Genomic DNA, 51,563 nt, shown 5'->3' on the forward strand with positions numbered 1-51,563 from the left:
CTACTTTCCCTCCTACGAGATCATCACGAGCCACACCAATGGCGGGCGCTACTACGAGGAGGATCAGCGCAGCATCGCCGAGGCCGGCGTCGCCCACGTGATGCGCGCGTTCATGACGACCTTCTCGCCCGCCTCCGACGACGGGGGGCGGGTCGACCGTCCGGCCCATGCCGGCGAGGTGGAGTTCGCCGGCACCGCGGGCGTGGTCTGCGACGAGGAGACGATCGAGCGCAGCCTCGCCTGAGGCGGCGCTATTTCAGGTGGGCGAAGTAGACATCGCCCGCCGCCCGCTTCAACTCGGCCCCGGCATCGCGGCCGAGGGCATCGGCGTCGGCGGCCGCGCCCTCGCGTTGGACGGCCCAGTGGCGGCTGCCGTCCGGCAGGAACAGGAGCCCGTCGAGGCTGATGCGATCGCCCTTGACCTGCGCCAGGGCGGCGATCGGCGTGCGGCACGATCCGTCGAGTTCGGCGAGAAGGCCGCGCTCCGCGTTCAGCGCCGTCGTGGTGACCGCGCAGGCGACCGGGGCCAGCAGCGCCCGGATCGCATCGTCGCCCGCCCTGCACTCGACGCCGAGGGCGCCTTGCGCGACGGCCGGAAGCATCTCCTCCACCGAGAGCACGCTGCGGGCGACATCTTCCATGCCGAGCCGTTGCAGCCCGGCGAGCGCGAGCAGCGTGGCGTCGCATTCCCCCGCCTCCAGCTTGCGCATGCGGGTGTTGGCGTTGCCGCGCAAGGGGACGATCCGGAGATCCGGGCGGTGCATCAGCACCTGTGCGCCCCGCCGCAGGGACGAGGTGCCGACCCGTGCCCCGCTCGGGAGATCGGCCAGACCGTTCGCGGACCCTGCGCCGAGGAAGGCGTCGCGCGGGTCGTCCCGCTCCAGGATGCAGCCGATGACGAGGCCGTCGGGCAGCCAGGTCTCCACGTCCTTCATGGAGTGGACGGCGACGTCGATGGTGTCGGCGAACAGCGCCTGCTCCAACTCCTTGGTGAACAGGCCCTTGCCGCCGATCTCCGAGAGCGGCCGGTCGAGCACCCGGTCGGCCACAGTGGAGACGACGACGATCTCCGTCTCCAGCCCCGGATTGGCGGCGACGATCCGGTCGCGGACCATGCCGGTCTGGGCCAGCGCCATCGGGCTGCCGCGGGTGCCGATTCTCAGGGGTCGCGCGAGGGTCATGCCCCGCGCTGTAGCCGAGACCGCGGCGCCCGTCACGCCGGCCCGGCCCTGGACCGCGTGCGGACGCGTGGCCGGCCGCGATGCTTTGTCGGAAAACTTCGGGAAAGGGGCTGGACAGCCTGCCCGGCCATTGCTAATCCGCCGCCACCGCACGGGACTGGTGGCCCGGCGGTCCGGCCTCTCCAAAAGAGGCTTCGGGCGCATAGCTCAGTTGGTAGAGCAGCTGACTCTTAATCAGCGGGTCCTAGGTTCGAACCCTAGTGCGCCCACCAATCTTTACAATCACTTAGCCGATACCTGCAGCGCCGTTTCGACACGGCGTCAGCGGCTCATTTCGACAAACCCTCTCGCTTCGTTCTCGCATCCAACCGCTTGCGGGCGCCCTCGCGCCGCTGCGCGGCCGTGGTCTGGGCGTAGCGGAGCAGTGCGGCCGTGGTCAGGTGACCGCTGAGCGCGCGGAGTTGCGCGTCGGTCAGGCCGGCCTCGGCGCCCTCGACATTGCCGCCGTGGCGCAGGCCCATGAACTTCACCTCGGCATCGATCCCGGCCGCCTCGCGGATCTCCGCGACCTGATGGCGGAAGTAGTCGGGCTGCCAGGGCAGATGCACCTTCCTGCGGCGGTCGAGCTGTTCGCGCGTGACGATCAGCGTCCCGAGGCGCACCTGCGCATCGAGGCGCGCTGTCATCTCCGGCCACAGCGACGTGCCGTCCGTGTCGAACAGCGGCACCTCGACCAACTCGCCGGTCTTGTGGTGGAAGACGCGCACGATGCCGGGCGCATCCGCCGGCCGGTAGTGCGTCCAGGCGAGCCGGGTCAGGATGTCCTCCTGACGCTGCAGCCAGAAGAACGCGATCATCGCGGCCGTGCCGATCGACCCCTCTCCGGCCTTGTCGGCGGCGGCGTGCGTCACCGGCCGCGTCGCCTTCGCCTTTAGGCGAGGCCCATCTTGGCGAACGGGTTGCCGAGCGGGATCTCGCGCGGCCGATCCCGGCGCGCCACGTTCCAGGCCCGCTTGCAGACCGTCATCGCCAGGATGGCGGTGCGCACCCGCAGCGTACCGTCGGCCTTGGTCTTGAGCCGGTCGTAGAGCCGGTCGGCGACGCCGGGCTGGATGCTGGCGAGCGCGAGCGATCCGAAGCGCCGGCCGTCCTTCATCTTGTAGTCGGCGACGAGCGCCAGCGCCGAATCGTAGCTCTTGCGCGTGCGCGGCGGCCGATCCGTGAACTTCGGCGACGACCGGTAGATGCCGGTGAGCCAATCGAACGTGCCGACCTTCGCCGCCGCCTCGACGACCGGCGCGGTCGAGCGCGTGCGCCACGCGTCGAACTGCGGGTTCAGGATCTCATCGCAGCGGCGCTTCGCCTCGCCGTAGGCGGTCCCGAGCTTTTCGAACGTGAGAGGGCAGCCGCCCTTGGCCGCCCAGGTCGGCGGGCCCCAATAGTAGGCGGTGGCACCCGTCGAGAGGCGGCGGGCGACCATCAGCTTCGGCCAGCCGACGGGCTTCGTGCGCGGCATCAGATCAGCTCCGCCACGTCCTCGGCGACGACCGCCGTTTCGAAGGCGAGTCCGTGCCGGCGGGCAATGTCCGAATCGAGCTTGGCCCGATGCCACTTCGGCAAGCATCCTTGCTGCCGGCGCGGCCGGCAATAGATCCCGCGTTCGACCTTCGACAGGAACGCCTCGACGCTCGGCTCGTCGCAGTAGGCGGCGGCGGTCTCAACGCGCATTTCGAGCGGCCAGGACCCGGGCGGGTAAGACACGGCGCGCACCGTCATTCCATCACCACGAAGCAGCCGACGGCCTCGCACCGGGCGTGGATGTGGCCGTTGATGGCGTCCTTCGCCCACCGGACCCGGCCGGCACACGTCGGGCACGTGTCCTCGCCCTCTGCGGCCGGGCTCAATGCGATCCGGGCCACCATGGCGGGCACCGCGTCGGCCGGCCGGGTCTCGGCCTTCAGACCCTCGGCGAAGCCGCGCAGCGCCTCGATGGCGGCGCGCTGGCGCAAGTCACCCGCGCCGTCGTCTCGGATCTCGATCGCCATGGCGGCGAGCAACGCCACTCGGCGGCCTGTCGGATGCCGGCACGGAAGATCGCAAGATCGCGCTCGGTCATGCTGAACCGTCCCGGCGCTGCGCAGCGCGCGCCTGATGGCAGCGAGCGACCACCGTCTCCAACCAAGACGCCTGGGCGTTGGTCGGGGTGCGGGCGCCCGAGGCGATGTCCCTGACGATCTTAAGCTCGAAGTCGCGCAGGAAGCGACCGCCATGCTTTCTCGGGATCGTGCGGTTGAGTTCCAGGCAGTGCCGGCCCACGTCCCACCAGGAGCCAAGCGCTCCTCGGTGTAGATCGGCAAGCCGAAGCTACGGGTGAGAGCGTCGGCGGGCTCGTGGATGCTCACCGGCGGACGGGCGCGTCGGAAGGCGTCGGCATAGTTATAGCTGGGCGTCGCGTAGGGGACGTCGCGGTAGACAACGCGGGGCGCTTCGGTCGTCTGCGGGCCAATGCGACCGGCCAGGGCGTGAAGGTCCAGGCCAGCGCTTTTCAGGGTCCGGCCGATCGCACGCGCGGCGCCCAGCGCCTCGCCGTCCTTGTCGCTGCCAAGGAGCGGGATCAGCTTCGTCAATTTGTCGGAGACGTCGGGCGGGATCATTCCGCGAAATCCCCGTCGTCGAACGGGTCGAGCCCGATCGCGTGAAAGCGATGGACGAGGACGAAGAGAAGCCCGGCCGGCTCCTCCCGGCGATAGCGGTCTCGGGCCCATACGAGGACGCGGGCGGGATACCACTCCGACCGATCAGCCGCGTAACCGGCTCGAGCCGCCGCCTCTACGAGATGCAGGACCGATGGCACGCTCAGCAGGCGGTCGAGCTTTTCGCAGGCCCAGAAGCGGCCGAGCGTATCCGTGTAGGGAGAGGATCGGGTCATGCCGCTCCCCCAACTGCTTCCTCGAACGCAGTGGAGTCCAGCTCTGCGGCCCTGGCCCACACCTCGGTGAAAACCTCGGGCGTCAGCAGTTCCTTGGCCGCTTTGACGAAAGCGCCGCGCTTGCGGTCCGTGTGCTCTGCGGCGCGTATCTGCGCTGCCCTGATGCGGACCCGGTCCGCCTCGGCTTCGTCCCGATTTTCAGCCCGGCGCAGTTCGCCGATGCGCCGTTGCAGGGCCGGCCGCTGACGGCGCTTCACCTTCAACGCGATCTCCGCCCGTTTGCGCCAGTCGGGGCCGTTGCGACCGTCGTCGAAGGCAAGTTGATCCTCGATGCCGAGGATCGCTCCGTCCAGATCGTCGAGGATGGCCTGCCCCTCGGCGGCGGTGGCGATGCCCTCTCAGAGCTATGCCTTTTAAGGTTCGTTTATATTAACTATATCCTTGCAATGAGCGAAGCATTGCAAGGATCCGATCCAGTCTGGTCTGCCGTCATTGAACGGTTCGAGAACTATGCGCCGACGAGCCTGATGGCCCGCACGGCCTTGGAACACGCGCTGCCGGCCGGCTGGATCGACGAGGTGTTCGAGCAGCATCGCCAGCGGCAATACACGCGGGAGTTGCTGTTCTCCACTGTCGTCAGGCTGACGATGCTCGTCGCTCTCGGCCTGCGCTCGTCGTTGCACGCCGCTGCGCGCGAAGCCGAAGACCTGACCGTCTCGCTGCCCGCCCTCTACGACAAGGTCAACCGCACCGAGCCCGACCTGCTGCGCGCCCTCGTGCGCGGCAGCGCGACCCGACTGGCCCCGGTGATGACCGCGGCGGGCACCGGCCATCCGAGCCTGCCGGGCTACGCACTGCGCGTGCTGGACGGCAACCATCTGCCCGGCAGCGACAAGCGCCTGAAGCCTCTGCGCGCGCATCGCGGCGCCGCCCTGCCGGGGCAGACCCTGGTCGTCTACGATCCCGATACCGGCCTGGCCGTCGATCTGGTGGCGGCCGAAGATGCTTATGCCGACGAACGGGCGCTGGCCCGGGCCCTCCTGGACGCTGCCGCGCCCGGTCAGGTCTGGGTCGCCGATCGGCACTTCTGTGTCCGGACCTGGCTGCAGGGTCTGGTTGAGGCAGGCAGCCACTTCGTGGTGCGTCGGCACGGCAACCATCCCCGCCTGGGCGCGCAGGGGGATTGGCAGGCGTGCGGCTCCTGCGAGACCGGCACACTGTGTGAGCAGAGCATTACGCTGGAGGGGAGCGGCGATGCGTGGCGGCGCATCGCGCTGAGCTTGACGGCGCCAACGACGGAGGGAGACCGGACGATCTGGCTGTGGAGCAACCTGCCGGCGAGCGTCAGTGCGGCGCAGATCGCGCAGGTGTATCGGCGACGCTGGCGGATCGAGGGTCTGTTCCTGCAGATGGAACGGGTGCTGCACAGCGAGGCCGGTCGCCTGGGTCGTCCGCGGGCGGCCCTGCTGGGGTTTGCCGCTGCCGTTCTGGCCCACAACGTGCTGAGCCTGCTGAGCGCGTGCATCGAGCAGGTGCACGGGCCCGAGCCGCGGGTCTCGGTGTTCCACCTGAGCCGTCAGATCGGTGCCGGCTACGAGGGGCTGATGGTGGCGCTCGGACACGGCTCTGTGTTGACGGGCCAGGAGGATGCGGCGAGCGTCGCGGCCCGCTTGCTCGCCTTGGCGGAGCGGGTCGACCCAGGGCGGATTGCAACCAGCCCGCGTGGTCCCAAGCGCAAGGTCGACAAGCCCTATGTAGCGGCGGCTACGGCCCGAAAACACGTCGCCACCGCCAGGGTCCTCGAAAAGGCCAAGCTAATGGCTAAGAAAACACCTTAAAAGGCATGGCTCTCAGAGCCCGTCCGAGATCATATTGTTTTCTGGCAGAGCTTTCGCGTCATGAGGCGGATGGAGGCGAGCAGCAGGAAGGCGCGCGCCGTTCTGCTCCGGCATTCCCAGTCCTTAGCCAGACGCCAGCAGCGGTTGAGCCAGGCAAAGGTCCGCTCGACGATCCAGCGCTTGGGCAGCACGACGAAGCCCTGGGCCTGATCGGACCGCTTGACGATCGTGAGCTTGAGCCGGCGGCAGGCCCGGCGCAGACCAGCCTTGAACGCTGGTCCCTGGTAGCCGCCGTCGGCATACAGCCGCAGCAGGAACGGGTAGAGGCCAAACAAGCTCGCCATCACCCACACGCCGCCGGTGCGGTCTTGCACGCTGGCCGGATGCACCAGGGCGTGCATCACGAAGCCCTGCGTGTCGACGAGGATGTGCCTTTTCTTGCCCCGGATCTTCTTGCCTGCGTCGTAGCCCGACGGGTCGATCGCCCGCCCCCTTTTTCCGCGCCCTTCACGCTCTGGCTGTCGAGGATGGCCGCGCTCGGGCTGGCCGCCCGGCCCGCCCGCTCGCGGCAGGCCACGAACAGCGCGTGGTGGATGCGCGCCAGCGTGCCGTCGTAGTCCCACAGATCAAGATAGCCGTGCACGGTCGAGCGCGGCGGCAGGTCCGTCGGGATCGCGCGCCATTGGCAGCCGGTGCTGAGCACGTACATCAGCCCGTCCACCACCGCGCGGATGTCCACGCTGCGCTTGCCGCCGCCCGGCTTGGCCGGCGGAATCAGCGGCTCGATCAGCGCCCACTCCTCATCGGTCAGATCACTCGGATAGCGCAGGGCACTGCGGTCGTAGCGGGCCCGGTTCTCCTGTGTCCACATCGCAAGCTCCCAGACCGAGGCTGCCTTCCACCACAACCCACTCCAGCGTATCAATATGTCGTCGGACAGACTCTAACATTACAGTTGCGTTTTAAAGCATTTTTGCTTGCTGTTCATTGTGCTGGGCTTACGCCGTTGACGTCCCCTGTCGGCTGACGCACGGCGTTTGAGATGGGCGTTTCGGGCGGTCGCCTGATGCGCCCGTCGCCAGAGCGACCATGCGATGACGTGAGCGGGCTGGATGCGCCGCTGTGCCAGCCGCACCGCGATGCGGCGGATCTCCTGGACCGACCAGCGGATCAGCGCGCGGGCGGTCTCGGCCGCGCCCGTCTTTTTGGGGGCGGCGCGTTGGCGTGATGGCGGATTACGGCCAGCAGGGCGAAGGCCATCATCACCAAGCTGACGTGCCGGTGCCAGCCGTGCCAGGAACGGGTCTCATTATGAGCGAGCCCAAGTTCGGTCTTGGCCGTCTCGAACGCGTCCTCGATCGTCCAACGCTGGCCCTCGACCGTCGCCAGGGTCGCGACCGACGTGCCGGCCGGGCACCACGTCGTGAAGTACGCCCGCTCGCCGTCAGTCAGGCTACGGCGGATCAGCAGGCCGCGCGTCCACAGGCCGGCCTGATCGTAGTCGGCACCGTCGAGGTCGGCCAACTCGCAGTAAGCCCAGTCGTACAGCCGCGCGCCCTTCGTGCCCTCGCCCGCCGACAGGCGCGTCCAGGCCGTCGGAGCGAGGCCGTTCGCGATCGCCTCGGCGGTGCCGGCCACCAGCGGCTTGCCGACCCAGGAATTGAACAGGTGATCGGTCTTGACCCCGAGCACGTAGCCCTTGCCCGCGCGCCGTAGAGCCATCTCGATGTCGCCGACCCCATAGACGGTGTCGGCCGCAACCCAGGAGAACGGCACGTCGGCGGTCATCGCCCGCTCGATCATCGTTAGAGCCAATCCCGGCTTGGTCGAAAAGCTCGTCCCCTCCGGCACGTGGGCGGCGGCCAGCCGGGCCGGATCCGAGGTCCAGGTCTTGGGCAGGTACAAGGCCCGATCGATGAACGCGTGACCGTGGTGCGAGGCGTAAGCCGCGAACACGCCGATCTGACAGTTCGTGATCTTTCCGGCCGAGCCGGTGTACTGGCGATGCACACCGCACGAGGCTTTGCCCTGCTTGAGAAAGCCAGTCTCGTCGAGAACCAGAACCGCGTCCGGGTCGGCCAGGGTTTCCAGGGCATAGTCCCGCACGACGTCGCGCAGGGCGTCGGCATCCCAGCGTCCGCGACCGAGCACGGCCTGCTGACGCCAGGGCCCGGGATCGCCCGCAGCTTCCGCCCGCATCCAACTGGTCTTGCGCCGCTCCGCGCCGAGCAGTCCGTCCAGGAATGCTCCCGCCGAGGCCGCCACCCGCTCCTGAGAAAACAGCGGGCGCATGCGTCCCTTCACCTCCCGCAGCGAAGAGGCCCAGAGCTCCAGCGTCGCCTCAATCGAGGCCCCCGGCGTCCATGATGCACGAATCATGGTGCCGCATGGAGTCAGAACCTCGCCAAAAACGCAACTGTAATGCTAAGGCAACGATGCGCCCGTCGCGCAGCACCATCACGTTGACGCCGATGACCGGGCGTTCGATGAGACGCGCGCTCATGCCGCCTCTCCCGTGTAGTGCGTCTTCAGGCGGCCACAGATGGCGGTGTCGATGTCGAGCGCGAGCCGGCCGTCGATGTGATAGGCTTCACGATCGTCGCCGTGATGCCAGAGATCCGAGTATTGTAGCCACGCCAGGGCGAGCGCCTTGGCCGGCACGTTGCCAAGCCCGACCGGTAGCGCTTCGGCTGCAGCGCAAAGGGCGGATCGTTCCGCGTCCAAGCGCTCGTTGGCAGCCAATCCCTGCTCAGTTTTATCGAAATCGATGAGAGCAGCCCATTCGCGCCAGCACGCGATGATCTGGTCGGAGAGCGATGGCCTGACCTGTCGCCCCTCTTTCGTCTTCTCCATCGCGATCAGATTGGCGACGATGCCGCTGGCGATCTCCTCGACCTCGTGCTCGTGAGCGAGGCGCGCCTTGAAGATCAGGCCGTCCATGGTCGCGGCTCGGATCTCGGCGAGATCGATCAGGGCGTCCAGCAATTCGCTGTCGGCCGCGTTGTAGGCGGCGTTCGCTGTGTCGTGACCGTTGCGCGCCTGCTCGGCTCTCAAGCGCGCGAACCAGTCCCGGCACTCCTGGGTGTGGGCTTCGGGCGCCTGGCCAACGACGCGCATGGCGGCGAGTTCGGTGTCGCGCGAGGCCGGATAGAGGCTGTCGCGGCGCCCGGCCAACTCAGTGATGGTCGGCCCCATGGCCAAGAGCGCGTTGTCTGGATGGACTTCACCCCCAACGGCCGGATGCGGGCTTACCGCCACCGCCAGCGCCGCCAAGTCGGACAGCGCCTCCTCGGCCCCGTCGAACAGGTACAGAGACACCCGCGCCTTCCATGCAAGGGCCGGCAGGGTCGTCATCGGCAGGGACATGAACGGCTCGAACGCCACGGCGATGGGCTCGTCCAGATCGTTGGCGAGGTCGGCAGCGGCGCTGTAGCCGTTCTCGCGCCAAGCCTTCTCCAAGGCCGGAGACCACGCTTCGCCAGCGACCGCCATGCCCTCCTCGTGAAGACGAGAGGCGCGGTTGCGAGCCTCCTCACCCTCGGGGACGACTCGGGCGAACCACGGGATCAGGGCGAGGAAGCGGGTCTCGTGATCGGGGAGGACGGGCGCAGCGGCACGGATCTCCGCCTCCTGCGCCGCCAGAAGCGCCCGCAGCCCGTCGCGCCAAACCGGATGGTCGTCGTCCGGCGGTCCGCCGTCGGCCATACCGGAGGCGGCGATCTCGTCACGCACGAATTGGACAAGGGCGGCTCGGCCGACCGGCGTGGTCGGCACGGTTGCCAAGACGGCGTCGCGCGCTGGGGTAAGCTCCGCGATGAGCCGATCCTCCTCGGAGATCTTGCTGCCCACGAAAGAGCCAGCGTCCACCTGAGCATCGAACGCGTCGTATGCTGCGGTACGCTTTCGCCAGACCTCAATCACGCCAAGGATCGGATCCGGCTGGGCCGGCTCAGCATCGGCCGACGCCAAAAGCATCCGGGCGATCCCGGCTTCGGCGCGGGCGGGCCCCGGCTCGGGCGGGGCGGTGTCGGCCGGCGGTTGCGCGGCGGGCATGGGGGTGCGATTGCGGGAATGGTCCTGCAGCATGGCATTTATCCGATGTGTGGGGTGGGGCTATGGCCTCCGCCGGTGTTCCAGACCGGCGGGGGCCGCTTGCGTTCAGGGCGGCGTGCTCAGGGCATGGCCGTCCTCAGGCCGGAACGGCGGGAGCCGCCCGGAAAGCTCGAAGAGGTGGGCGCGAATCGTCCCCACGCGTGATAGGGCGCCGCGATGAGCCTGATCGCGAACGAGCGCACGAAGCTGACCGCCAACGCCCTGGATCGTGCCTCCACGGCCTGCCTGACGGTGGGGGTGCTCGGTCCGACGGTCGCGACCCTATATGGAATCGGTGGGACGAATGGTGGTACGGTCGGCTTCCTGTTCGTGGCAGGAAGCGTGTTCTGGCTGATCGCCGCGGCCGCGCTGCACGGGATGGCGCGCCACACGCTCGGAGGACTGCGATGACCGGTCTCTGGATCTACGCCTACGTCGCGCTGCCCCTCGTCGTGATCGGGCTCGGCTACGCGGCGATGCGCGTGAACGAGCGGTCGGTTCAGCAGGGCCGGCAGGGGCCGGCCGAGTAGGTCGATCCCGGCGACCGCAGGACCGGCCTGATGAATTTCCGTATCTACGTTTATTGACCCCTGCCGAAAGGCCTGCGATCCTCCGCGATGACGATCACCTTCGACCCGGCCAAGCGGGCCAAGGCCCTGGCCGAACGTGGCCTGGATTTCCAGGCGGCCGAGGCTGTGTTCGCCGGTCCGGTCCACGAGTTCGAGGACACCCGGGCCGATTACGGCGAGACCCGCATCATTACGGTCGGCCTCCTGCGAGGGCGCATGGTGATCGTCGGCTGGACCCCGCGTGGCGCGGATCGCCACGTCTTCACGATGAGGAAGGCCAATGACCGCGAACAGGTTCGCTACGCCCCGCTTCTCCGCTGACGCCATAGGGGAGACCGACTTCGCCAAGGTCGATGCGCACGTCATCACGGCCGAGGAATACGAGGAACTGCCCGAACTCACCGACGCGATGATGGACCGGGCCGACTTCCTCGTGGGCGGCAGGCTGGTGCGGCGCGGACGCCCGGCCAAGCCCGACGCCAAGGAGCCCGTATCGCTGCGGCTCTCGCCGAGCGTGCTGGCGCATTTCCGCGCCGGCGGGCCGGGCTGGCAGACCCGGATCGACGCGGTGCTGCTCGAAGCGGTCGAGCGGGAGAAGGCCGGCTCGCGGGGCTGAGCGGAGGGGATGGTGACGGCCATCGCTCAAGCCCCCTCCCCGGCATAGAGCGCCGCGGTCTCTTCCGGCGTCAGCGCACGAAACTCCCACGCCGGCTCGTGGACGTCCTGAAGATACTGTCGGCGAATCAGGCGGCCTGTGCCAAGGCTGCGAAGCGTGTCGTGCGCGTCCTGGCTCGCGGCACTGCCGCCAACCAGTGTACGACCCGCGCGGCGTTCATCGCTGCGGCCACGCACACCTGCTGCAGTCCGGTCCTGGCTTGGCCGATGTATCGGCTCCTGCGTAGTCCGAAGGCCCGCACGCCCTGCGAGAGCGTGCCTTCGATCCCGGCGCGGATGCGATACCGCTGCTTCCAGGCTGGATCCTGCATCCGGTCTCGAGCGGCGTTCAGCGCCTCGTATTCCGGGCGCGGCAGGAAGTAGACGGAGCGGCGCGCCTCCTTCGACGCGGTGCAAAGCGCTCGCGTCGCGCAGGCGCCGCAATCGGTCCGGCTGAACACCGCCTGGAAGCGCGGGGCACCGACCTCGTCGCGGGTAGCGCGCCACGTCACTGACGTCTTGCCCTGGGGACAGGTGACCCGCTCGCCTTCCCAGTCGATTGCGAAGTGGCGCTGTTCATAGGTCTGCTCAGCCTGCGTCGCCCGCCTCGGCATGGCGCGGACCGGCCCTTCCAACGCGACGTCATGGTCGCGTCAAGGCCAACGCCGATTTCCGCGACGCCGTGGAGCACTACTGCGTCCAGCTCGGCGCCGCCGTTCAGGAGATACTGTCGGCGAATCAGATGGTCGGGGGTGTTGGCACGGAGGTGCGCGATGAGCCTGCGACCGGAACCGATCGGCGCGATCCCCGTCGAGACGGCGCGCGTGGCGCGCGCGGCTTTCCCCAAAGGGACGGTCGCGACGCGGTTGCGCGATGAGTTCAGCGCCCTCTACCAGGACGAGGACTTCCGCGATCTCTATCCGACCCGCGGCCAGCCCGGTCTTGCGCCCTGGCGGCTGGCCCTGGTCACGGTCCTCCAGTTCTCCGAGCACCTGAGCGACCGTCAAGCGGCCGACGCCGTACGTGCACGCATCGACTGGAAGTACGCGCTCGGTCTCGAATTGACCGATCCGGGCTTCCACTTCAGCGTGCTGACCGAGTTCCGTGCCCGTCTCATTGCCGGCGGCGGCGAGCAGTTGCTGCTGGACCGGATGCTCGCCCGCTTCAAGGCTCGGGGGCTGGTCAAAGCGCGCGGCAAGCAGCGCACCGACAGCACGCACGTGCTGGCTGCCGTTCACGATCTGCACCTCCTTGAACTGGTCGCCGAGACCCTGCGCGCTGCGCTCGACGATCTCGCTGCCGTCGCTCCGGACTGGCTGCGCGGCATCGCTCGACCGGTCTGGTTCGAGCGCTATGGACGCCGGGTGGAGGACTATCGCCTGCCCAGGGCTCGGACGGAACGCGAGGCACTCGCTCTTGCGATCGGTACGGACGGGTTTGCCCTACTCGAAGCGCTGGACGCGCCGGCGGCACCGCCTGAGGTGCGGGCCGTGCCGATGGTGGGAACGCTGCGCGATGTATGGCGAGTGCATTATGCCCGCGAGGGAAGCGGGCCGCCACGGTGGCGCAGCGGCGCCGAGTTGCCGCCGGTCGGCGAGCGACTGCAGTCTCCCTACGACCCGGAGGTCCACTACAGCACCAAGCGGCAGATGGAATGGTCGGGTTACAAGGTACACGTCACCGAAGTCTGCGATGCGGACGCGGCCCATCTGATCACAAACGTGATGACCTGTCCGGCGATGCAGCCGGACATGGCGAGCACGGCCGCGATCCACGAGCAGCTGGCGGCAAAGAACCTTCTGCCGGCCGAGCACTTCGTGGATGCCGGCTACGTCGATGCGGGACTGCTGGTCGGTAGCCGAAGCGCGCCGACATCTCGATCAGGGCCGCCATCGCCGCCTCGGTCGGCGGCGTGTCGCCGCTCAGGCCGAACAGCAGGCTCGGCCCGGCGACCCGGCAGAAGTGGACGGAGACCTCGATGCCGCCGTCGGCGGCGGTGTCCATCAGCCTCTCGGCCCGGCGGGGCTCGGGAAACATCTCGATGACGTCGCTCATAGGGTCTCTCCGTAGCGGGGCGTATCCGCGCCTCGATCGACCAGCATCGACAGACGGCGCATGGCCACTGCGATGGCCGCGATGGCATCGGACAGATGCCGGCATTCAATGGCGTAGACGCCGGCAGCCACGTCGCTCCGGCCGTAGGCGTGGAGGCTGGCCACGTAATCGGCGAAGGCTTGGAGGTCGCCCGGAGAGGCGATCAGACGGGCGCTGCGCACCAGACCATCGGTGGCACCCTCGTAGGCCTCGCGGGCGGTCTGGTATTCATGCCAGTGCTGGCCGCGGTGACGGCTGGCCCTGGCGTGGAACGAGCGCGCCTCGGGGCAGAAGTCGGCCCAGGCCTTGCGGTGCGCGTCGATCGCGGCGGAGACCGACCCGCTCATGACAAGGCCCCCGCCGGGATCTCGATCGCGTACGCCTCGCGCCACACCTCGGCGTGATAGGCTTTCACGGTTCCATAGTTGTTTGATCCCAGGGTTTGATGGTGCACTCTTCACGTTGGAGTGGAGGGACGCGCTATGGGCCAAGTTCTTCACGGCAGCGCCACCACGACGGAGGCAGTCCGTCGAGCGATCCAGCATAGTCAAGCGAGCCTGAGGGCGCTCTCGAAGCGCTACGGGATCAACCGGAAGACGGTCGCCAAGTGGCGGCAGCGGACCTCGGTCGCCGATCAGCGCACGGGTCCGAAGGATCCCCGCTCGACGGTGCTGTCACAGGAGGACGAGGCGGTCGTCGTCGCCTTTCGCCGCCATACGCTCCTGCCGTTGGACGACTGCCTCTACGCGCTCCAGGCGACGATCCCGCACCTGACCCGTTCGTCGCTGCATCGGTGCCTGCAGCGCCACGGCATCAGCCGACTGCCGGAGGTCGACGGTGACAAGCCCAAGCGGTCACGCTTCAAGACCTGCCCGCTCGGCTATTTCCACATCGATCTGGCCGAGGTTCACACAGCCGAAGGGCGACTCTACCTGCTCGTCGCTATCGACCGCACGACCAAGTTCGCCTTCGTTGAGCTCCACGAGAAGGCCACGCGGCGGGTCGCAGGTGACTTCCTCCGCCATCTCATCGAGGCCGTGCCTTACAAGGTGCACACGGTGCTCACCGACAACGGCACCCACTTCACCACGCCCGGCAACGTCGCCTCGGCCGCTTCCGTCATCAAGGAGGCGATTGTAGCCGGCGAGACCTTCCGAGCCCACAGCTTCGAACTTGCCTGCGCCCGCAACGATATCGACCATCGGCTGACCAAACCGCGCCACCCCTGGACGAACGGTCAGGTCGAGCGGATGAACCGCACGATCAAGGACGCGACGGTCAAGCGCTACCATTACGACAGCCACGCGCAACTCCGTGCGCACTTGGCCGACTTTGTCAGCGCCTACAACTTCGCACGCCGTTTGAAGACCCTGCGCGGCCTCACGCCCTACGAAGCCATCTGCAAGGCATGGTCCGCTGAGCCCGGCCGCTTCAGGTCAAACCCGCTCCACCAAATGCCGGGACCAAACACATAGTTCGCGTCGGGCACCGAAATCGGAAGCCACCCCTTCTGCTGCGAGATGCGCTTGAGGAGGCGCCAATCGAATTCCCGGCCGCGGTGCAGCGCCTCCATCCGCTTCACCGTCGCGTACTGACCCGAGCGGTCGAGTTCGATTTCCAGGCGGTTCGCCCTCTGAGCCTCGCGGCTGGCTGTCGCCATGGCCGTTGCCTCGCGGCGCGAGCCGATCTCGGCCTTCCTCCGTTCCGCCAGTACCCGTGCCTCGTACTGCTCGGCCCAGGCCCTGGCGGCAGCGGCCGGATTGGCGAAGTCGGGGATGGCGTAGGTGCCGGTCCGGCGGATCGCCGGCAGCACGTCGTGGAACACCCAGCGCTGGAAGCGGGCGATGAAGGCGCGGGTCCCGGCCGGGATCGCGGAGGTGGCGCGGCGCTGGACGATCGCCCGGTAGAGCCCGGCCTCGGAGATGACCGAGACATCCTGCTCTCCGCCAGGGGTACGCACTCGGTGCGTACCCTTTTCGTCGTCGTCCAGGCTGCGCTTCAGATCGGCAGCATCACGATGCCCCAGGAACGCGGCGACATCGCCGGCAATGAACCAGGGCTCGTCGCCAAGGAGCAGGCTACGCAGCGTGCGGCCTTCGAAGGCGTAGGGAACGAGCGCGGCCATGGATCAGGCCCGCCCGTAGACGTGATGGCCGATCAGCCAGAGGCTGGCGCAGGCGAGGATCGGAAGAAACGGGAGGGCGTTGGCGAGCATGGGAGGGCTCCACCGCGAGGGGCGATGGAGGCAAACTATGGTGGGAAATGTCCCACGTCAATCCAAAAATGGATATTTCCTACTTCTGCTGTGCCGCTATCTTGACAGTTTGCCCGCCACCTTATGGCAAACCGGCCATTCCATCCGTGAAAGTATTAATTCTTTCTCGGGGTTCCACTGCTTTATTGTCCAGTTTTCATCACTAATATTTGTCAGTATTCCAAATTTAACAGGTGTATACGATCGGCGATTATCACTAAATCCTTTGAATAAGCAGGTATTTCCCTTTACGGGAGGAAAGTTTGAGTCTACAAAAGCATTTTCCCCCGGCCGCAGTTCAGGCTCCATATCGCTGTCGTAGACTACAACGCCATAGCTTATTCTATATAGGCGGAAAAATCCCAGCGTCGGCATAAAGCTGCTAGGGCTTGGCTCGATCAGAGCCTTTCCATCATTGGTTTTAATAATATTGTATACTTCTACTGCCTCCTGAATTGAGACAATTTCTTCAGAAGAAAATTCCAAATCCGCAGATTTGGGCTCATTTTTATCAACCCAGTCAAGAAGCTCCTGTGACGGGACTGAATTGAGCGTTTCTTCCACTAATGTTCGCACATCAACTCTGAGGGCACTAGCTAGTTTAATAATATTGCTTCCCCTGACTGTAGACTTCTTTCCTTGCAATATATCATTGACAAAGCCTCTCTCGAGGCCAGCGCTCTTTGCTGCTTCAAACGGATTCGTTCCGATTTCAGCGAGTCTGCGCTCGACGAAGGCTTTGAGTGTGCGTTCCATGTAGTTTTTTCCCACGTTTCACAGGCCAAAGCGAGTAGGATATTTACACTTGATGGATGGGATTTTTTCTACTAAACTCCCATCATGGAAGACGATCTGCGAGCGCATCTGATGGCTTGTGCCAGGATCTATGGGGACGAAGGGATAAAGCTAACGACAATCGGTCGTGTTTGCGCGCGCGATTGGGGGTTCTTTGAGCGAATTTCTGACCCAAAAAGGTCATTTATAATAAGGACTTACGACAGCATCATTGGGTGGTTTGATAAAAATTGGCCAAAGGATTTGGCCTGGCCAGATGAAGTTGTCCGTCCTAGCGGATCGCGTCGGAACCTAGATATTAGCTCAAATAACTTGGCTCCCGAGGCCCACCCCTAATGCCCCCCTCATCCTCCATGATGCGCGGGCAACCCTCAGGCCTCAAGCCGCATCAGCGCCGCCCCCACGGCCCCCAGCATGGCCGCAGCCTCGCCCCCGAAGGCGCGGCCGTGTCCATCCAAGCGGTTGGCCACCCGCTCCAAGGCGGCGCTCCGATTGGCCGGATCGATCGCACCGACCACTTCGAACACCACGATCGCCAGGACTTCGGCCAGCCGTGCGGGCGGCAATTCGGCCGGCGCGGCCGTCACCGTCTGCAACGCGAGGAGGCCTGATCCCATGGTCTCGCTCAAGCTCTGGATGCGCCGCGAACTCGTCTCCGACGAGGTAATGGCCGAGCGCATCGGCGGCATCTCCGCCGGCACCGTCCGCAAGCTCCGGTTCCGAGAACGGGGCCCGTCGGTCCGTGTCACCGCCCGCATCGAGGCGGTGACGGCCGGCGAGGTCCGCGCGGTCGATTTGCTGCCGAAGGGCGCGCCCGCCGAAGCGGGGGCATGCCCGTGATTGCTCTGTTGATTGCTCTGTTTCACCCCGGCCCGATTGTGCGGCCGGACGCGCTCGCCTCCTACAGCACCGCGTCCGCCCCCGTTCATCGTGCCCTTCGTGTCCACCTGACGGCCTCCTGTTCCCTCTGTCGGAATCACTCTGACGGAAAGGTTTTGGGAGATGTCCCAAAAGTCTTGGGAGGCGCGGGTGCCCGCCTTCGTTCTTGAGGCGTCCGAGGGTCTGCGCGACCTCGCGCTGCCCCTCGTGCCGGGCGACCGGGTCAAGACGCAGATCGCGCGCGCCGCGCGCCGTGCCGGGCTTACGTACTGGCGCGCCTTCGACCTTTGGTATCGCAAGGCCCATCGCGTCCAGGCCGCAGAGATTGATGCGATCCGCACGGCGCGGACGAGTCGTAGCCGGGAGAGTACCGATGAGTTGGCGTGCCTGGCTGCCGAGTTCGAAGCGCTTGCGGAACGCGTGTCCGCTCTGGCTGCGCGACCCGCTGGGCCGGAGGCTGAGCGCGCTCGGCTTCTCGCTGACCGAGTTCGGCGTCTGGCTGCGGGAGACTGACGAATGACCCGCCCCGGCCTCCACGCTCGCGCGCCGCCGTGACCTGATCCGCCCGAACACGGCGCTCCCGCACCCATGGAGCTTTGGCCGATGCTGACTGCTGACCCGAGATGCCCCGTCGTCGAGCGGGTGACGGCCTATCGCAACACCCTGTTCGAGCGATGGGTCGAGGCCAAGCGGCACGCCGCGCAGAGCGACGACATCGCCGATCATCAGGCGGCGGCCGAAGCCTACACCCGGTTCATGCGCGCCCACCTCGTGCCCGACGAGCGGGCGCATCTCGAACTGGAAGACCGGATTGCCCGGCTGACGGCAGAGAACCAGGGCCTGCGCCAGCGGCTCGGCGAGCACGGCCATGCATGAGGCCGAAGACCTGCCGGCCGTCGATCAGCAGCGCCTGGATCGACTTCTGCGGTGGCACGAGAGCGTCGCCCGCCACGACAGCGGCCTCGCCCTCAGCCTCGAAGCCGAAGGGCTGGACGAGGCCGCCCGGCGCAACCGCGTGCGCGCCGAGGCCCACCGGGAGACCGCCCGCCTCCTCGCCCGGCTGCGGGAAGCGCCTCCGCCGTCCGCAGGCCCGTTCCGCGGGCATCTCGCCCCGAAGCCGACGGCACGTATCCGTGTTCCACCCTGAACGTTCCCAAACCCGCCCGCAGTCACAACCCCCTTCGACCGGCCGCGCCTGCGGTTTCCGGAACGGTGCCGTCATGTCCAGACCTTGGATGCCCCTCTATGTCGCGGATTACCTCGCGGACACGGGCCACCTGAGCACGATCGAGCACGGCGGCTACCTGCTGCTCATCATGCACTACTGGCAGAACGGCGGCCTCCCACGAGAGGACGCCAAGCTCGCGCGGGTTTGTCGGTGCTCCCCGCGTGAGTGGTCCTCCATGTGCGACACGCTCGCCGAGTTCTTCGGCGAAGGATGGAGACACGCCAGGATCGATCGGGAGCTTTGCTCTGCCAAAGCCGCCTATGAGCGGAGGGCAAAGGCAGGCTCGAAGGGTGGCAATGCCAAAGCAATGCTAAAGCAAACGGGTGGCGAAAAGGAAGCTGGGCTCAAGCAATCACAACCACATTCACAAGATACTCCTAGCCGTAAGGAAGAATCACTGGATGGGAGGGGTGGAGCCACACGTCGCCCGAGGCCGGCACCCCCCGAACCCGCGGTTTGGGACACCCCCGATCCCTTCGGCCACGACGACGCCGAGGGAGGCGCCCGATGAGCCGAGAGCTTCGTCCGCACCAGGCCCGCATCATCGAGCAACTGCGCCGGTCCCTCAGCACCGGGCACCGCCGTCCGATGGTCCAGGCTCCGACCGGTGCCGGCAAGACCGTGGTGGCCGGCGCGATCGTGAAAGGTGCCCTCGCCAAGGGGAAGCGGGTGCTGTTCGTGGTCCCGGCCATTGCCCTGATCGACCAGACCGTGCGCTCGTTCTTCGCCGAGGGCATCGAAGACATCGGGGTGATCCAGGGCAACCACCCGATGACCGACGGCACGAAGCCGGTGCAGGTCGCCTCGATCCAGACCCTTCAGCGCCGGGAGATCCCGCCGTTCGACATCGTGGTGATCGACGAGGCTCACCGCTGGTTCGAGATGCTGGGGCTGTGGATGGCGGCGCCGGACTGGGCGACCGTCCCGTTCGTCGGCCTCTCGGCGACACCTTGGACCAAGGGCCTCGGCAAGCACTACGACGACCTGATCCGGGTGACGACGACCGCCGAGCTGATCGCCGCCGGCTACCTCTCGCCGTTCCGGGTCTACGCCCCGTCCCATCCCGACCTGTCCGGCGTGCGGACGGTCGCCGGAGACTACCACGAGGGCGACCTCGGCGAGGCGATGAACAAACCGGAATTGGTGGCCGACGTGGTGACGACGTGGCGCCAGCGCGGCGAGAACCGCCCGACCTTCGTGTTTGCCGTCGATCGCCCGCACGCCAAGCGGCTGCAAGCCGAGTTCGAGCGTGCCGGCGTCGCCTGCGGCTACATCGACGCCTACACGAAACCCGACGAGCGTGAGGCGCTGTTCCGGCGCTTCACGGCCGGTGAGCTGCGGGTGATTTCGAGCGTCGGTTGCCTGACCACCGGCGTCGATCTCGATGTGCGTTGCATCGTCCTGGCTCGGCCGACCAAATCCGAGATGCTGTTCGTGCAGATCATCGGCCGGGGCCTGCGAACTGCGCCGGGCAAGACGGACTGCCTCGCTCGCGGCATGCTCGTCCTTACCGACCGCGGTGAGGTGCCTATCGAAGACGTGACGCTCGCTGATCGCGTCTGGGATGGCGTGAACTTCGTCCACCACGCCGGCGCCATCTGCAAGGGCGTGCAGCCCGTAATCACTCACGACGGAATTACCGCAACCCCTGACCACGAGGTGATGACCGATGAAGGATCGCTCTCGCTCGCGGAAGCGCGTCGTCTTGGCCTGCGGATCGCTCGCACCGGAGTGGGTGGGCGCCCGCTTCGGTTCGCTGACCGTCATCAGCGCCAAGACGGAAGGCTCGACCTGGAACTTGCTGGTGGAAGTGCGGTGCGACCGGTGTTCGCAGACGCACATGGGGCGCTTTCACAATCTGCGGAAGCGGCCCGGCACGGCAGCGTGCCCCCACTGCAATGGCCGGCAGCCGGTCACGGTGCCGCGATGGCTGTATCAGCGATGCCAGGCGCAGCAGGTGGTTTTCGGCGACGTCGATCCCGGCTTCGCTGGCCAAGCGGCGGCCTACGCCCTCGCCCAGCGCCTCGCCGCCCGTGATCGTATCGTCCGCGTCGAGCTGCCTCCGCGCGTGGGAGTCGATTGGAACGACATCCTGTCCGAGAGCGGCGGATCCTCCTCTGACGCCCGTATCGGCGCCATGCTGGCCGGAGGCGCGCCGTGACCGCCGATCTCTCGACCTTCGCCAAGGTCCGCGCCCTCCACGACCGGACCGACAGCCCTGGGGAGAAGGCAGCCGCCGCCGGTCGGATGGAAGCGATCGCCCGCGCCGCCGGCATGTCGGTAGCGGAGGCGGTGTCCAAAATGGACGATGCGTCTCCGCAGTCGGCGGCGGGCGCGGATTGGTCTGCCTTCGCGCAGGGCTTTGCGGACGCCTTCCGGGAGACCGAGGAGGCATTCGCGGCCGCGGATGCGCCGGCAGCGCGCCACGAGGCCCTGCGCCGGACCACCTCGACGAGGCTCGCCAACAGCAGGGCGTGGCCGAGATCGTCTCTCGGATCGAGGAAGAAGGCGGGCCAGAGGGCAACGTCTCCGGCATGGTGTTGCGCCCCGCGCGTCTCGATCCCGAACTGCTTCAGCGCTTCGCCGACGCGGTGGCCAAAGGCGAGATCGTAGCGCCCATGGGCGTCAGCGAAGGGGCCAGCGTCGTGGTGCTCACAGGGCCGTTCGCTAGCTTTCCGGCCGTGGTCGAGAAGATCTTGCCCGGCGATCGGCTGAAACTTGGGGTCAGCATCTTCGGACGGTGCACGCCGATCGAACTCGATCTTGCCGACGTCCGCCTCGTGTAATATGTGAGCAGACGCGCAGTAGCCGCTTAATTCTCCCCTCAGCGGGATTGAATGGAGCCGCTACGGAGACGGGCGAGACCGCTTCTCCACTTTGTAGGCTGGTCTCCCAGATCGTCCCCCAACAGGGGACGATTAGCCCTTTCCTTTCACGACGTGGCGTAGAGCAGCCCGGTAGCTCGTCAGGCTCATAACCTGAAGGTCGTCGGTTCGAATCCGACCGCCGCAACCAGTTTCAGAACGGAAGCGGGGGCCGAAGCCCCTTCCCTCTCAGATCCGGACCGCCTTGAACCGGGTGGTCTGGAAAGCGGCGTTCAGGTGATCCACTCGGATGTGAGCTTCGCGCTCCGAGACCTTGGCGAAGGCCGTCTTGTTGGTCTTGGTGTCGATGATCTTGAACACTTGCTGTCTCCGCCTCTGTCTGTGCTTGTAGTTCTACAGAACTATACTTGAGGCGTCAACAGTAAAAGCGCAGGTCGGCGCAAGTATTCGCGAGGTCTCGACATGACGGACTGGCAGAGCGTCGAGACCGCCCCGAAGGACCGCAAGGTCGACCTCTGGGCCAAGATCTGGCTCGCGGACGGCGACCGCTTCGTCGGTGAGCGCTTCCCCGACTGCCGGTGGGACGGCGGCGACAGCATGTGCAACCGCCCGGCATCGTGGAGCGGCCTCCCGAAAGGCTGGCGGGCGACGCACTGGATGGAGCGACCGGACGCGCCCGCGGGTGCGCTGGTGCGCCAGTGAGAATGGCGCGGGATCCTGACACCAGTCGCTACGGGCTCGGCAGCCTGAAGCCGACAGAAACCTGGCAGGTCAGGCGGCCACCGGATCGATCGCGGCAAGTTCCTCCGCCATCTCGGTCTCCAGCGTGCGCAGGTCGTAATCCCGCTGGAGGTTGACCCAGAACTCGGGGGAGTTCCCGAACAGGCGCCCGAGCCGCAGCGCCATCGCGGGCGTCACGGGCAGCTTCTCGCCCTCGATGTCGTAGAGGGTCTGCCGAGAGATGCCGAGCCGGCGCGCGACCTCGGTCTTCGACAGCCCGGTGGCCGGTAGGATGTCCTCGCGCAGCACTTCGCCTGGATGGGTTGGCGCGAGGCCGGAGAGAAGGGGGTTGCCGCTCATCAGTGGTAATCCTCCAGATCGACGTCGATGGCGTCCTGGCCGTTCCAACGGAAGGTGATGCGGTAGTTGCCGCTGGCGTTGACCGCGTAGGTGCCGGCACGGTCGCCGGTCAGGGCGTGGAAGCGATTGCCCGGCAGGTTCATGTCCTCAGGCTTCGTCGCCGCGTTGAGCTGGTTCAGGACGCGGGCAACGCGTCCGACGTGCTCGACGCTCAGCTTCTTCGCGTTGCCCGTTTGGGCGAAGAGGGCGAGGCCCTTGCTGCGGAACGAGCGGATCATGGTTGTAAGGTATCGCCTGACTTTGATCCTGTCAAGCATTGCCTTACAGTCGAAACCTGCAGGACCGTGAGGATTCCTTTCGAAGTCGCTCGTACGGCACCGTCAGTGCTATCCTCGTGGATCTCCGCGGCCCGAGGCGCCCCACGGTGCATCGGCGCAGGAGCAGAAGGCGATCGGCATGGGCCTGTTCAGCATCTTCAGCCGCAAGCGCCGCGACGAGACGCGCCGTCGCCGTGAGGAAGCAGCGCAGGGTCGTCGGTCGCAGTCCTCGACCATCAGCGATGGCGGCTACAGCCCTGCACTCTACGGTACAGGTTCCAGCGCCGGATCAGATCACCCGTCTTCGCACTGCTCGGGCTCGTCGTTCTCCGACAGCGGGTCGTCGTGCTCGTCCAGCGACGGTGGTGGTAGAGGTGGTGGGGACTGACCCCGCCCCTCGACCGTCAGGGCCCCTGGGGGCTCCGAACGTATACGGGTGGTCGGGGCCCCGGTTGTTTTTAGCGCCAGGGTCCGAAAACCCGTGAACGGTGAACGCAATGGGTGAACGCTCGACAGCCATGGGGCAGGCCGAGTTCGCCCGGCACCGAGGTGTCTCCAAGGCGGTCGTCACGAAGTGGAAGGGGCAAGGCCTCCTCGTTATGACCGCCGACGGCAAGGTCGATGTCAAGGCCAGCGAATGGAACCTCGACCAGCGGCCTGCGAACTATCGCGGCGGCACCACGCATCGACCGGTGCGGGCCATTCCGCGAGATGAGGATCTGGTTGGGAAGCCTGCCCGCCCGGCCTCGCCGCCGCGGCCCGCGGCTCCGGCGCCGCAACCGGTGAACGACGAGGCCGGGGGCGATCCGGTCGAGACCGATTGGGACGACCCGAACCTGTCGCTGGCCCAGGCCGCGCAGCGGAAGGAGAACTACCTCGGCCTGCTTCGGAAGCTGGATCATGCGGTCAAGCAGGGCATCCTCGTCGAGCGCCCCGCCGCGGAGGCCGCTTTCTTCGAGGAGGCCCGCGCCATCCGAGACGCGCTGATCGCGTGGCCGGCGCGCGTGTCGATCGAGATGGCGGAGGAGATCCGGATTGATCCTGCCACCGGCAAGGCCGACGCCCGCGAGCTGACCCAGATCTTAGCCGCCTATGTCAACACCCTCCTCACCGAACTCGGCGAGCCCTCCGACCTCGACCTATCTCGACACCCGCAGTCTTAGGCGGTCGTGGCGCCGCGGCCTGACCCCACCGCCGAACCTCGACGTAGTGGACTGGGCCGAAAACTTCCGGCGGCTGAGCAAGGAAAGCTCGAACGGCGGCAAGTTCATCACCGCGCGCCCGAGGTCGTGGCGGCCTACCTCACCGGCCACATGATCGCGACGACGCTGCCCGGCCTCGACGTGTCGGAGGCAATGCGGAAGATCATCGGTGGCGGCTGGACCGATCGGCGCCTGATCGAGCCGACCGAACACGAGTCGCCCGTGAAGGCGCTCCTCACCGATCCGATGCGCGAGGCGGCGGCTCAGGTCCGCGCTGGCGAGGCTTCGCCCGACCTGCCGCGCTTCCATCGCCCCGAGCCCGACTTCACGCCGTCGGTGTCCGAGGTGCAGATCTACGTCCTGACGCCGTTCCGGTACGGGACCGGCGAGGGGCGGATGCCGGCCATCGTCACGCGGACCATCGATCACGTTCTCCGGCCAGCCGGCCTACATCATCAACAACGCGGTGTTCGATTTCTGGATCGTGCTCGGCATCTGCGCGCTGGCGATCGGCGTGACGGTGCCGGACCTGTTCGGCAAGGACGTGCCGCCGGGCGACAAGCTGCGGCTCGGCGTGTCCTGGCTCGCGATGGCCGGGCTCGTCACCTACCTCGTGTTGGCACAGCCCGATCTGAGACCTGTCGCCGAGGCGGCGCGCCCCTACATCGACATGGGGCACGACTACCGCGACCCGGACTGATCGCCCCCACATCGGCCCGGCGATCGAGCGCATCCGCCCCTGGATCGGGGATTGGTGGCGGACCGGAGCGCTGGGGATGGGCGGGGCGGCGCCGACCTGACCACTGCCCGCCATTGCCGATCATCACCAAGCCCCGCCCGGTTCGCCGCGGCGGGGTTTTTCGTTTTGGGGCGGTCAGGTGTTGGGTGGGATGCGCCGGGCGTCGTCGTAGCGCTCTTGCGCCGTGCGAGCCCGGAAAAGATCGTACTGTGTTTTCACGTGCGCATCGACTTGCGGCTTGATGTAGGGCCCAACGTAGCCGGGAAACTCCGGTATCTCGTTGAACTTGAACACCTCGTCGATCTTTGCCAGCAACTGCGCCGTCGTGGCTGTGCGACCGCGCGCGATCATGTTTTCGACGTAGACGAAGAAGGCGTCGCCAGCGAGCATCTGCAGCCTCAGTTCTTCAGGGCTGAGATAGTTCTTGGCGATCTTCGCATTCGCCAGTGTTGGGCGATTGTTGATCTGGGTCGTCATGCCCACCCGATCCTTCGTGGCGTCCGCACGCGTAAGAAGGATCTGCTGTGCTGTCTGCTCACAGGCCGCGAAGTGAAACTTGTCCTGCATGCGGGCGAAGAAGCTGCGCACCTGCTCCGATGTGCCGTCGTAGTCGCTGGACACCAGCACCACGCAGTCCCGCACTCGGGCATACAAGTTCTTCTCGTCGTAGCGGATCGCGCGGACCTGCTCGGCGAGGGACTGGGCGGCCGTCGGGTCGTTCCGCAGCCGCTCCTCATTGAGGACAAATCCGTCGACAACATACCGCTCCAGCTTCTGGGCTGCCCAATCGCGGAATTCGGCAGCACGAGGCGAGTGGACCCTGAAACCGACCTTTAGGATTGCGATCAGGTTGTAGTGGGCCACCTGATAGATTTTGCCGTCCGCATCAGTCCGTGCAAAATCTGCACAGACTGCGGCCTCGTCTAACTCACCGCTTGCAAACAGGTTTTTGAGGTGGCGGCTGATCACAGACCGGTCGCGGCCGTACACTTCTGCGATCTCGTCCTGTGTCCCCCACAGCGTTTGGCGACCAGGATCGACCTGGAAGGGGCTCTTGCGGTTCGCGACCTCGAAGCTCTCAATTGGCCCCTCGATCCGATCAGCGACATTTCTGAGGGTGCTCGCTGCGGCATTCCTGACACCATCGGCGGCAGAGCGCACTCCATCCGTAAAGCGGCGACCAATCCCGCGCTTCGATCCGTTGTTTTTCCGCGACAGTTCGAAAACCATCCCTCAAAAGAGCTCTGAATCGAGCCGACCGAGGGGTGGACGCCATCAACGGATCGTGGTGATGATCCGCTTGCACAGGTGGTGTCTCGGTCTCGGCCGACCCCTCCGCAAAGCCCGTCCCGAATAACTCGGGGCGGGTTTCGTTTTGGGACAGCCAGCATCCACGGATCAGGCTTGCGAGTCTGTCACTGGCGGGTGGCACGACGGTGGATATCCACCGTTCTTGTGCGTCCTCATCTACTATCGGTGCACAACTCGGACTGGCGGTATCCACCGGCAACGGCAAGGCTGGGCTACAGTAGGCCGAAGCTTCAGCCTCCACGCGCCGCCGCGAGCGTCCACTTCCGCACCTCGGCCATGCGGTCGTCATCGCTGGCGCCGGCCGCCGCAGCTTCCTGTGGCCTGCTGCCGGTTTCACGGACACCCGGTTTGGGTGTGATGATGAGACCGGAGGTACAGGATGCAGCGGCGCAAGTTCGGACGTGAGTTCAAGGTCGAGGCGGTTCGGCTGATCCGGGAGCGCGGGGTGAGCGTCGCCCAAGCGGCCCGCGACCTCGACGTGCACGAGACGGTGCTGCACCGCTGGGTGAAGCAGGCTGCGGCCGATCCGCAGCACGCCTTCCCCGGCCACGGGCAGATGCGGCCCGAGCAGGCCGAGATCGACCGGCTGTGCAAGGAGGTCTCCCGGCTGCGGGCGGAGCGTGATATCCTAAAAAAGGCCACCGCGTTCTTCGCGCGGGACGTGCTATGAGGTTCGCCTTCATCGCCAAGCACCGGACGGTCTGGCCGGTGGCCTGGATGTGCGCGGCGCTGAACGTCTCCCGTTCCGGCTTCCACGCTTGGCTCACTCGATCCCCCAGCCAGCGTGCCCGTGACGACGCGGCGATCCTGACCAAGGTGCACACGAGCTTCGTGGGCAGCGACCGCACCTACGGCGCGAGGCGGGTCTGGCACGACGTGCTGGCCGAGGGCGTGGCGTGCGGCCTGCACCGCATTGAGCGGATCATGCGCGAGAACGCGATGCGAGCTCGTCCGCGGCGACGGCGCGGGTTGCCGAAGGACGAGGGCGTGCGGGCTGCGGCGGCCGCCAACCTCCTGGAGCGGCAGTTCGCGGCCGATGGGCCGAACCGGAAGTGGATCGCCGACTTCACCTAGATACTGTCGGCGAATCAGGCGGCCTGTGCCAAGGCTGCGAAGCGTGTCGTGCGCGTCCTGGCTCGCGGCACTGCCGCCAACCAGTGTACGACCCGCGCGGCGTTCATCGCTGCGGCCACGCACACCTGCTGCAGTCCGGTCCTGGCTTGGCCGATGTATCGGCTCCTGCGTAGTCCGAAGGCCCGCACGCCCTGCGAGAGCGTGCCTTCGATCCCGGCGCGGATGCGATACCGCTGCTTCCAGGCTGGATCCTGCATCCGGTCTCGAGCGGCGTTCAGCGCCTCGTATTCCGGGCGCGGCAGGAAGTAGACGGAGCGGCGCGCCTCCTTCGACGCGGTGCAAAGCGCTCGCGTCGCGCAGGCGCCGCAATCGGTCCGGCTGAACACCGCCTGGAAGCGCGGGGCACCGACCTCGTCGCGGGTAGCGCGCCACGTCACTGACGTCTTGCCCTGGGGACAGGTGACCCGCTCGCCTTCCCAGTCGATTGCGAAGTGGCGCTGTTCATAGGTCTGCTCAGCCTGCGTCGCCTGCCTCGGCATGGCGCGGACCGGCCCTTCCAACGCGACGTCATGGTCGCGTCGGCTACCGACCAGCAGTCCCGCATCGACGTAGCCGGCATCCACGAAGTGCTCGGCCGGCAGAAGGTTCTTTGCCGCCAGCTGCTCGTGGATCGCGGCCGTGCTCGCCATGTCCGGCTGCATCGCCGGACAGGTCATCACGTTTGTGATCAGATGGGCCGCGTCCGCATCGCAGACTTCGGTGACGTGTACCTTGTAACCCGACCATTCCATCTGCCGCTTGGTGCTGTAGTGGACCTCCGGGTCGTAGGGAGACTGCAGTCGCTCGCCGACCGTGTTGGAAAGCGACCTGATGCCCGACGGTTTGCTGATCCGCGAGACCAAGTTCCATAAAACCCGGCTCGTTCCCATCGAGCCGAGCACCCGAAGCGCGCTGAGTAATTATCTCGCGCTGAGGCGGTGCATGGGTGGTCCTGACCCACATCTGTTTGTGCTCTCGACGGGTAACCCGCCTAGTCGTGTCAGAGTCACGTGCGCTTTCATAAAGCTTTCAAGGCGGCTCGGCTTACGTGGGCCGCAAGGTGAGCGCGGACCCAGACTACACGATCTCCGGCATAGCTTCGCTGTTCGCGCGCTCGAACAGTGCGGCAACGATCGGGCCACGATCAACCGGCATATGCTCGCGCTCAGCACCTATCTTGGACACGCCTGTCTCTCCGACACCTACTGGTACCTGGAGGCGACGCCGGTGTTGATCCGCCAGATCGCTGAAGCAACCGAGGCGTTCCAGAAAGGCGGTGCAGCATGACCGCGCTCGCACCATACCTCAGCACCTATCTGCTGGAGCATCTGCCGCGTGACCGTGGCGCGAGCCGTCACACGATCGACAGCTATGCCTACAGCTTCCAGTTGCTCGTCGACTTTGCGGCCAAACGGCTGAAGGTCCGTCCTTCGGACCTGCAGATCGAGCAGATCGACGGTGGGCTGCTCCTCGACTTCCTGGACCATATCGAGGCGGATCGTGCGAACACACCTCGGACCCGCAATGCCCGGCTCGCAGCAATCCGCTCGTTCTTCCGGTTTCTGGAATACCGCGCGCCGGCTTGTCTCAATGTGGCCATGCAGGCGCAAGCGATCCCCGCCAAGCGCGTCGAGCACCCCCTCGTGGATTATTTGACCCGCGCCGAGTTGCAAGCAGTGCTCGACGCACCGGATCGGCGAACCCGGTCGGGTGTGCGTGACCGAGCGATGCTGCACCTTGCCTATGCCTGCGGCCTGCGCGTATCCGAGCTTACCGGCCTCCAGCTCGGAGATGTTAACCGCCCCGCGACGGATGTAATCCATGTGCTCGGCAAGGGCCGCCGGCAGCGCGTTCTGCCTCTCTGGAAGGAAACCCAGACGGTTCTGCGGGACTGGTTGCGCATCAGGCCATCCAGCCAGGATGACGCCGTGTTCCTCAATGCGCGTGGCGAAGCCATTGGTCGCCATGGCTTCGCCAGTCGCCTGACGACCCACGTCAAAATAGCGCAACGGTCGGTCCCCAGTCTCGCACGCAAGAAGGTTACGCCGCATGTTCTTCGGCATACTTGTGCGGTTCATACGCTCGAAGCGACCGGCGACATCAGGCGAGTAGCACTCTGGCTCGGTCATAGCAGCGTCACCAGCACAGAGATCTACCTCCGGATCGATCCTGCCGAGAAGCTCGATATCCTCGACGCAGGGACTGCCCCGCAAATCAGGAGAGGCACTTTCACTGGCGTATCCGATCGCCTGCTGGCTATGTTGAAGGCCGTCCATGACCAATAGTTATGGGAAGTAATCCATGCCTAGCGCTGCGAAAAGCGGCGCTAGGACGCCTCAAAACAACATAACTCCGAGCTCTACATAATGCGGTGTCTGATCCTCTCCGCATCCCGGTCGCGTTCGCGCCGATCGGGCGGGACGAACTCAACGCCTGCTTCCTCGCCGGAACCATCGTATGGGGCCGGTGCGGCGCCCGACGCGGGGATGGTCGCATGGGCTGCGGCACGACGGCGGACTCGTCGCCGGCTTCGACCGGCGCGAGGCGATCGAGCTCTCGTGCCTCTGCGCGTCCCGGCCCGATCTCTGCCGCGTGGCGCTACGGCTCTGGCGCGCCTTCGTCTTCCCCGCGCTCGGCGAGACGCACGGCATCCGCTGGGCCTTGAGCTACCAGGACGCCGCGCTGCATTCCGGCGATCTCTATCGCTTCGACGGCTGGGTGCGGATGGGGTGCTCGCGCAGCGGCGTCGATCCGCGCACCGGCCGGAAGGGTCACGCCAAGGTCATCTGGGGCTGGTGCGACGATGCGGGCGAACGGCGAGAGCGTTCGTCGCGGCCGGAAGCAACCCGTCTTGCGGGCGGCCGCCGCGCGTCCGGGTGGCCGGGCCTTGCGATTTCGTTCGAGCCACGTCGCGTTCCGGGCCCGGGAGCGCCGGAGGACGATCTTCGCGTTCCTCGATCACGATGCGAGCGGAGCGGTCGCTGGAGCCTCGGGCCCTCCGGCTTCAGCCGGGAAGGATCGGCTGTCGGTCCCGCCACTCTCGCCAGGCTGTGCGGGCGTTCTCGACGGGGGCGGCTGAAGGGAGAGCGGCGGTTCTCGTCGTCTGGCGGGCGATCTCTGGCGTGGCTGGCCGGCCGGGTGGCGCGGCGAGGGGATGCTGGGGCGCCGGGATGCGCTGTTGTGTTGCGCGGGGAGGGGAGCCGGGGCGCAGTTGTCCCGCGTCCTTCGCGGTGGTGCGATCGGCGCCCGGGGCGGGTCTCGACGGGGCCTGTCTGACCGAAGGGCGCCGGCAGGCCGGCTCGATCGGCGCCGCAACGCCCGCTGGCGACTTTCTTCCCCTGCTTCGCTGCGCTCGCATTCCTCGCGAACCAAGAAAGCCGCCTCTGGCCGTCCTCCACTGGCGTTCCGGCCCCTGTCGGGGTGCGGGCCGCCCGCCTCCGGTCTCACGACAGCCATCGAGACCGCGACGGGCGCGGTCCGGACAAGCGAAAGGACCAAGACCATGGCGACCATCGGCAGCTTCACCTCCACCGACAACGGCTTCACCGGCACGAGCGCCGCAATGGCAAGAGTTCTCAACGCCCGCATCGTCGGCCGCCGCGCCGGACCGGGTCAACGCTACATCGGTCGCCCGGATCCGCTCGGCAATCCGTTCGTCATCGGCCGCGACGGCACACGCGCCGAGGTGATTGCGAAATATGCGGAATGGGCGCCGAGGCAGCCGCACATCATGGCCGCACTGCCGGATCTGGTCGATACCGATTTCATCTGCTGGTGCGCGCCCTTGCCGTGCCACGGCGACGTGCTGCTGGACATGGTGCGGCGGTACGTCTGCGAAGAAGTCTGAGAGACAGTGGTGGAGCGGGCCTCGAGTCCGCTCCTTGAACCGAGCGGGTGGCGGTGCCGCAGACCACACTTTGGGACGGATTCGTCCACCGGCTCTACGCCGTATCATGGCTGCCCCGCGCGGGAGGGCCGAGCGTTCAAGGCCGCCATCCGCTGAGCGTCGATCCAGGCGAGAAGACTGTCCGACGAAGCTCCGCAGCGAGCGCGGCGATGGCCGCGGTTCCCTCGGCGGGAAACCCGATCGACATGCCGGTCTCCAGCGAGAAGCGGCCATGGCGGAGATCGCCCTGGGTCAGGAACTGTTCGGCTTCGGCGCCCACGAGTAGGTAGTCGGGGTGCTTGTTGCGAATGATCGAGGCGACGTCCTTTTGGAAAAGAGAGATTGGATCGATCATGCGGCATGGTCGTTCGCAGCCGCCTCGAGCTGCCGCACGGAATCAAGAATGGCGTCGAAGGCCGGGGGCTCTCCGAAGATCATGCCCGCGGTGTTGGCGTAATCGCGGCGCAGGGCATCGGTCATGCCTTCGACTGGCGCAAGGGCAAAGCTGCCGGGTTGCGCCGATGCAAGGTCGTAATCCGGCCGGTCAAAGAACATTCGCGCGTGCCGGACGCAGTCCTGCGCAAGGTCCAGGTCGGCCAGGGCTGCTCGCCCGACCTCAGAGCCAAGGAGCTGGTGGAGGTCGTAGTAGTGGCGGGAGATGCGCTGGCCCTCCTGGCGCAGAACGCCGCGCCGCTCGTACCAGCGTCTCAGGCCGTGAGCGATCACCACCTTGTCCCAGAAGGTCCGGCCGGCTTCGATGGTAGTCACGTCCGGGACCGACAGATCGAGATCGGGCGTTTCTTCGGCGATGTAGGGTCGCAGCGTGACCGGCCGGTTGGGATCGAGCGCGGATTTCGCGCCGGACTCGATCCGCACGGCCGGGCGCACATAGGTATCGTCCCGTGGTTCGACTTCAGGATACCAGACGAGCAGCGTTTGCCGGTCCGGGTCGGCCGCATCGACCTCGACGCGACCGGCCCCTTCTGTGGTGTCGGCGAGGAGTGCGGCGAGGCTCTCCCGGAGAGGTCCCGTGACATAATCGCGGCAGGCGTCGCGAATCGCATCGAGCCGCGCTCGGCGCCTCTTCCCCGACAGCGCCTCGAGCTCTTCGACGCTCGCGGCCCGATCGAGATCGTCGCGGAAGACCGTGACGTCGATATCCTCGGAGAAGCGCTCGATCAGGCCGTAGGCCTTCGAGAGCGATGTGCCGCCCTTGAAGAGGAGACGCGGCCGGTCGACCGGGAGGCGCTTGTAGAGCGCGTCGAGCGTCCAGCAGACCCAGAAGTCTTTCTCGACGTTGCCGACAGGTGCGCCGAGCCGGTTGGCCGTGCTGAGGAAGAGGTCGAGACGATCCCGCGCCGGGGCGCGAACGACGGTGGTGTAGGCTTCGGCCGTCATGGGGGCGGGCCCTCGCCGACGATCATTGGCCGAAGAAACTCCTGCATCCAGATGGGCAGCGCCGACAGGCCGTCGCGTAGATCGTCGCGAATCGCCCGACCGTGCTTCGGATCTGCGAACAGACTGCGAAGGATCTCGGTGACGCGGGTGCGTTCGTCGTCGTGGCTCAAGACGTCCTGCAGCCAGTGAAGGGCCTGGACCACCCGCATCGCTGGCCGCCCGGCCCAGTAGAGCCGGCTCGCGGCGGCGGGCTTGAAGTGGATTTCCTGCTTGCCGAGTTGGATGGGCTTGAGGCGAGCATCGACGAGGACCTCGATGCGTGCGGGAACGGCGGTGGTGAGGCCGAGGTCGTTTGCGGCGGTCATGCCGTCGACAATGAAGCGGGCCTTGTCGCGGCGGGCGACGGCACGGGTCACGGCACGATAGTCAGGAACGGTGGGCCGGGCGGTCAAGCTGTTGATGCCGGGGCGGTCATAGAGGCCGCGGTCGATACGCCGGAGTTCGCCAGCAGCAGTCAGGCGCTGGAGGGCCTTGTCGATCGCATCCCGGCTGGCGAGATCGGCGAAATCGCTGGGCGTCCAGACATCGCCGGGCTGCTCTGCGATGCGGGCGAGCAATCGGCTGCGCAGATCAGGTTGGGCTTGGGCGGCAAGCGACGGCATGTCCGAAGTATGCCGTATTCTTCGGACAAATGAAAGTCTGTCCGAAACATGCTACATTTTTCGGACTCATCCGGTTGCGAATCCAGCTTGACCTCGGCCCGGCCAAGGGTCACGGGGAAGACATGCTCACCCGATCCAGCCGCTTCGGGACCGAAAATGCAATGTCGCGCCATTCGCCAAAAATGGACGTCGCGCAGGGCCGGGACAAGCAGCGCTCCGGCTTCGAACCCCCTCGCTTTGGCTGGGCGGGCCGCTCGTTCCGAGCGGACGGCTCTATGCGCTGACGCGACCGAACCCGCTGGCGCGGTTTCGTCCGATGCCGGTGACGATCCTCCCGCGGAGAAGCGGCACCGTCGCGGTTCGCCGGCGAACGGAGGCGGCCGCCGCACCGCCGCAGGGCCGGCGGGCGCCGGCAAGCGGACCTCGCCCTTCGGGCTCGGGGTCTCTTCTCTCTGACGGCCCATTGTGCACCCGCCGCTCCGGCGTCAAGGACGGGCGGTGCCCCCAATTTCGCCTGCGCTGCGCTCCGACGAAATCGGCTCCTCCACCCGTCGGCGCTGCCGGTCGCTGCCGCGATCCCTGACCCCTCGCGGCTACGGTGCGGCCCTCCTTCCGTCAGAAAGACGAAAGGAGAGTTTGATGTCCAATGTCGATTTCCTCGGGCTCCACGCGAGCGCCGCCGGCTTCCGGATCATGGTGCTGGCCAACCGCCTCGGTTGCACGGACGAACGAGAGCGTGCGCTGCACGACTGGCTGGAACGGCAGCTCGCCGAATTCATCGGCTTCGCCCGTGCCGCTCTCGCGGCGGAACGCCGGTTCATCCTCAACACCGATCCCGGCAAGGCGCAGGCGCTGGGCGAGGACGTCTGGTACTACGAGGAGACCTTCATACCCTACTGGTGCGAGGGTGCCTTCGATCTTCGCGATCGCGTGCCCGTGGAGATGCAGGCACTGCACGGCATCCTCGACCGGATCGACCAGGAGCTCGGCATCTTCGTCACCGCGAGAAACCTGATCCTCCCGGGCGACCCGCGCCCGGTATACCCGGACTGGTTCGATGAAGACGAGGACTGAAGATCTGAACGACAGGCGGCGCTCGCCGCCTGTCGTCCTTTCCGTCCGAAGCAGGGCCGGCCGGATCGACCGCTCGGCCTTGCTGCCGAAGGGAGGGCCGCGTCGCCCCTCTCGCCGGCGACGGCATCGCAATCCGTCTCCGCATCTAGCGCGCCGTTCGGATGGAAATGGATGGATTATCGGTGGTCTCGCTCAACACGGCGACCTTGCGCATCACGCTGGAGATCCTGGCCCTCATCGCCGTGATCAACGGGGTTCGAGGGCCTATGGCGCGCTCGGCCGGATCGCGCCCGAACGCCTGTCGAGCCTGCGCCGTCCGATCGCCGTGCGACGACGGATCAGGGATCCTGGCGGTAGAAGAGCACGCGGCCGGTCGGTACGAGCTGCTCGACGAGGTCGAGATCCGCGATGTTGCGCGAAAGCAGGGTGAAGCCGCTTTCCATGGCCTGAAGGTACAGCACGACATCGTTGAAGAGAGGCTGGCGATCGGTTTTCGCCGTTCCGCGCAGGCGGGCGAGAATGCCGGTGACGATCCCTGCTTCCGCCAGCACGCGCACACTCGGTGCGGTCAGGCGCCGGGCTGGAACGGCCAGGATGGTCGCCTTGATCGAAGAGATGACGGTCGCCGTCTCGGGATGAGCTGGATCGAGGCGGCCGAGGGGATGAGCCAGTTCGGCCAGCGCGACGGCCGAGTGATTGACCTGCCGGGAGATCAGCAGGGCCGTCACGACCGGCGGCAGGCGGTCCTGCAGCGCGTCGATGTACACGGTCGTGTCGAGCAGGAGCGCCGGGCCGGCTGCAGGCGCGGACGCTGCAAATGCCAGTTCGTCGTCATCCCGCCGGGCAAGCGCATCGACGCGCTTCTCGGGCTTCAGCCGGCGCAGCGCGCCGGCAAGATCAAAACTCAAGGTCGACGTCTTTGGCGATCGAGCCCTTCAGCGCGAGGAGCCGCTCGGTGAAATCGTCTTCGAGAGCGACTTTCGCGAGCGCATATTCGAGCAGGTCGTTGCCATCAAGGCCGGAGCGCGCGGCAGCGGCGGCGAACAACTGGTCGTGCGCCCGCCCCGAGATGCGCTTTCCTTTACGACCGGACAGCAACCCCGCAGAGGCCACGGTGTCGAGGGTCGCCGCGACCCGGCGGGCCACGATCTCACGCGAAACGGGCGGTACCACGACCTTTGGGTCGCTCTCATGCATGTCCCTGGTCTCCAACATAGTCTCCATGTGTGCAGGACAAATAGGCGATAGTGTCATGCAGCGCAAGGCGGCTCGCTGGCTCGCCGGCTCGGTTGCGGACTCGTGATCTGCGGGATGGCCGCGCCTCGAACTCCATCGGGATGGGCGGAACGTCGCCGGGGTGAGGACCGGCCCAGCGTGGCGAGGGATGGGATCGTCGCGTCGTTTCCCTTCGCTTTTCGACCTCGACCTGCTCGACGGGGCCGGCTGAAGGGAGAGCGGCGGTTCTCGTCGTCTGGCGGGCGATCTCTGGCGTGGCTGGCCGGCCGGGTGGCGCGGCGAGGGGATGCTGGGGCGCCGGGATGCGCTGTTGTGTTGCGCGGGGAGGGGAGCCGGGGCGCAGTTGTCCCGCGTCCTTCGCGGTGGTGCGATCGGCGCCCGGGGCGGGCCTCGACGGGGCATGTCTGACCGAAGTCCGCCGGCAGGCCGGCTCGATCGGCGCCGCAACGCCCGCCGGCGACTTTCTTCCCCTGCTCGCTGCGCTCGCATTCCTCGCGAACCAAGAAAGCCGCCTCTGGCCGTCCTCCACTGGCGTTCCGGCCCCTGTCGGGGTGCGGGCCGCCCGCCTCCGGTCTCACGACAGCCATCGAGACCGCGACGGGCGCGGTCCGGAACGCGAAAGGCACAGGACCATGGCGACCATCGGCAGCTTCACCTCCACCGACAACGGCTTCACCGGCACGATCCGCACCCTCACCCTCAACGTCCGGGTCAAGCTGGTGCGCATCGAGCGGCCCTCGGACCGCGGCCTGCACTTCCGCGTCTTCGCGGCGGGCAACGTCGAGCTCGGGGCCGGCTGGCAGCGCCAGAGCGAGGAAACGGGCCGGGACTACGTCTCGATCAAGCTGGACGACCCGAGCTTCCCGGCGCCGATCTACGCCAACCTCGTCGAGGTGGAGGGTGAGGACGCCATGCAGCTGATCTGGTCTCGCCCGAACCGGGATTGAGCCGAGGCGTAGCATCAGGCGGCGGAGACCGACGTCACCGCCGTCTCCGTCTCAACTTCGACGTGTTCTTAACGATGCGCGTGTTTCGTGGGCATCAGCGCAGAGCGTTCGGCACTCAGAGCTATGCCTTTTAAGGTTCGTTTATATTAACTATATCCTTGCAATGAGCGAAGCATTGCAAGGATCCGATCCAGTCTGGTCTGCCGTCATTGAACGGTTCGAGAACTATGCGCCGACGAGCCTGATGGCCCGCACGGCCTTGGAACACGCGCTGCCGGCCGGCTGGATCGACGAGGTGTTCGAGCAGCATCGCCAGCGGCAATACACGCGGGAGTTGCTGTTCTCCACTGTCGTCAGGCTGACGATGCTCGTCGCTCTCGGCCTGCGCTCGTCGTTGCACGCCGCTGCGCGCGAAGCCGAAGACCTGACCGTCTCGCTGCCCGCCCTCTACGACAAGGTCAACCGCACCGAGCCCGACCTGCTGCGCGCCCTCGTGCGCGGCAGCGCGACCCGACTGGCCCCGGTGATGACCGCGGCGGGCACCGGCCATCCGAGCCTGCCGGGCTACGCACTGCGCGTGCTGGACGGCAACCATCTGCCCGGCAGCGACAAGCGCCTGAAGCCTCTGCGCGCGCATCGCGGCGCCGCCCTGCCGGGGCAGACCCTGGTCGTCTACGATCCCGATACCGGCCTGGCCGTCGATCTGGTGGCGGCCGAAGATGCTTATGCCGACGAACGGGCGCTGGCCCGGGCCCTCCTGGACGCTGCCGCGCCCGGTCAGGTCTGGGTCGCCGATCGGCACTTCTGTGTCCGGACCTGGCTGCAGGGTCTGGTTGAGGCAGGCAGCCACTTCGTGGTGCGTCGGCACGGCAACCATCCCCGCCTGGGCGCGCAGGGGGATTGGCAGGCGTGCGGCTCCTGCGAGACCGGCACACTGTGTGAGCAGAGCATTACGCTGGAGGGGAGCGGCGATGCGTGGCGGCGCATCGCGCTGAGCTTGACGGCGCCAACGACGGAGGGAGACCGGACGATCTGGCTGTGGAGCAACCTGCCGGCGAGCGTCAGTGCGGCGCAGATCGCGCAGGTGTATCGGCGACGCTGGCGGATCGAGGGTCTGTTCCTGCAGATGGAACGGGTGCTGCACAGCGAGGCCGGTCGCCTGGGTCGTCCGCGGGCGGCCCTGCTGGGGTTTGCCGCTGCCGTTCTGGCCCACAACGTGCTGAGCCTGCTGAGCGCGTGCATCGAGCAGGTGCACGGGCCCGAGCCGCGGGTCTCGGTGTTCCACCTGAGCCGTCAGATCGGTGCCGGCTACGAGGGGCTGATGGTGGCGCTCGGACACGGCTCTGTGTTGACGGGCCAGGAGGATGCGGCGAGCGTCGCGGCCCGCTTGCTCGCCTTGGCGGAGCGGGTCGACCCAGGGCGGATTGCAACCAGCCCGCGTGGTCCCAAGCGCAAGGTCGACAAGCCCTATGTAGCGGCGGCTACGGCCCGAAAACACGTCGCCACCGCCAGGGTCCTCGAAAAGGCCAAGCTAATGGCTAAGAAAACACCTTAAAAGGCATGGCTCTCAGAGCCCGTCCGAGAATGGGTTGAGTGATCGGGGCGAGGCTGATTCCAGAAGGTATCTGACGCCTGATCTGGAAGCGCCATGTGGACCCCGACCACCCGATGGCAGCATAGCCGCAACCACTTGCGATACGAAACCGACCTGACGGATGCCGAATGGGCGATCGTCGAGCCCATGTTGCCGACAGGATGTTCGCGAGGTCGTCGCCCGGCCTGGCCAACGCGCGAGATCCTGAACGCGATCTTCTACGTCCTGCGGGGCGGCATTCCCTGGCGGTTGATCCCCAAAGACTTGCCGCCCAAGAGCACGGTGTTCGATCATTTCAGCCGTTGGCGCGACGCAGGCGTGTTCGTTGGCATCAACCACCGCCTCGTCATGATGGACCGCGAGCGGGTCGGGCGCGAGGCCTCGCCCAGCGCTGCCGTGATCGACAGCCAGAGCGTGAAGACCACCGAAGCCGGCAGGCCGAGAGGGTATGATGCTGGAAAGAAGGTGAAAGGCCGCAAGCGCCAGGTCATGGTCGATACGGACGGACGCGCCCTTGTTCTCGATCCTCAACCCGCCAGCGTCCAGGATCGCGACGGTGCCATTCCGCTCTTGCGCCTGTCGCGGCGTTCTTTCCCTTTCGTGACGAAGGCTTTTGCCGATGCGGGCTTTGCCGGTGAGAGGCCACGTACCGCCACGCTGATCGACATTGAGATTGTGCGGAAGGCACCAGATCAGGTCGGCTTCGCCGTCCATCCAAGACGCTGGGTCGTGGAGCGCTTCTTCGCATGGATCAGCCGCAACCGGCGCCTTTGGAAGGATGCCGAGGCCACCCTCGCATCCGCCGCGGCCTTCCTCTACGCCGCCTCCGTCATGACCCTTCTGCGCCGTATCGCTCGGGCACCATGAATTCCCGGACGGACTCTCAGGCGCCATGCGACCTGTTCAAATGACGTAATTCTACAAGAAAAAGAGGCTGCTTTGAGTTCCGCTGCCAGTTTGACCGACAGCGACATCGGCCTGATCATGGGAATGATTTCTACATATCCCGAGCTGTCCAACCAGGAAATCCTGTCGTATTTCACCCGACCGGGCCGCGATATCAATCACCGCGTCATCGCCGAAATTCGAGGCGGCGGCCACCGACGTCCTGGGGTCCATCCGGCCATCGGGGTGGAAGTCGATCTGTTCATATCGGACTCGCTCAACCATCCTTGGCTGAGTCCGTCTGTCTTCGTTCACCGGTCCATCCGCCTGCCCGCCTCGCCATGGCGCCTGATGCTGAACTGGTGGCCGGTCGGGCAGGGCCTCTTCTCCTCGGGGGCGGTCGTCGGCGAGCGAGGACCACCTCTCAACTGGGTCTACGATTGCGGAACGACCTCGACCAAAGCACTGTTGGACAAGGCGCTTCGCAACTTCTTGCGGCAGCAGGACGCGATCGGGGCTTCACGGAACCGATTGTGCGTGCTCTCGCACTTCGATCAGGATCACGTGAGCGGGATTGTCCGCCTCATCGACCGTATGCCGGTGACGACCCTGCTCCTGCCGTACGTCCCCCTGTGGCAGCGGCTGGTGATCGCCCTGGAGCAGGGCATCGAAGCTGACGATCCTTTCTTCGACTTTTTCCTGGATCCGGTTGCCTATCTTGCCGGTGGTGGTCGAGAGGGCCGCATCGGGGAGATCGTCTTCGTGCCGGGTTCGGGGCCGGACGACTTGCCGTCGCCCGAACCGGAGGATTTCGAAGGGGGACCCTCAGGCGGCGAGATCGATCTGAAGGTGGAGCAGGGAGACCCGCCGGAGGATGCATCGAGTGACCCCGCAGCGACCTCGCATGCCGGTGTTCATGTCCGCTTCTTGCGCCCGGGCGGGCGGGTTCTCGCGCTGCTCCTGTGGGAGTTCGTTCCGTACAACGATGCCAGTCTGTCTCCCAGGGCGACGCCGGCCTTCCTGGCTGCGGCAGCCCCTCTTGTCACGACCCTGCGTGATGATCCGGCCAACCGTGCGCAGGCCTTGTCCGACCTCAAAACGCTCTACGATCGCCATTTCGGATCGACGTCGGAGCTTCGCAACTTGATCTCCTTGTTTCTGTATTCCGGCCCCCTTGGGAGACTACGCCCACAGTCCGGTCTTCTCGAAGGGCAAAAGGCAACCCAATCCTCGCAGTTCGGTCGATGCGCTCAGATCTACACGGGCGATGGAACGCTGGATGCCGGCCCGCGCTTCGATGCGTTCGAGCGCTTCTTTTCCAGAGGCGGAAGGTTGGCCCGCACGGCGTTCTTTCAGGTCATGCATCACGGGTCGAAGCGCAACTGGCATCGGGGGATTGCCGCGAAGGTCCAGCCGTCCATCAGTCTCTTTTCCTCCGATCCAGCACACCGAAGTTTCCGCCATCCGCATGCCGAAGTGCTCCGGGACTTCTGGCCGTATGGGGCTGTCCAGATCGATCGGGAGCGGGGCTACCGCTTCGATTGCTGGATGTCGGCTTGAGGGCCGAGGCCGGTCATGACGCGGCATCGATGGCGGGCAAGGGAGGCGCCCCGCTGCTTGACGAAGCCCTAATCCAACCCCAATGTATGGGTCGAATTGAGGGAGTTGCTATGGCCGAGCTCGCATTCACCGCAGCCGAAGCGGCCTTCGTTCTCCGTGAGCCTCTGAGGCAGGTCAAGAAGGCTCTGGACGCCGGGCCCGTCCAGGCGAAGCTCGTGCGAAAGGCGGGAGGATCGGTTCGAGCCGTCGAATGGACGGATTTGATCTACCTGTATGCCGTTCGCGCGCTTCGCGAGGAGTTGACGCCGAAGGCGAGGAACGAGTTCTACCATGCCCTCTGGCAGTTGCCCGTCGAGGACGCCCGCGAGGTTCGCTTCGGACATCTCAGCATCTCGATCGGCGAGTTCAAAGCGGAGCTCGAGGCCCGAACACATGAACTCGCCGTGCTGGCAGAGAGGGTCGAGTTCCGCGTCAATGGCGACGCCGTGCTGAAGGAAAGCGGCGTCGAGGTCCATCGGATCGCAGCGCTTCTTGGCGGAGGGATGAGCCCCGATGAGATCCGTGAGGACTACCCCTCTCTGACCCTCGAGGCGATCGCCGCTGCGAAGGCCTATGCCGATGCTCACCCGAAGCCTGGTCGCCCCTATCCGGGTATGACGGCCAAACGCGCCTTGCGCGGAGCGGGCCTCGAAGCCCTCGACGAGGTGCTCGACGAGGCATGAGATACCTCCTCGACACCAATGTCTTTCGCGAGATCGGCAAGACCGAGCCGCATAAGATCGCCTCACAGAACCGTCTGATCTGGTTGAGCGTGATGAGGCTGGCAGCAAGGCTGGTGAAGGCTTCGTAGATGTCGGCTCGGCGCTCGTATCGGATGGGCAGGCGGCGGAAGCGGTTGAACCAAGCGTGGGTGCGCTCCACGACCCAGCGGTGGCGGCCGAGCCTTTCACTGCTCTCGATGCCCTTGCGGGCGATGCGGGGCACGATCCCGCGCGCCCGGCATTCCTGCCGACGCGCCTTGGCGTCGCAGGCCTTGTCGGCATGCAGCTTGTTGGGGCGTCGGCGCGGTCGGCCGCGCCGGCCCGTGCTCAGCGGCGGGATGGCATCGAGGGTCGGCGCCATCTGCGGGCTGTCGTGCCGGTTGGCACCCGTCAGCCTCAGGCCGACCGGCGTGCCGCGGGCGTCGGTGACGAGGTGGCGCTTCGTGCCCGGCTTGCCCCGATCCGTCGGGTTCGGGCCGGTGGCAGTCCCCCCTTTTTAGCCGGGACAGAGGCACTGTCCAGGCTCGCCCGCCGCCAGTCGATCTCGCCGGCCGCGTGCAAGCGCTCCAGCAGCACCTGATGCAATTGCGCCCACACGCCGGCCTCCTGCCAATCGCGCAGGCGGCGCCAGCACCTCATGCCGCAGCCGCAGCCCATCTCGGCCGGCAGCATCTCCCACGGCAGGCCCGACCGCAGCACGAACAGGAGGCCGCTGAGCGCGGCACGGTTCTCGATCGGAGGCCGGCCCCCTTTCGGGCGCGGAAACGGGACGTGTCGGGATCGTCCACCATGTCGAGGACGATCCAGTCCTGCGAGTAGGTGTTGCCCGACATGGCGATGCCGAGACCCTCGCGAATGGGGCTGCGGCCGCCGTCGCAGGCGAGCATCCAATCGGCGGCGATCTCGCGTGTGCGTCCCTGGGGGTCGGTGACGTGGACCACCGCCCCGTCCCTGGACCTGCCGACCCTTGCGACATCGCTGCCGAAGAGGAGGCTGTCGGGCGCCTGCTCCTCCAGCCGGTCCCGCAGCGCCTTCTCCAGCTCGGGCTGGTAGATGTACTGCCGCTTGGCGAAGCCGTAGGTCTGCGGCCCGGCTCCGGTCTCGGCGATGCAACGGCCGGCATCGTCGAGATACTTCGAACCGACCGCCTTCATCGTGGAAGCGACGTAGCTCTTGTCGAGACCGAAGGTCTGAAGGGTGCGCGCGCCCTCGTCGTCCAGCACGATCGCCCGCGGCAGGTTCATCGGACCGGGCTCGCGGTCGAGCACCACGAAGTCGATGCCGTAGGTCGCCATGAGGTTCGCCGCCGTCAAACTGGTTGGGCCCGCCCCGACGATGGCGACCTTCGTGCGGGAAGGGTAGGTTGGCATCCTGCGAGCGTCCTCTGCCTGCTTTCGCTGGCAAGGAACCTGAAACGGCAGGCGGCATTCCGTCTACGCGGTGCGCGAAGCCGTCCGGCATGCGGACAGGCCGGCATGGAGGCTCGACGGTATCGAGCGCCTACGGCTGCTTCCGGTGCGTCGCGTTTCCGGGAAGCGCGATCCCGACCCGCCGCCCGGAATATGCGCCCTTCGTCGCGAGGTGATCCACGATCACCCTGGCGGCGTCCTCGTAGAAGATCGTCATCCGCGGCACCGAGCGGGCGAAGTTCAGCGAGGTGACGATGTCGGGGAGAAGGCGAGCCAGCGGCCAGCGGCGCACCGGCCAGGTCTCCGCCGAAAGGGTCAGGCCCCGCGTCGGCTCGCCGTCCGGCGCGTCGGTCATGGGGCCTGGGCAGAGCACCGACCAGTCGAGCACGGTCCGGCGGACGCGGTCGTAATTGATGCGATGTGCCCGATACATCGGAGGGACCTTCGGATAGGACAGCGTCATCCGGCCGGTGCCCGGAACGTCGAGGAGGGCGGCGCCGGCCATCATCCAGAAACGTCCGCCGCGGCCGAGGCTCGTCTCGGCCGCCTCGACGACGCGGTCGACCAACTCGATGTAGCCTGGATCGGTCAGGTAGCCCGCCGTGCCCACCGCCGCGTCGTGCCCGTCGATCGCCTCTGCGAGCGCGCGCGGGCAAGCGTGGTCCGCGACGCGCACCTCCACGCGGTCGGCCAGCGCCGGCGGCAGCCGCGAGGCCTCGCGCAGCACCGCGGTCACCGTGTGACCTTCGGCGAGCGCACGCGCCGCCACCCTCCGGCCGACATTGCCGCTCGCACCCAGAACACAGACCTTCATCCTCGCGTCTCCGCCGTTCCGTCCCGCATCATCCGCTCCGCGTCCAGCAACATGGCCCGCGTGCCGGCGGCCGTTCCCGCGCACATCACGACGCGGTCGGGCCGCAGCAACACCACCGATCCCGCGGCGAGCCTGCCTTCGAGCGCATCGTCCGCATCCCGATAGCCGGCGGGCGGGCATCGGGCGTGCGCCGGGACGATTTCGACGATCTCCGCCCCCAGTCGCGCCGCGAGAGTCCGGCCATCCGCATCCAGCATGACCGAGGGATCGCATCGGTAGCCGAGGCAGACGAGCCACGGACCGAACGCGTCGTCGCTCCGGACGCGGTCGCCGCCGGCGTCGCGCAACCAGACTTGCGGAAACGCTTCGCCGGCCCGCACCCGGCCGCTTCGCGATCCGCGCCGGAAGAGGCCTCGCGCGAACCGCGCGGGCGGACGCATTCCGAGCTGGTCGAGGTAGCGCCTCGCCGTCGGAAGAAGCCGCGCTCCCTTCAAGAGTCCGTGGACGACGATCCCCCCGAGGCGGCTGCGCGGGACGACGATCGCTCCGATCCGCCGGGCGAAGTCGATCATCGCCCTTGCGTGCGGGCGCCGCTCGGCATCGTAGCTGTCGAGGATGGCCTCCGGCGCCCGTCCGTGGACCACCGCGGCGAGCTTCCAAGCTAGATTGTGGCTGTCGCGCAGGCCCGAGATCAGGCCCTGGCCGACGAAGGGCGGCGTCACATGGGCGGCGTCGCCGGCGATCATGATCCGCCCCTTGCGGTAGGTCGAAGCCGAGCGGGCCTGGAACCGGTAGACCGCGCGGCGGTGGATGCGCACCTTCGCCAGGCCGCCCCACGGGGCGAGCACCCGGTCGACGGCCTCGTCGCGCTCCATCGCGGCGCGGGTCTCGCCGGGGCGCAGCTTGAACTCCCATCGCTGGCGGCCCATCGGCGCCGGCATGTGGGGTGTCGGACGACGCGGATCGCAGAGGAACTCGACATGGTCGATCCCGCCGTCCGGATTGTCCGCGTCGATCACCAGCCAGTCGTCGTCGTAGCTGCGGCCCCGGAAATCGATCCCGGCAGCCTTGCGCATGACGGAGTTCGCCCCGTCGCAGCCGACGACGCAGGACGGCGAAACGGCATAGTCGCCTCCGGGGCCCCGGAGGCGGACGGTGAGCTTACCCTCATCCTCTTCGTAGCCGAGAAGAGTGGTCCCGAGGCGAAGGTCGATCCGGTCGGGGTGATCGCGCAGACGCCGACGCAGCGCATCTTCCAGATCGGGCTGGTGGAAGGTGCTCTGTGCGGGATGGGTGTCGCGCTCGAAGCGCATGTCGGCGTCCGCCAGCAGGCCGAACCAGGGCGATCGAAGCCGGATGCGCGGAACGGCGACGGTGGCGAAATCGTCGCGCCCGATCCCGATCGACTGGAGGATGCGGAAGGCGTCGCTGTCGAAGGCGATGGCGCGGGGCAGTGGGTAGATGCCGGCCTCGCGCTCGATCAGGAGCACCCTGACGCCGAGGCGCGCGAGCATCAGCGCGAGCGTCGCGCCCACCGGCCCGCACCCCACCACCATCACCGGACAGGACCATCCGCGCTGCGACACCCGACGATTCCGATCCCTGTTGACCCTGATCATGATCGGGTCTATTTATACATCAATGTCTAATTCGGTCAACGACTGAGGAGTGCGGCCATGGTCGAGATGCCGCATGTCCTGCCGCGCAAGATCGCGGATGCCGCGTTGCGCGTGTTCGCCGAGCGGGGATCGGAACAGGCGTCGGTCAGCGAACTGGCGCGAGCCGCCAGCGTGACGCGGGCGACGATCTACAACAATTGTCCAGAGCCCGGCGCCATCTTCCAGATGGTGGCACGTCAGCTCGCGACGGAACTCCAGCAGAGCATCGCTTTCGCGAACCGCCCGGTCGAGGACCCCGCCGCCCGCCTTTCGGCCGGAATCGGGCATTTCCTGCGACGCGCCCACAAGGAGCCGGCCTGGGGAGGCTTCCTCGTCCGCTTCGCCCTGACCACAGAGGCCCTGCGCCCGATGCTCCTCGGGCAGCCGGCGCGCGACGTGATGGAGGGAATCGAGACAAGGCGGTTCACGATCGGCGCCGACCAGGTGCCCGCCGCCCTCGCCATGATCGGCGGCTCGGTCCTGTCGCATATCGCCCTGATGCAGGACGGCATGGTGCCCTGGCGCAAGGCCGCGGCCGACCTGTCGGAGTTCGTCTTGCGCTCGCTCGGGCTCGATGCCCGGGAGGCGCGCGAGATCGCACGGCGCGACCTGCCGGAGTTGGGGCTGTGACGGGCGGCAGCGCGGCTCCGGCGGCGGCCGGCGTGCCGGCGCTTCGCACCCTCGCCGACATCAAGCGCTTCGAGGAGGTCCCGCTTGCGGCGCGCCGGCTTCCCTCCTCGACCTACGAGATGCTGAAACGCGGCGCGGCCATCGCCCCCGACGCGCCGGCGCTGTCGTTCTTCCTGTCGGCCGACGAGTACCGCAGCCCGTTCGTGCTCACGCATCGCGAGCTGATGTCGCGGATCACCCGCACGGCCAACGCGCTGCGCCGGCTGGGGATCGGGCGCACCGACGTCGTGGCCTACATCCTGCCGAACCTCCCCGAGACCCACGACATCATCTGGGGCGGCGAGGCGGCGGGGATCGTGCTGGCCATCAACCCGCTGCTCGAAGCCGCGCAGATGCGCGAGCTGCTCGTCGCCGCCGGCGCGAAATGGCTGGTGACGCTGGAGCCGGCGCCCGGAACCGACATCTGGCAGAAGGCGAGCGCTGCGGCGGCGGACGCTCCCTCGCTGCAAGGCGTCCTAACGGTGAGCGTCGGTCCGTACCTCAAAGGGGTCAAGGGCGTGGCGTTCCGCCTCATCTCGCGTCTGCGCCGGCTCCGGGCGGGGAGGCTGGACGTGCGCCCGCTTGCCCGGGAGGTCGCCGGCGCGCTGGCCGACCGCCTGTCCTTCGCCGCGCCGGCATCGGGCGATGTCAGCTCGTACTTCTGCACCGGCGGAACGACGGGCCTGCCGAAGATCGCCCGACGCACCCACGGGTCGGAGGTCTACGACGCCTGGGCCGCCAGCGTCTTCGCCGGCGAGCTTCTCGGCCCCGGCCTCTCGGTGCTCTGCGGCCTGCCGCTCTTCCACGTGAACGGGCAGCTCGTGACGGGCCTTCTGCCCTGGTCGCGAGGCGCGGCGGTGGTGATGGCGACGCCGCAAGGCTATCGGGGCAAGAACGTCTTTGCCCGCTTCTGGCGGATCGTGGAGCGCTACCGCGTCTACTCCTTCTCCGGCGTGCCCACCGTCTATTCGGCCCTCCTGAACCAGCCGGTGGAAGGGGCCGACATCTCGAGCCTGCGCTTCGGCTTCTGCGGCGCGGCGCCGATGCCGGTGGAACTGTTCCGCCGGTTCGAGCGGGAGACGGGCATCCGGATCGTGGAGGCCTACGGCCTCACCGAAGCGGCGTGCGTCTCCTCCACCAACCCGCCGGAAGGCGAGTCCCGCATCGGCTCGATCGGGCTTCGCCTTCCCTATCAGGAGATGCGCGTCGTCCGGCTCGACGCCGAGGGCGCCTTCGCAGGCTTCGCGGCGCCCGAGGAGCCCGGCACGATCGCCGTCCGCGGCCCGAACGTCTTCGCCGGCTATGTCGAGAAGGCCCACGACGCCGGTCTCTGGATCGAGATCGAGGGCGAGCGCTGGCTGAACACCGGCGATCTCGGGCGGCAGGATGGCGACGGCTATTTCTGGCTGACCGGCCGCCGGAAGGAACTCATCATCCGCGGCGGCCACAACATCGATCCGCGCGTGATCGAGGATGCCGTACAGGACCATCCCGCCGTCGCGCTCGCGGCCGCCGTCGGCCGGCCCGACGCGCACGCAGGCGAGGTGCCGGTCCTTGTCGTCCAGTTGCGTCCGGGCGCCGCAGCCAATCCCGCCGGCCTGCTGGCGCATGCGGCATCCCGCATCTCCGAGCGAGCGGCGCACCCGCGCGAGGTGCTCGTCGTGCCCGCCATGCCGCTGACGCCGGTGGGCAAGATCTTCAAGCCGGCCCTGGTGATGGCCGAGATCGAACGGGTCGTGCGGGCCGAGGCGGCGGCGAACTCGGTCGAGTTGGCCGCCGTCGCGGTCGAGATGGACCGCCGCCGCGGCATGGTCGCGCGCGTCTCGGCCATCGGCGACCCCGCGAGGTTGAAGGCCGCTCTCGGGCGCTATTCGTTCGCCGTCGACCTCCAACCCGCAGAAGGCAGGTGACGCCATGGCCATCAATGTCCTGCGCTACCGCCATGGTCCGGACGTGCACTGGGGTGTCGTGCGCGCCGACGGCATCGTGCCTCTGGACGGGCGCTACGCCACCACAGGCGATCTTGCGCGAGAGGGTCGCGAAGACATCCGCGCGGCGGTGGCGCGGCCCGCGCTCCTCTCGTGCGACGCCGTCGAGACCCTCTCGCCGGTCACCGCGCCGGCCCGCATCCTGTGCCAGGGCGCCAACTACCGCCAGCACATGATCGAGTCCGGGATGGACCCGGACGAGAAGACCTTCAACATGTTCTTCGAGAAGTCGGACTGCACGCTGAACGACCCGTTCGGTACGGTCCGCCGCCCTGCGCACGTGCGCGCGCTGGACTACGAGATCGAGCTCGCCATCGTCTTCGGCAAGGCGATCCGGGAACCCGTGACGGTGACCGCGGAGAAACTCGCCGACTACGTCTTCGCGATCGCGGTCGCCAACGACGTGTCCGCACGCGACATCCAGATCCCGGAGACGCAGTTCTTCAAGGGCAAGAGCTATCGCGGCTTCTGCCCGGTCGGTCCGCACCTGACCGTTCTCGAACCCGGCGAGATCGATATCCTGAACCGTCTCGACCTCGAACTGAAGGTCAACGGCGCGCTCCGCCAGCACGACACGACGGCGAACCTCGTCTTCAAGCCGGCGGAGACGATCACCGAACTCTCGACCTTCTCCGACATCGCACCGGGCGACCTTCTCCTGACCGGCACGCCGAGCGGCTGCGCGCTCCGCGTGCCGCCGCCCTTCCTGCGCAAGCTCCTGCAGCTCGTCCTGCCGGAGAAGACGCTCTGGCGGATGTTCCGCGACGGGCAGGCCCGGCGTCCCGGCTATCTGCGGCCCGGCGACGTCGTCACGGCCTCGATCCGCAGCCCGGACGGGCGCGTCGATCTCGGCGAGCAGCGCGTGACGATTGCCGAGGCGAACCCGCCGGTCGACCGGATCGTGGCCTCGAAGCTGCAGCACCACGTCTTCTACGTCACCGACCTGGAACGATCGAAGGCCTTCTACCTCGACCTTCTCGACGTCCAGTTCTCGGCCCTGAACCACCCGGACAGCAGCGCGGCCATGCGTCTGTCCCATCAGCAGATGCACTTCTTCTCCTTCGGCCACTACCACCACGACATCTGTCTCGTGAAGCATCACCGGCTGACTCCGGACAACGGCTCGATGCTGTCCTTCTCGGTGGTCGCCCGCGACGCCGCGGCCTACTCCGCTATCCGGGAACGGGCGGCCGGAATGGGCCTTGCGATGCGGGAGGGACGACTTCTCGCCTCCGCCCGTTCGGCCGACGCCGCCTTTAGCGTGATGGACCCCGACGGCCACGCGGTCGAGATCCTACGGGAGGCCGCATGACCGCCCGCTCCGCCCCGCCCGCCAACGTCCTGCCGCGCATCGCGCAGCGCCTGTCGCCGCTCCTGAAGAGGCGGTGGGTGCGCGAGGCCATCCTCCTCTGGCCGACTCTGACCGGACGACGCTTCTCCAACAAGGCGAAGGACTATGGCGTCTTCGCGCCGTCGCGCGTCGAACGGCTCGGGCAGCTCGCGATCTACGTGCGCAGCATCGATCGCTCCCGCGCCTGGTACGAGCGCACGGCCGGCCTCGTCCACAGCCGCACCTGCGAGCCCGAGCCGCATCCGCTGAAGGCCGGCTGGACGGTGCGCGCCTGCTACATGAGCGCCCGCGACCACGCCGAATGCCTCGTGCTCCTGGAGGAGGCCGACCCGCAGGGACGCGTCTCGACGCCCACCGCGATGAGCTTCTTCCACACCGCCTTCGAACTCGCCGGCAACGGGACGGCCGACGTTCTCGCGTTCGCGCAGGAGCGCGTGAAGGCCGGCCAGGAACTGAATTACGGCCCCGTGCGCCACGACAACGAGCCGCCGCTCGGCGACGGCGAGACCGGCGGCAATGTCGCCTGCTACCTCTACGATCCGGACTGGAACAACGTCGAGTTCTGCGGCGCGATGGACACGATCGAGAACTATTGCTCGCGTTCTGGGGATCGGAAGGGCGAAGAGCGTACTTGATGGCAGGAACGGCGGCGGCCTGCTGGGCGACCCCTTCGACAGCATACGCAATCAGACCCGATGTTCGACTTCTTTTCCAGGCTCCCTCTGCAGGGACCCGGGACGGACGCCGACATGATCGCCGCTCTCGACATGATCGCACGCGATCTTCCCGATCGACCGACGAGGTCGATTTCGGCTGCGGCACCGGACGCTCGACCTTCGCGCTGGCGGATGCGCTGCCGGTCTCCCGCCTCTTCGGCCTCGACGCCACCCAAGTATTCGTCGATGCCATGAAGCGAGCGATCGCGGCGCGGGGCCTCTCGCACAGGATGGAGGCCCATGTCCGCCGCGTCCCGCAGCGCGTCGCACGCCATCGCCTGATGTTTGATCCCAGGGTTTGATGGTGCACTCTTCACGTTGGAGTGGAGGGACGCGCTATGGGCCAAGTTCTTCACGGCAGCGCCACCACGACGGAGGCAGTCCGTCGAGCGATCCAGCATAGTCAAGCGAGCCTGAGGGCGCTCTCGAAGCGCTACGGGATCAACCGGAAGACGGTCGCCAAGTGGCGGCAGCGGCCGATGCGATCCAGTAGGCGGCGGATGCCGCGTAGCCCGAGACATGGGCGAGCACGCGTTTCCGTCCCCGCATCGCGTAGATCTGGTCTGCGAGCGCGTTGATGCCGGTCGGCGAGCCGCCGGGTGAATCCACCAGCAGCATCACCGCACCGACGTTCGGGTCGGCCAAGGCGAGCCGGAGGTCGTTGGCGAGCATGGCCGCGGAGACGCCACAAGAGAACTCGGTGATGAGGTTGGCGCGCGGGAAGATCGGGCCGACGATCGGCACGATGGCAACGCCGTCGGCGGTCGTCACGGCATAGCGGGCGCCGTCGAGGCGACGGGCGGGGCCGCCGATGGTCGCATCAAGGTCGCGCTTGAACCACGCCTCCCCCTCGGCTGCACGCCGATCGGAGCGCTCCCCGCGGTCCAGGGTCACGATGCTCGCCAGGACGTGGAGGTAGTCGGGCCGGATCGCCCAGGGCTCGGCCAGAAGGGCGCGGTAGGCGCTGCTCATGACCGGTCGCCTTCCGCGCTCGCATGCCCGAGGGCGAAGCGTGCGGCCTTGTAGGCCTGGATCGCACCAACGAGCGCATCGAACTCGGCGCTCTCGGCGTCGCTGAAGGAGCGGGTACGCACCACTTCCGTCATCTCGTCGAGGCGGGCGAGGGCCTGACGGTGTTCAGCGTCGTTTCGGATCGTCATCGAAGCCTCGCTATGAAAGGGGGCGGCCGCGGCCCGGCCATACCCAGATCCAGGCCGCAGGCGCCTCGCCGAAGGGGAAGGACACCCTCCGACGATCTCGGGTCAGGCAGCCTGCCGACCTTGCTCGGCCAGCCATGCGGCGCGGCGACGGGCAACCTCTTCCGCTTTCCATTCCGCGAGGTCGAAGCCGAGATCGTGGAAGTCGAAGACGTTGATGCCGACGGTCGCGGCCGGTCGCCGCGCGCGAAGGTCCGTGAGGTTCCGCGGCTCAGCCTCGGAGGCGAGCCCCCAGGCACCGGAGCCGCCACAGCGTCGCCACGGCCATGTTGAGGACGTAGGACGCGCAGCCCAGCCACACCATCAGCGCGTAGAGCAGTTCGCCCGGCGGCCAGCCGCGCGAGAGGATCGCCCGCCGGGCCGGACGCCAGTACGCGACCATGCCCCAGAACGACAGCACGAGGAACACGCCCCGCAGGCCCGTCCCGCGGGCATGGTAAGGCGTCGTCAGCACCAGGGCCGTGTAGCCCAGGACGACCGAGACGAGGGCCCACGCCGCCCGGAATTCGAACACGCGACGCATCAGGTACTGCCCCTCCTGGCCCGGCCGGTCTCGGCGCGCAGACGCTCGAAATAGTCCATCATGCGGTCTTCCGCGGCCGTGGCCGCCCGGGCTTGGCGGCGGGTCTCCTGCGCCT

The 51,563-nt window shown here is 67.1% G+C and carries 63 protein-coding genes, 2 tRNA genes and 4 pseudogenes (2 of these 69 only partly in view); 35 read left to right on the forward strand and 34 right to left on the reverse strand.

Annotated features, from left to right (window positions below; genetic code table 11):
- Positions 1 to 244, forward strand: partial view of a GSCFA domain-containing protein gene (locus PGN25_05205; GenBank protein ID MEH3117012.1) — the 3' end only. The gene continues 821 nt to the left of window position 1, outside the view; 244 of the gene's 1,065 nt are visible here — the last part of the coding sequence; its start codon lies beyond the left edge, outside the window; its stop codon occupies positions 242 to 244.
- 7 nt (positions 245 to 251) lie between these two features.
- Here PGN25_05205 and hemC read toward each other — a convergent pair whose 3' ends face one another.
- Entirely contained in the window at positions 252 to 1,181 is a 930-nt protein-coding gene (hemC, locus tag PGN25_05210) for a hydroxymethylbilane synthase (GenBank protein MEH3117013.1), read from the reverse strand.
- Between the two features lie 196 nt (positions 1,182 to 1,377).
- Here hemC and PGN25_05215 point away from each other — a divergent pair.
- Positions 1,378 to 1,453: transfer RNA gene (locus PGN25_05215), tRNA-Lys, on the forward strand.
- Between the two features lie 57 nt (positions 1,454 to 1,510).
- Here PGN25_05215 and PGN25_05220 read toward each other — a convergent pair.
- The 6 genes from PGN25_05220 to PGN25_05245 are packed head-to-tail and all read right to left on the reverse strand — an operon-like array spanning position 1,511 to position 4,373.
- Positions 1,511 to 2,092, reverse strand: a complete 582-nt coding sequence (locus PGN25_05220) for a hypothetical protein (protein MEH3117014.1) — start codon at positions 2,090 to 2,092, stop codon at positions 1,511 to 1,513.
- 20 nt (positions 2,093 to 2,112) lie between these two features.
- Positions 2,113 to 2,697: a hypothetical protein gene (locus PGN25_05225; protein ID MEH3117015.1), complete on the reverse strand. Its 585-nt coding sequence runs from the start codon at positions 2,695 to 2,697 to the stop codon at positions 2,113 to 2,115.
- On the reverse strand, positions 2,697 to 2,957 hold the full coding sequence (locus PGN25_05230) for a hypothetical protein (GenBank protein MEH3117016.1): 261 nt from the start codon (positions 2,955 to 2,957) through the stop codon (positions 2,697 to 2,699). Before PGN25_05230 ends, PGN25_05225 begins: the two co-directional genes overlap by 1 nt.
- On the reverse strand, positions 2,954 to 3,835 hold the full coding sequence (locus PGN25_05235; protein MEH3117017.1) for a hypothetical protein: 882 nt from the start codon (positions 3,833 to 3,835) through the stop codon (positions 2,954 to 2,956). Before PGN25_05235 ends, PGN25_05230 begins: the two co-directional genes overlap by 4 nt.
- Positions 3,832 to 4,110 carry a hypothetical protein gene (locus PGN25_05240; GenBank protein ID MEH3117018.1) on the reverse strand — a complete coding sequence of 93 codons (279 nt, stop codon included), beginning with the start codon at positions 4,108 to 4,110 and terminating at the stop codon, positions 3,832 to 3,834. Before PGN25_05240 ends, PGN25_05235 begins: the two co-directional genes overlap by 4 nt.
- On the reverse strand, positions 4,107 to 4,373 hold the full coding sequence (locus PGN25_05245; GenBank protein MEH3117019.1) for a hypothetical protein: 267 nt from the start codon (positions 4,371 to 4,373) through the stop codon (positions 4,107 to 4,109). Before PGN25_05245 ends, PGN25_05240 begins: the two co-directional genes overlap by 4 nt.
- A gap of 264 nt (positions 4,374 to 4,637) precedes the next feature.
- Between PGN25_05245 and PGN25_05250 the strand changes: the two genes are divergently transcribed.
- Entirely contained in the window at positions 4,638 to 5,948 is a 1,311-nt protein-coding gene (locus tag PGN25_05250; protein ID MEH3117020.1) for an IS4 family transposase, read from the forward strand.
- A gap of 29 nt (positions 5,949 to 5,977) precedes the next feature.
- Here the strand turns inward: PGN25_05250 and PGN25_05255 are convergent.
- The 4 genes from PGN25_05255 to PGN25_05270 all read right to left on the reverse strand — a co-directional run bounded on the left by PGN25_05255 (position 5,978) and on the right by PGN25_05270 (position 10,034).
- Positions 5,978 to 6,819 (reverse strand): IS5 family transposase gene (locus PGN25_05255; protein ID MEH3117021.1). Its coding sequence is split into 2 segments (ribosomal slippage): positions 5,978 to 6,429 and positions 6,429 to 6,819, totalling 843 coding nucleotides; the frame shifts between segments, so codons are not numbered across the junction.
- A gap of 299 nt (positions 6,820 to 7,118) precedes the next feature.
- Complete coding sequence (locus PGN25_05260) at positions 7,119 to 8,327, reverse strand: IS701 family transposase (protein ID MEH3117022.1); 1,209 nt, start codon at positions 8,325 to 8,327, stop codon at positions 7,119 to 7,121.
- Positions 8,290 to 8,451, reverse strand: coding sequence for a hypothetical protein (locus tag PGN25_05265; GenBank protein MEH3117023.1), 162 nt, complete (start codon positions 8,449 to 8,451; stop codon positions 8,290 to 8,292). Before PGN25_05265 ends, PGN25_05260 begins: the two co-directional genes overlap by 38 nt.
- Positions 8,448 to 10,034: a hypothetical protein gene (locus tag PGN25_05270; protein MEH3117024.1), complete on the reverse strand. Its 1,587-nt coding sequence runs from the start codon at positions 10,032 to 10,034 to the stop codon at positions 8,448 to 8,450. Before PGN25_05270 ends, PGN25_05265 begins: the two co-directional genes overlap by 4 nt.
- Before the next feature lie 183 nt (positions 10,035 to 10,217).
- On the opposite strand from PGN25_05270, the gene PGN25_05275 reads away from it, so the two are divergent.
- The 4 genes from PGN25_05275 to PGN25_05290 all read left to right on the forward strand — a co-directional run bounded on the left by PGN25_05275 (position 10,218) and on the right by PGN25_05290 (position 11,225).
- Complete coding sequence (locus tag PGN25_05275) at positions 10,218 to 10,451, forward strand: hypothetical protein (GenBank protein MEH3117025.1); 234 nt, start codon at positions 10,218 to 10,220, stop codon at positions 10,449 to 10,451.
- Positions 10,448 to 10,570, forward strand: a complete 123-nt coding sequence (locus PGN25_05280) for a hypothetical protein (protein MEH3117026.1) — start codon at positions 10,448 to 10,450, stop codon at positions 10,568 to 10,570. Before PGN25_05275 ends, PGN25_05280 begins: the two co-directional genes overlap by 4 nt.
- Positions 10,571 to 10,657: 87 nt before the next feature.
- A complete protein-coding gene (locus PGN25_05285) occupies positions 10,658 to 10,930 on the forward strand; it encodes a BrnT family toxin (GenBank protein ID MEH3117027.1) in 273 nt (90 codons plus the stop codon).
- Positions 10,890 to 11,225 carry a BrnA antitoxin family protein gene (locus PGN25_05290; protein MEH3117028.1) on the forward strand — a complete coding sequence of 112 codons (336 nt, stop codon included), beginning with the start codon at positions 10,890 to 10,892 and terminating at the stop codon, positions 11,223 to 11,225. The genes PGN25_05285 and PGN25_05290 overlap by 41 nt, the downstream gene beginning before the upstream one ends.
- A 127-nt stretch (positions 11,226 to 11,352) precedes the next feature.
- Here the strand turns inward: PGN25_05290 and PGN25_05295 are convergent, their stop codons facing one another.
- A complete protein-coding gene (locus PGN25_05295; protein MEH3117029.1) occupies positions 11,353 to 11,877 on the reverse strand; it encodes a transposase in 525 nt (174 codons plus the stop codon).
- Positions 11,878 to 12,036: 159 nt separating this feature from the next.
- On the opposite strand from PGN25_05295, the gene PGN25_05300 reads away from it, so the two are divergent.
- Positions 12,037 to 13,308, forward strand: a complete 1,272-nt coding sequence (locus PGN25_05300) for a transposase (protein ID MEH3117030.1) — start codon at positions 12,037 to 12,039, stop codon at positions 13,306 to 13,308.
- Between the two features lie 6 nt (positions 13,309 to 13,314).
- Here PGN25_05300 and PGN25_05305 read toward each other — a convergent pair whose 3' ends face one another.
- On the reverse strand, positions 13,315 to 13,704 hold the full coding sequence (locus PGN25_05305) for a hypothetical protein (GenBank protein MEH3117031.1): 390 nt from the start codon (positions 13,702 to 13,704) through the stop codon (positions 13,315 to 13,317).
- Between the two features lie 135 nt (positions 13,705 to 13,839).
- On the opposite strand from PGN25_05305, the gene PGN25_05310 reads away from it, so the two are divergent.
- Positions 13,840 to 14,832 carry an IS481 family transposase gene (locus PGN25_05310; GenBank protein ID MEH3117032.1) on the forward strand — a complete coding sequence of 331 codons (993 nt, stop codon included), beginning with the start codon at positions 13,840 to 13,842 and terminating at the stop codon, positions 14,830 to 14,832.
- Here PGN25_05310 and PGN25_05315 read toward each other — a convergent pair.
- The 3 genes from PGN25_05315 to PGN25_05325 form a co-directional block, all read right to left on the reverse strand.
- Positions 14,745 to 15,482: a BRO family protein gene (locus tag PGN25_05315; protein MEH3117033.1), complete on the reverse strand. Its 738-nt coding sequence runs from the start codon at positions 15,480 to 15,482 to the stop codon at positions 14,745 to 14,747. The two genes, PGN25_05310 and PGN25_05315, sit on opposite strands and share 88 nt — an antisense overlap.
- Positions 15,483 to 15,668: 186 nt before the next feature.
- Positions 15,669 to 16,367 carry a helix-turn-helix transcriptional regulator gene (locus PGN25_05320; protein ID MEH3117034.1) on the reverse strand — a complete coding sequence of 233 codons (699 nt, stop codon included), beginning with the start codon at positions 16,365 to 16,367 and terminating at the stop codon, positions 15,669 to 15,671.
- Between the two features lie 410 nt (positions 16,368 to 16,777).
- Positions 16,778 to 17,035 (reverse strand): hypothetical protein, encoded by a 258-nt coding sequence (locus tag PGN25_05325; protein MEH3117035.1) that lies wholly within the window; start codon positions 17,033 to 17,035, stop codon positions 16,778 to 16,780.
- On the opposite strand from PGN25_05325, the gene PGN25_05330 reads away from it, so the two are divergent.
- The 7 genes from PGN25_05330 to PGN25_05360 all read left to right on the forward strand — a co-directional run bounded on the left by PGN25_05330 (position 17,022) and on the right by PGN25_05360 (position 21,528).
- Positions 17,022 to 17,246 carry a hypothetical protein gene (locus PGN25_05330; GenBank protein ID MEH3117036.1) on the forward strand — a complete coding sequence of 75 codons (225 nt, stop codon included), beginning with the start codon at positions 17,022 to 17,024 and terminating at the stop codon, positions 17,244 to 17,246. The two genes, PGN25_05325 and PGN25_05330, sit on opposite strands and share 14 nt — an antisense overlap.
- 412 nt (positions 17,247 to 17,658) lie before the next feature.
- Positions 17,659 to 17,805, forward strand: coding sequence for a hypothetical protein (locus PGN25_05335; GenBank protein ID MEH3117037.1), 147 nt, complete (start codon positions 17,659 to 17,661; stop codon positions 17,803 to 17,805).
- 83 nt (positions 17,806 to 17,888) lie between these two features.
- Complete coding sequence (locus PGN25_05340; protein MEH3117038.1) at positions 17,889 to 18,161, forward strand: DUF837 domain-containing protein; 273 nt, start codon at positions 17,889 to 17,891, stop codon at positions 18,159 to 18,161.
- Complete coding sequence (locus tag PGN25_05345) at positions 18,154 to 18,432, forward strand: hypothetical protein (protein ID MEH3117039.1); 279 nt, start codon at positions 18,154 to 18,156, stop codon at positions 18,430 to 18,432. The genes PGN25_05340 and PGN25_05345 overlap by 8 nt, the downstream gene beginning before the upstream one ends.
- 588 nt (positions 18,433 to 19,020) lie before the next feature.
- On the forward strand, positions 19,021 to 20,550 hold the full coding sequence (locus tag PGN25_05350; protein MEH3117040.1) for a DEAD/DEAH box helicase family protein: 1,530 nt from the start codon (positions 19,021 to 19,023) through the stop codon (positions 20,548 to 20,550).
- A gap of 437 nt (positions 20,551 to 20,987) precedes the next feature.
- Positions 20,988 to 21,299: a hypothetical protein gene (locus PGN25_05355; protein MEH3117041.1), complete on the forward strand. Its 312-nt coding sequence runs from the start codon at positions 20,988 to 20,990 to the stop codon at positions 21,297 to 21,299.
- 152 nt (positions 21,300 to 21,451) lie between these two features.
- Positions 21,452 to 21,528: transfer RNA gene (locus PGN25_05360), tRNA-Met, on the forward strand.
- Positions 21,529 to 21,566: 38 nt separating this feature from the next.
- Here the strand turns inward: PGN25_05360 and PGN25_05365 are convergent.
- Complete coding sequence (locus tag PGN25_05365; GenBank protein MEH3117042.1) at positions 21,567 to 21,698, reverse strand: hypothetical protein; 132 nt, start codon at positions 21,696 to 21,698, stop codon at positions 21,567 to 21,569.
- Between the two features lie 102 nt (positions 21,699 to 21,800).
- Here PGN25_05365 and PGN25_05370 point away from each other — a divergent pair, with 102 nt between their 5' ends.
- The gene (locus PGN25_05370; GenBank protein MEH3117043.1) at positions 21,801 to 22,040 is read left to right on the forward strand and encodes a hypothetical protein; all 240 of its coding nucleotides are present in this window, start codon (positions 21,801 to 21,803) and stop codon (positions 22,038 to 22,040) included.
- Between the two features lie 69 nt (positions 22,041 to 22,109).
- On the opposite strand, the gene PGN25_05375 is transcribed toward PGN25_05370, so the two are convergent.
- Positions 22,110 to 22,418 carry a HigA family addiction module antitoxin gene (locus tag PGN25_05375; protein MEH3117044.1) on the reverse strand — a complete coding sequence of 103 codons (309 nt, stop codon included), beginning with the start codon at positions 22,416 to 22,418 and terminating at the stop codon, positions 22,110 to 22,112.
- Positions 22,418 to 22,696, reverse strand: a complete 279-nt coding sequence (locus PGN25_05380; GenBank protein ID MEH3117045.1) for a type II toxin-antitoxin system RelE/ParE family toxin — start codon at positions 22,694 to 22,696, stop codon at positions 22,418 to 22,420. The genes PGN25_05375 and PGN25_05380 overlap by 1 nt, the downstream gene beginning before the upstream one ends.
- A gap of 638 nt (positions 22,697 to 23,334) precedes the next feature.
- Here PGN25_05380 and PGN25_05385 point away from each other — a divergent pair.
- Both PGN25_05385 and PGN25_05390 read left to right on the forward strand, forming a co-directional pair.
- Entirely contained in the window at positions 23,335 to 23,898 is a 564-nt protein-coding gene (locus PGN25_05385) for a hypothetical protein (protein MEH3117046.1), read from the forward strand.
- A gap of 505 nt (positions 23,899 to 24,403) precedes the next feature.
- A complete protein-coding gene (locus PGN25_05390) occupies positions 24,404 to 24,637 on the forward strand; it encodes a hypothetical protein (GenBank protein MEH3117047.1) in 234 nt (77 codons plus the stop codon).
- Between the two features lie 174 nt (positions 24,638 to 24,811).
- Here the strand turns inward: PGN25_05390 and rhuM are convergent, their stop codons facing one another.
- A complete protein-coding gene (gene rhuM, locus PGN25_05395; GenBank protein MEH3117048.1) occupies positions 24,812 to 25,906 on the reverse strand; it encodes a RhuM family protein in 1,095 nt (364 codons plus the stop codon).
- Between the two features lie 460 nt (positions 25,907 to 26,366).
- On the opposite strand from rhuM, the pseudogene PGN25_05400 reads away from it, so the two are divergent.
- A pseudogene (locus tag PGN25_05400) lies at positions 26,367 to 27,058 on the forward strand (IS3 family transposase).
- Between the two features lie 17 nt (positions 27,059 to 27,075).
- Here PGN25_05400 and PGN25_05405 read toward each other — a convergent pair.
- Entirely contained in the window at positions 27,076 to 27,963 is an 888-nt protein-coding gene (locus PGN25_05405; protein MEH3117049.1) for a transposase, read from the reverse strand.
- A 292-nt stretch (positions 27,964 to 28,255) separates the two neighbouring features.
- Here PGN25_05405 and PGN25_05410 point away from each other — a divergent pair, with 292 nt between their 5' ends.
- From PGN25_05410 to PGN25_05420, 3 genes are all read left to right on the forward strand, one after another.
- A complete protein-coding gene (locus PGN25_05410; GenBank protein MEH3117050.1) occupies positions 28,256 to 28,387 on the forward strand; it encodes a hypothetical protein in 132 nt (43 codons plus the stop codon).
- Positions 28,384 to 29,385, forward strand: a complete 1,002-nt coding sequence (locus PGN25_05415) for a tyrosine-type recombinase/integrase (GenBank protein MEH3117051.1) — start codon at positions 28,384 to 28,386, stop codon at positions 29,383 to 29,385. Before PGN25_05410 ends, PGN25_05415 begins: the two co-directional genes overlap by 4 nt.
- 1,217 nt (positions 29,386 to 30,602) lie before the next feature.
- Positions 30,603 to 30,947, forward strand: coding sequence for a DUF4326 domain-containing protein (locus PGN25_05420; GenBank protein ID MEH3117052.1), 345 nt, complete (start codon positions 30,603 to 30,605; stop codon positions 30,945 to 30,947).
- Between the two features lie 136 nt (positions 30,948 to 31,083).
- On the opposite strand, the gene PGN25_05425 is transcribed toward PGN25_05420, so the two are convergent.
- Genes PGN25_05425 through PGN25_05435 form a run of 3 tightly spaced genes read right to left on the reverse strand, consistent with a single transcriptional unit; the run spans position 31,084 to position 33,046 of the window.
- Positions 31,084 to 31,341 carry a hypothetical protein gene (locus tag PGN25_05425; protein ID MEH3117053.1) on the reverse strand — a complete coding sequence of 86 codons (258 nt, stop codon included), beginning with the start codon at positions 31,339 to 31,341 and terminating at the stop codon, positions 31,084 to 31,086.
- Positions 31,338 to 32,384: a nucleotidyl transferase AbiEii/AbiGii toxin family protein gene (locus PGN25_05430; GenBank protein ID MEH3117054.1), complete on the reverse strand. Its 1,047-nt coding sequence runs from the start codon at positions 32,382 to 32,384 to the stop codon at positions 31,338 to 31,340. Before PGN25_05430 ends, PGN25_05425 begins: the two co-directional genes overlap by 4 nt.
- A complete protein-coding gene (locus PGN25_05435; protein ID MEH3117055.1) occupies positions 32,381 to 33,046 on the reverse strand; it encodes a DUF6088 family protein in 666 nt (221 codons plus the stop codon). Before PGN25_05435 ends, PGN25_05430 begins: the two co-directional genes overlap by 4 nt.
- A 639-nt stretch (positions 33,047 to 33,685) precedes the next feature.
- On the opposite strand from PGN25_05435, the gene PGN25_05440 reads away from it, so the two are divergent.
- On the forward strand, positions 33,686 to 34,120 hold the full coding sequence (locus tag PGN25_05440) for a hypothetical protein (protein ID MEH3117056.1): 435 nt from the start codon (positions 33,686 to 33,688) through the stop codon (positions 34,118 to 34,120).
- A gap of 338 nt (positions 34,121 to 34,458) precedes the next feature.
- Here the strand turns inward: PGN25_05440 and PGN25_05445 are convergent, their stop codons facing one another.
- Positions 34,459 to 35,028 carry a hypothetical protein gene (locus PGN25_05445; GenBank protein MEH3117057.1) on the reverse strand — a complete coding sequence of 190 codons (570 nt, stop codon included), beginning with the start codon at positions 35,026 to 35,028 and terminating at the stop codon, positions 34,459 to 34,461.
- Positions 35,018 to 35,317 (reverse strand): hypothetical protein, encoded by a 300-nt coding sequence (locus PGN25_05450; GenBank protein ID MEH3117058.1) that lies wholly within the window; start codon positions 35,315 to 35,317, stop codon positions 35,018 to 35,020. The genes PGN25_05445 and PGN25_05450 overlap by 11 nt, the downstream gene beginning before the upstream one ends.
- A gap of 671 nt (positions 35,318 to 35,988) precedes the next feature.
- Here PGN25_05450 and PGN25_05455 point away from each other — a divergent pair.
- The 5 genes from PGN25_05455 (at position 35,989) to PGN25_05475 (ending at position 41,064) form a co-directional block, all read left to right on the forward strand.
- Positions 35,989 to 36,303 carry a DUF736 domain-containing protein gene (locus PGN25_05455; protein MEH3117059.1) on the forward strand — a complete coding sequence of 105 codons (315 nt, stop codon included), beginning with the start codon at positions 35,989 to 35,991 and terminating at the stop codon, positions 36,301 to 36,303.
- A gap of 244 nt (positions 36,304 to 36,547) precedes the next feature.
- The gene (locus PGN25_05460) at positions 36,548 to 37,858 is read left to right on the forward strand and encodes an IS4 family transposase (GenBank protein ID MEH3117060.1); all 1,311 of its coding nucleotides are present in this window, start codon (positions 36,548 to 36,550) and stop codon (positions 37,856 to 37,858) included.
- A gap of 93 nt (positions 37,859 to 37,951) precedes the next feature.
- On the forward strand, positions 37,952 to 38,764 hold the full coding sequence (locus PGN25_05465) for an IS5 family transposase (protein MEH3117061.1): 813 nt from the start codon (positions 37,952 to 37,954) through the stop codon (positions 38,762 to 38,764).
- 72 nt (positions 38,765 to 38,836) lie between these two features.
- Positions 38,837 to 40,342 carry a hypothetical protein gene (locus tag PGN25_05470; GenBank protein MEH3117062.1) on the forward strand — a complete coding sequence of 502 codons (1,506 nt, stop codon included), beginning with the start codon at positions 38,837 to 38,839 and terminating at the stop codon, positions 40,340 to 40,342.
- Between the two features lie 110 nt (positions 40,343 to 40,452).
- Positions 40,453 to 41,064 (forward strand): DUF433 domain-containing protein, encoded by a 612-nt coding sequence (locus tag PGN25_05475; GenBank protein MEH3117063.1) that lies wholly within the window; start codon positions 40,453 to 40,455, stop codon positions 41,062 to 41,064.
- 64 nt (positions 41,065 to 41,128) lie between these two features.
- Here PGN25_05475 and PGN25_05480 read toward each other — a convergent pair.
- From PGN25_05480 to PGN25_05495, 4 genes and pseudogenes are all read right to left on the reverse strand, one after another.
- A pseudogene (locus PGN25_05480) lies at positions 41,129 to 41,910 on the reverse strand (IS5 family transposase).
- 5 nt (positions 41,911 to 41,915) lie between these two features.
- Positions 41,916 to 42,398 (reverse strand): annotated as a pseudogene (locus PGN25_05485) (FAD-dependent monooxygenase).
- Between the two features lie 205 nt (positions 42,399 to 42,603).
- On the reverse strand, positions 42,604 to 43,326 hold the full coding sequence (locus PGN25_05490; GenBank protein MEH3117064.1) for an SDR family oxidoreductase: 723 nt from the start codon (positions 43,324 to 43,326) through the stop codon (positions 42,604 to 42,606).
- The gene (locus PGN25_05495; protein MEH3117065.1) at positions 43,323 to 44,912 is read right to left on the reverse strand and encodes a bifunctional 3-(3-hydroxy-phenyl)propionate/3-hydroxycinnamic acid hydroxylase; all 1,590 of its coding nucleotides are present in this window, start codon (positions 44,910 to 44,912) and stop codon (positions 43,323 to 43,325) included. The genes PGN25_05490 and PGN25_05495 overlap by 4 nt, the downstream gene beginning before the upstream one ends.
- A 90-nt stretch (positions 44,913 to 45,002) precedes the next feature.
- Between PGN25_05495 and PGN25_05500 the strand changes: the two genes are divergently transcribed.
- The 6 genes and pseudogenes from PGN25_05500 to PGN25_05525 all read left to right on the forward strand — a co-directional run bounded on the left by PGN25_05500 (position 45,003) and on the right by PGN25_05525 (position 50,184).
- Entirely contained in the window at positions 45,003 to 45,614 is a 612-nt protein-coding gene (locus PGN25_05500; GenBank protein MEH3117066.1) for a helix-turn-helix domain containing protein, read from the forward strand.
- Complete coding sequence (locus PGN25_05505) at positions 45,611 to 47,563, forward strand: acyl-CoA synthetase (GenBank protein MEH3117067.1); 1,953 nt, start codon at positions 45,611 to 45,613, stop codon at positions 47,561 to 47,563. Before PGN25_05500 ends, PGN25_05505 begins: the two co-directional genes overlap by 4 nt.
- 4 nt (positions 47,564 to 47,567) lie before the next feature.
- A complete protein-coding gene (locus PGN25_05510; GenBank protein ID MEH3117068.1) occupies positions 47,568 to 48,953 on the forward strand; it encodes a fumarylacetoacetate hydrolase family protein in 1,386 nt (461 codons plus the stop codon).
- On the forward strand, positions 48,950 to 49,627 hold the full coding sequence (locus PGN25_05515; GenBank protein ID MEH3117069.1) for a VOC family protein: 678 nt from the start codon (positions 48,950 to 48,952) through the stop codon (positions 49,625 to 49,627). The genes PGN25_05510 and PGN25_05515 overlap by 4 nt, the downstream gene beginning before the upstream one ends.
- A complete protein-coding gene (locus tag PGN25_05520; protein ID MEH3117070.1) occupies positions 49,627 to 50,010 on the forward strand; it encodes a class I SAM-dependent methyltransferase in 384 nt (127 codons plus the stop codon). The genes PGN25_05515 and PGN25_05520 overlap by 1 nt, the downstream gene beginning before the upstream one ends.
- Before the next feature lie 36 nt (positions 50,011 to 50,046).
- Positions 50,047 to 50,184 (forward strand): annotated as a pseudogene (locus PGN25_05525) (IS481 family transposase).
- Here the strand turns inward: PGN25_05525 and PGN25_05530 are convergent.
- The 4 genes from PGN25_05530 to PGN25_05545 all read right to left on the reverse strand — a co-directional run.
- Positions 50,150 to 50,326, reverse strand: a complete 177-nt coding sequence (locus PGN25_05530; GenBank protein ID MEH3117071.1) for an ATP-dependent Clp protease proteolytic subunit — start codon at positions 50,324 to 50,326, stop codon at positions 50,150 to 50,152. The pseudogene PGN25_05525 and the gene PGN25_05530 overlap by 35 nt on opposite strands.
- Before the next feature lie 350 nt (positions 50,327 to 50,676).
- Positions 50,677 to 50,868, reverse strand: coding sequence for a hypothetical protein (locus tag PGN25_05535; protein MEH3117072.1), 192 nt, complete (start codon positions 50,866 to 50,868; stop codon positions 50,677 to 50,679).
- Positions 50,869 to 51,136: 268 nt separating this feature from the next.
- Positions 51,137 to 51,448: a hypothetical protein gene (locus PGN25_05540; protein ID MEH3117073.1), complete on the reverse strand. Its 312-nt coding sequence runs from the start codon at positions 51,446 to 51,448 to the stop codon at positions 51,137 to 51,139.
- On the reverse strand, positions 51,448 to 51,563 hold the 3' portion of the coding sequence (locus PGN25_05545) for a hypothetical protein (protein ID MEH3117074.1). Its footprint extends 181 nt past the window's final position; only the last 116 of its 297 coding nucleotides appear in the window; the start codon falls outside the window, past its right edge; it ends in the stop codon at positions 51,448 to 51,450. The genes PGN25_05540 and PGN25_05545 overlap by 1 nt, the downstream gene beginning before the upstream one ends.

It is taken from the genome of Methylorubrum populi (assembly GCA_036946625.1).
Taxonomy (GTDB): Bacteria; Pseudomonadota; Alphaproteobacteria; order Rhizobiales; family Beijerinckiaceae; genus Methylobacterium; species Methylobacterium populi_C.

What these genes read in the sequence shown, in the direction of transcription:
- PGN25_05225 (MEH3117015.1), bottom strand. Translation starts at nt 2,697, where the DNA reads ATGCCGCGCACGAAGCCCGTCGGCTGGCCGAAGCTGATGGTCGCCCGC.
- PGN25_05430 (MEH3117054.1), bottom strand. Translation starts at nt 32,384, where the DNA reads ATGACGGCCGAAGCCTACACCACCGTCGTTCGCGCCCCGGCGCGGGAT.
- PGN25_05265 (MEH3117023.1), bottom strand. Translation starts at nt 8,451, where the DNA reads ATGAGCGCGCGTCTCATCGAACGCCCGGTCATCGGCGTCAACGTGATG.
- PGN25_05280 (MEH3117026.1), top strand. Translation starts at nt 10,448, where the DNA reads ATGACCGGTCTCTGGATCTACGCCTACGTCGCGCTGCCCCTCGTCGTG.
- PGN25_05235 (MEH3117017.1), bottom strand. Translation starts at nt 3,835, where the DNA reads ATGATCCCGCCCGACGTCTCCGACAAATTGACGAAGCTGATCCCGCTC.
- PGN25_05410 (MEH3117050.1), top strand. Translation starts at nt 28,256, where the DNA reads ATGCTCGCGCTCAGCACCTATCTTGGACACGCCTGTCTCTCCGACACC.
- hemC (MEH3117013.1), bottom strand. Translation starts at nt 1,181, where the DNA reads ATGACCCTCGCGCGACCCCTGAGAATCGGCACCCGCGGCAGCCCGATG.
- PGN25_05540 (MEH3117073.1), bottom strand. Translation starts at nt 51,448, where the DNA reads ATGCGTCGCGTGTTCGAATTCCGGGCGGCGTGGGCCCTCGTCTCGGTC.
- PGN25_05240 (MEH3117018.1), bottom strand. Translation starts at nt 4,110, where the DNA reads ATGACCCGATCCTCTCCCTACACGGATACGCTCGGCCGCTTCTGGGCC.
- PGN25_05270 (MEH3117024.1), bottom strand. Translation starts at nt 10,034, where the DNA reads ATGCTGCAGGACCATTCCCGCAATCGCACCCCCATGCCCGCCGCGCAA.
- PGN25_05340 (MEH3117038.1), top strand. Translation starts at nt 17,889, where the DNA reads ATGCTGACTGCTGACCCGAGATGCCCCGTCGTCGAGCGGGTGACGGCC.
- PGN25_05515 (MEH3117069.1), top strand. Translation starts at nt 48,950, where the DNA reads ATGACCGCCCGCTCCGCCCCGCCCGCCAACGTCCTGCCGCGCATCGCG.
- PGN25_05310 (MEH3117032.1), top strand. Translation starts at nt 13,840, where the DNA reads ATGGGCCAAGTTCTTCACGGCAGCGCCACCACGACGGAGGCAGTCCGT.
- PGN25_05320 (MEH3117034.1), bottom strand. Translation starts at nt 16,367, where the DNA reads ATGGAACGCACACTCAAAGCCTTCGTCGAGCGCAGACTCGCTGAAATC.
- PGN25_05290 (MEH3117028.1), top strand. Translation starts at nt 10,890, where the DNA reads ATGACCGCGAACAGGTTCGCTACGCCCCGCTTCTCCGCTGACGCCATA.
- PGN25_05315 (MEH3117033.1), bottom strand. Translation starts at nt 15,482, where the DNA reads ATGGCCGCGCTCGTTCCCTACGCCTTCGAAGGCCGCACGCTGCGTAGC.
- rhuM (MEH3117048.1), bottom strand. Translation starts at nt 25,906, where the DNA reads ATGGTTTTCGAACTGTCGCGGAAAAACAACGGATCGAAGCGCGGGATT.
- PGN25_05465 (MEH3117061.1), top strand. Translation starts at nt 37,952, where the DNA reads ATGTGGACCCCGACCACCCGATGGCAGCATAGCCGCAACCACTTGCGA.
- PGN25_05305 (MEH3117031.1), bottom strand. Translation starts at nt 13,704, where the DNA reads ATGAGCGGGTCGGTCTCCGCCGCGATCGACGCGCACCGCAAGGCCTGG.
- PGN25_05500 (MEH3117066.1), top strand. Translation starts at nt 45,003, where the DNA reads ATGGTCGAGATGCCGCATGTCCTGCCGCGCAAGATCGCGGATGCCGCG.
- PGN25_05375 (MEH3117044.1), bottom strand. Translation starts at nt 22,418, where the DNA reads ATGAGCGGCAACCCCCTTCTCTCCGGCCTCGCGCCAACCCATCCAGGC.
- PGN25_05380 (MEH3117045.1), bottom strand. Translation starts at nt 22,696, where the DNA reads ATGATCCGCTCGTTCCGCAGCAAGGGCCTCGCCCTCTTCGCCCAAACG.
- PGN25_05530 (MEH3117071.1), bottom strand. Translation starts at nt 50,326, where the DNA reads ATGCTGCTGGTGGATTCACCCGGCGGCTCGCCGACCGGCATCAACGCG.
- PGN25_05285 (MEH3117027.1), top strand. Translation starts at nt 10,658, where the DNA reads ATGACGATCACCTTCGACCCGGCCAAGCGGGCCAAGGCCCTGGCCGAA.
- PGN25_05370 (MEH3117043.1), top strand. Translation starts at nt 21,801, where the DNA reads ATGACGGACTGGCAGAGCGTCGAGACCGCCCCGAAGGACCGCAAGGTC.
- PGN25_05330 (MEH3117036.1), top strand. Translation starts at nt 17,022, where the DNA reads ATGGTCTCGCTCAAGCTCTGGATGCGCCGCGAACTCGTCTCCGACGAG.
- PGN25_05535 (MEH3117072.1), bottom strand. Translation starts at nt 50,868, where the DNA reads ATGACGATCCGAAACGACGCTGAACACCGTCAGGCCCTCGCCCGCCTC.
- PGN25_05420 (MEH3117052.1), top strand. Translation starts at nt 30,603, where the DNA reads ATGGCGACCATCGGCAGCTTCACCTCCACCGACAACGGCTTCACCGGC.
- PGN25_05520 (MEH3117070.1), top strand. Translation starts at nt 49,627, where the DNA reads ATGGCAGGAACGGCGGCGGCCTGCTGGGCGACCCCTTCGACAGCATAC.
- PGN25_05440 (MEH3117056.1), top strand. Translation starts at nt 33,686, where the DNA reads ATGTCCAATGTCGATTTCCTCGGGCTCCACGCGAGCGCCGCCGGCTTC.
- PGN25_05460 (MEH3117060.1), top strand. Translation starts at nt 36,548, where the DNA reads ATGGCCCGCACGGCCTTGGAACACGCGCTGCCGGCCGGCTGGATCGAC.
- PGN25_05300 (MEH3117030.1), top strand. Translation starts at nt 12,037, where the DNA reads ATGAGCCTGCGACCGGAACCGATCGGCGCGATCCCCGTCGAGACGGCG.
- PGN25_05250 (MEH3117020.1), top strand. Translation starts at nt 4,638, where the DNA reads ATGGCCCGCACGGCCTTGGAACACGCGCTGCCGGCCGGCTGGATCGAC.
- PGN25_05475 (MEH3117063.1), top strand. Translation starts at nt 40,453, where the DNA reads ATGGCCGAGCTCGCATTCACCGCAGCCGAAGCGGCCTTCGTTCTCCGT.
- PGN25_05490 (MEH3117064.1), bottom strand. Translation starts at nt 43,326, where the DNA reads ATGAAGGTCTGTGTTCTGGGTGCGAGCGGCAATGTCGGCCGGAGGGTG.
- PGN25_05425 (MEH3117053.1), bottom strand. Translation starts at nt 31,341, where the DNA reads ATGATCGATCCAATCTCTCTTTTCCAAAAGGACGTCGCCTCGATCATT.
- PGN25_05260 (MEH3117022.1), bottom strand. Translation starts at nt 8,327, where the DNA reads ATGATTCGTGCATCATGGACGCCGGGGGCCTCGATTGAGGCGACGCTG.
- PGN25_05350 (MEH3117040.1), top strand. Translation starts at nt 19,021, where the DNA reads ATGAGCCGAGAGCTTCGTCCGCACCAGGCCCGCATCATCGAGCAACTG.
- PGN25_05345 (MEH3117039.1), top strand. Translation starts at nt 18,154, where the DNA reads ATGCATGAGGCCGAAGACCTGCCGGCCGTCGATCAGCAGCGCCTGGAT.
- PGN25_05435 (MEH3117055.1), bottom strand. Translation starts at nt 33,046, where the DNA reads ATGCCGTCGCTTGCCGCCCAAGCCCAACCTGATCTGCGCAGCCGATTG.
- PGN25_05455 (MEH3117059.1), top strand. Translation starts at nt 35,989, where the DNA reads ATGGCGACCATCGGCAGCTTCACCTCCACCGACAACGGCTTCACCGGC.
- PGN25_05510 (MEH3117068.1), top strand. Translation starts at nt 47,568, where the DNA reads ATGGCCATCAATGTCCTGCGCTACCGCCATGGTCCGGACGTGCACTGG.
- PGN25_05275 (MEH3117025.1), top strand. Translation starts at nt 10,218, where the DNA reads ATGAGCCTGATCGCGAACGAGCGCACGAAGCTGACCGCCAACGCCCTG.
- PGN25_05385 (MEH3117046.1), top strand. Translation starts at nt 23,335, where the DNA reads ATGACCGCCGACGGCAAGGTCGATGTCAAGGCCAGCGAATGGAACCTC.
- PGN25_05295 (MEH3117029.1), bottom strand. Translation starts at nt 11,877, where the DNA reads ATGCCGAGGCGGGCGACGCAGGCTGAGCAGACCTATGAACAGCGCCAC.
- PGN25_05415 (MEH3117051.1), top strand. Translation starts at nt 28,384, where the DNA reads ATGACCGCGCTCGCACCATACCTCAGCACCTATCTGCTGGAGCATCTG.
- PGN25_05450 (MEH3117058.1), bottom strand. Translation starts at nt 35,317, where the DNA reads ATGCATGAGAGCGACCCAAAGGTCGTGGTACCGCCCGTTTCGCGTGAG.
- PGN25_05335 (MEH3117037.1), top strand. Translation starts at nt 17,659, where the DNA reads ATGAGTTGGCGTGCCTGGCTGCCGAGTTCGAAGCGCTTGCGGAACGCG.
- PGN25_05230 (MEH3117016.1), bottom strand. Translation starts at nt 2,957, where the DNA reads ATGACGGTGCGCGCCGTGTCTTACCCGCCCGGGTCCTGGCCGCTCGAA.